A 57,671-nucleotide genomic window follows, 5' to 3' on the forward strand; every position below is an offset into this window, starting at 1 on the left:
TATGCTTTTTTTTCGCTTTTAGCAAACGGAGATCTACCATAATTTGATGCCGAATTAAGATGAGTTTTTGATCAATTTCCTTATTCATTTCGACAATTTTCTTACCCATCGATTCATTATCCCTATTTTTTGGCGGCAGTTTTTCTATGAGGTCACGTCTTTTTAATAGAAGATACTCTAACTTTTGAATACCTTCTTCTCGATTTTTGTCAGAAAATGTTTGAATAAGCCGATAAATCTCATCCGTTAGCTGATATAGGTCGTTAATCATCTTTATGCTTGACCGCCGCTTCCATGGACTTGCTGGCGGTGAAGCTGCACAACTTGCTTCCACGTATCGCGAAATTCTGTTACATATTGTTCGGCTTCATCCAAGCTTGCTGTGTCATTTTTTGTATTTGCTTCAATTAAACACTGGTTAATATAGTCATACATAGCCATCATAGACTTAGCAACTTGCACGTTTGTATCAAGAGTAATCATTAATTCTTGAATAATATTTTGTGCCTTTAACAGATTCGTATTTTTCAGCTCAATATTTTTTTCCTGTATGCCTGTTCGTGCAAGTTTGATAAATTTTAAACACCCGTTATACAGCATAAGCGTTAACTCTCCTGGAGAAGCAGTCTGAACAGCTCCTTGCTGATACGCTTGATATGGATTATTTGCTGCCATAAACGTTCACTCCTTCTTAACTAAAATATTGCGATAACTGCGCGCTTTGAGCATTTGCATTTTGAATGGCTTTTTCCATTGCTGTAAACTGCCGATAATACCGGTCCTCTACCTGTGTGAGCCTGCTTTCAAAACTAGTAATTTGGCTGTTTACGCTTTTTAAATTCCGCCCAAGCAAAAATTGTTCACTTGTCCACGTTGAACGGCCAGCGCGCTGCTCAACTTTGGATACGGTTTGAGTAATCGTATCTCGTAAACGTCGTACAATCCCTTTTTCACTTGTTGTACTTCCACTTTTCATAAATAAATCCATGACAGACTGCGGATCTTTTTCAATTGCTTCTTTTAATTTAGTTCCATCGCCTTCTATGACTAGCTTGCCTCGATCGCTATAGTTTGCACTAGTTGAAATACCGATGTCGGTTAGCTGCGAAAATGCTCCGCTCACTCCTGATACAGAGGCATACCAGTTGGAACGCATTTGGTTTAGGCCGCTTGATAGAATTGAGTCTCCTTTTAACAAACCGCTTTTTGCCTTATCATCCCACTGCTCAGCTTGTTTATCCGTTAGTTTTTCTCTTTCTTCATCAGTCAAAGGCTGATAGTTTCGGTCTCTTTCTTCCGTGATCTTTCCATTAATTTTCTCAATCAGTTCATTGTATTTGGTCACCAAATCTTTAATTGTATCAAATACTTTTTGCGTATCATTGCTTACGTTAACGCGCACATCTCCTGTGAAATTGTTTTGAAGGGTATAGGTAACGCCTCCCGTTGTAAATGTATTGGACTTACGAGTTGTTTCTAGACCGTTTAGCGTAAATTTTGCATCTGTTCCTTTGGCATTACCGGCGAGCTGTAAAAAGCCCGTCAAAAATCCTCCTAAAAAAACCATGTTTGAACCATCCGCACTATCAGCAGAAGATAAATTTCCCGTATCTTTACGAGTCATGACAACTTTATTTGTTCCTTCATCGAAAAAGGCTGAAATGCCTGCTTTTGAATTGCTGATTTGTGTAAGAACGGTATTTAATGAGGTGGAACCGTCAAACTCAAATGATGTACTGCCATCTTTATTATCACCCGTTGCTTTACCGTTGCTGTCATAAGTTGTAATAGAAAAGTTCAATACATTTTGCTGATACGAGAACGCTTCAATTGTGCTGCCGCTTGTTAATGTGGTACCAAATGTCATTTCACCTGTGTCTGCGTTAATAAATACTTCATTAGGATCTACTGTTCCTGCCTCAGTTCCTATTCTCACGCTATAACTGTTAGTCACACCTCCGGTGGTAACAGAGATAGACTGCAGAGTATTCCCTTCAGAAAGAGACCCTTTGGCTAGTTTTACTGTACTAGTATCAGCACTTAACGCTATAGCAGCTTGATCAATTGTTTTTTTAGTCCACATTCCTGTTCCCATCGAACCCCGTTGAGACCACAAGCTTTTCGTCGGATCAATACTAGAAGCAATACTGTTAGCGCTAATACTCTGCGCAGCAGTCGCCATTGTCACGTTTGAAAGAGTATAAGAAGCATTTGCTGCTGAGGAAGTAGCTGCTGCTTTTACTTTCGTTTCATCTGCTGAAGATACCGTTTTAGACGAATAAGAAGACTGCAAGGTCATATTAAAAGCGAGATTATTAAAGTCTGATAGAAGCAAGTTCATTGAGCGATAATCATCTCGCTGCCACTCTAACGTTTGCTTTTGTTTTTTCATTTTATCGATAGGCATTCGTTCAGCCTTCATTAAATCACTAACGATTTGATCAATATCCATTCCGCTTGCTAACCCACTTACTCTTACCACTTAGCATCACCACCGTTTTTTATTCATCTATTCATCAACTGTTAGCCATAAAATATGAGTACATTTTTTCAGATTTTCTTATTCGTTCATAGGTTCAACACTTCTTTATTTTGTATCGGTAAAACAAACATTTTTTTCATAGGTCAAATGGTGCAAGATAGAAAAAGCTCACTTATTTTTCTATAATAAGTGAGCTTTTTATTATTGGCCAAACAAGTTCAGTTTCTGGGATAAATCTCTTTGAATATCCTTAGGAATAAGGTACGGTGCTAGATTTATAATATCTCGTAACGAATCAATAGTTACAGAGGCAGATAAATTTATATATTCATCCGTTGTATCTGCTTGCTCAAACGAAATCGAATCTGGCAAATTATTGAGCAGAGTAATTTCATTCATTTCTTTATCGACCGTGACATCAGAAGCCTTATCAATATTTAAGCGATCCCATATAAGAGACATCGGAATCGGCATTCTTCCTAGATGCACGCTATTCACCTTTAAAACAAGCTTTCCATTTTCGGCATTTGGTGTTACGTCAACTACAAACTGTGATTCCATAAAAGATACTACATGTTTATTAATATAAAATTTTATATGTTCTGGAAGCAACTCGGCTTCTGCTCCGTCAATCGTTTCATCATTTTCGTAAAGGTAGCTGCGCAAATAATCATTAACATCGCTCTCGCTTAATCGGTATCCTAAAATAGGAGAGCCTCCGTTCAGTTCTAGCGACGTCGCATGAGCGGACTTTTCTTTTGCCAGTGAAGATAATGAAGCAGTCTGATCAAGTTTTTCAATATTTCTGACGGGACTAATAAAAAAATACAACCCAACTAAAAGGATAATAAATAGAAAAATAACAGCTATAAATTTTCTCAAACACACGCACCCTCTCAAACATTCTTCTTGGAATATAATACCGATTTCTCTTTTATCATACAAGATAAATAAGATGTATGTCGAAAACTTGTATAAAATGTACGTATATCCCCGACATCCCAAATGGCGAATAAGTCTATATCGAACAAATCAAGTCTATTTTGACTTAAAATACGTCAATTTTAGTAACTTAAAGTCGATTTTTATAGGAATTTGATAATTGGCACACTTCTTGCTTATTATAAAGGTAAGGGGAGGAATTTCTATTTATATTTTCAGAATTTACTTTATTTTCTAATAGTCTTTCGATAATTTTAAAGGAGTGAATACGATGGGAAACAAAACAGAATCACACGGAAAGTTAAAGCAACGTCACGTTTCCATGATTTCCATTGCAGGTATTATCGGAGCCGGCTTGTTTGTAGGAAGCGGATCCGTTATTAACGCAACAGGCCCAGCAGCAGTAGTTTCATATGCAGCAGCCGGACTGCTAGTCGTTCTATTGATGCGTATGCTCGGTGAGATGGCTATGGTAAACCCAGATAAAGGCTCATTCGCAACATATGCTCAGCAAGGAATTGGCGCGTGGGCAGGTTATGCTGTTGGATGGCTTTACTGGTTTTTCTGGCTAATTGTAATTGCGATTGAAGCCACTGCAGGAGGAGCAATTGTTCATGAATGGCTCCCTTCCGTACCAATTTGGCTTTTAAGCTTAATCTTAACCTTTGCATTAACTTTAACAAACTTGTTCTCTGTCAAATCATTTGGAGAATTTGAATATTGGTTTGCTATGATTAAAATTGTGGCAATCGTTGCTTTTATGGGAATCGGTTTAGCTATTATTTTCGGATTAATCCCAGGTACATCTTCACCTGGTCTAGCTAATTTAACGGGCCACGGAGGCTTTATGCCAAAAGGTACGAACTCTATCTTTTTAGGAGTTATTACCGTTATTTTCTCTTATTTCGGAGCTGAAATTGCGGCTATTGCAGCTAGTGAATCAGAAAATCCAGCAAAAGCTATCACAACTGCTATTCGTAGTGTCGTATGGCGAATTTTAATTTTCTATATTGGTTCAGTTGCTATTTTAGTAACTCTTTTACCTTGGAACTCAGCTGATTTACTAAAAAGTCCATATGTAACAATGTTGGAAATGGTCAATATCCCAGCAGCTGCACAAATTATGAATTTAGTCGTATTAGTATCCGTTTTGTCTTGCTTGAACTCTGCTTTGTATACGAACTCACGAATGATTTTATCATTAGCTCAAAAAGGACAAGCTCCTCGCGCTTTAGCAAAAGTAAGCAAATCAGGCGTGCCGGCAAGAGCTGTATGGATTAGCACAGCTGCCGCATATGTATGTGCTATCTTTAGCTTCGTTTCGCCGGATAAACTCTTTTTATTCTTAGTTAATGCATCAGGAGCCATCGCTCTTATTGTATATTTAGCTATCGCTATTTCTCACTTACGCCTGCGTAAGAAAATGAATCGAGCCAACCAGCCAATTAAAGGGATGAAAATGTGGTTGTTCCCGTATTTAACATACGTAACAATTGCTGTTATTACCGTGATCTTCTTATCAATGGCATTTATTGATTCGATGCGCTCACAGTTTTTCTTAACTCTTGGATTAACCGCTGTGGTTCTTCTTTCATACTCGTTCATCAAAAAAACAAACAACAAGCGACCTGACGATCAATTTTCCGAGTCAGAAAATATTGCAAAATAAAAAAGCCGCAGATGCGGCTTTTTTATTTTGCTTTTGATTATTTCTCAACCGATATGTCACGATGAAGATTTCGAAGCGGTTGAGGAGGGCAAATACGTCGCGTCGCGTAAGAAACGATAAAAATAGTTAACAACCCGCCTATCATCGCAAATGTACGAAACGGAAACATGACCACTCCGTCTTCAATCATCGGATACGGAAGCAGCGCTTTTAAATGAAGCAGCGGTTCTCCTCCACCTATTCGAAGAACAAGAGACACAATAAACCCAGCCAAAGATCCGTACCAGTTAGCTCCTTTAAAGAATAAAGCACAAACCAACTGCGGAAAAAGTATGCAATACACGAGGTCCCCTGATAAATACCATAAAGAGTAGACACTCTCAGAGTTTAAAGCAATTAGAGTTGCTCCCGTGCCAATGATAATGATAGAACGTTTAATAACTTTATCTAACTGCGCCTGTGTCGCATTTGGTTTTACAATCGGACGATACACGTTCCAGGCTGCCATCCCCGAAGCTGAAAGTAACGAAGCCGCTACTGCAGCCATGACGGCAGCAGCTAGTCCTCCAAGTGCAATCGCTCCTACTAAATCAGGCGTTAGATATTTAAATACATACGTTAAAATCATGGACGCGCTCTCAGGGCTTGACGCTCCAAATGAAGACCAGTCTGCACTATAACCTATCATCCCTATTAAAGTTGGAGGTAAGGCCGCTAACGCGCAAAAGATGCCGGCTGTAATAGATAGCCACATTGCTGCTTTTTCATTTTTAGCAGATAACACGCGCTGAAAATAAATTTGCCATGGAATACCACCAAAAATAAGTAAAAATGTGCTATCCCACCATTGCCAATATGTATTTCCCCATTTCGGATCTTCCCAGCCTTTTAATGGAGGAAATAAATGAAGAGAACCAGTCATACCTTCTGAATAAGTGGAAAAAACGGCTCCCACCCCTCCCGTATTCGAAAATGCAAAGGGAAGCACCAGAAATAGTCCTAAAAACATAATAGAAAGCTGTAAGATATCGGTATGTGCTACTGCCCACAGGCCGCCAATCACGGTGTATGCAATGGCAATAAGTGCGGAAAGAATGATGGAAATTGAAAAACTGAGGCCTAAAATCACACCGAATGTTGTTCCTAAAGCAGTTAAGATAGCTGCGCTCCAAAACAGCTCTCCCAGTATAGCCGGAAAATAAAGAACCGTAGCCATTTTCTTACCAAAACGAGATTCTAGAGGATCGAGCATTGTCATAAACTCAAATCTTCTCATCTTTCTAGCAAAAAAGATACCGCCTAAAATCAAGCTGATTGAATAACACCATGGCGCTTGCGTCCATGTCAGCCCTGAGGAATAAACGGTTTCGGCCGTTCCAGCAATATACCCTCCACCTACCCAAGTGGCGGTCATTGTGAACATCGAAATCCATAGCGGCATAGATCTTCCTGCAACAAGCATATCATCTGATTTTCCTTTTTTACTTGCAGCGGCTCGAGCACCAATAAAATAAATAACACCATACATAATGAACATTAAAATGAGGCCTGGCCAATAGAGATCTGGATTATAGAGAGAATAGATAAATGCGACAACCATAAAGATGGAAAATCCTATAATAGTTGTCCATAAGGGGGTTAGTAGACGGTTGTTCCTGTTTGATTTCCCTGAAAAGTCAGAAGTCTCATTCGACTTTTCAGGCCTGGCTTGTTGTGTGTCTGAACGAAATGGCTTTTTAGCATTTTGCATCGTCTCACATCCTTTAAATTGATAAAGAAATCTAAAGACATAATTGTCCTCTATTCCTTTTTCCTACCAGCATACAATTAAACCTAAAAATAGATTTTTTAGAATAAAATACAAATAGTTGGATTATAAATGCCAATGCGAAGGGGAGAAATTACGTTTATATAATTATATTAAAATAATTTAAATTGACCTTTTTTATTATTTCACTAAGAAATCATAATTATTTTCATCTTCCATCTAAACTCCTTTCTTAATTTCCACATTCAAAATCCTTTGTTTTTCAAGGTTTGTATGCAAGCAGATATAGTACTATGGTTAATATATCTGAATGTTTAGGATATTGTCAAAAAAGTTTGAGGGTTTTCATATAAAAAAAGAATAATATTCTCATAGCTCATACACAAAAAAACCTTTTGTATCAAGGGACATAGCAATCAGTGATTTTTTATCACTTTTTGTTAAATTTTTTCTTAATATCCGAATGATTAGTCTTTTACAGAGAAGATAATCTAATAAATTCAGAACATTTAGAGTTTTAGGATTTGACTAAATTAAATAACCGATGCTATAATTCGAATTGTTAAGAACGTTAAATATAAATTTAACAAATTCTATTATTTGGAGGTCGATGCTATTGGAACAAACACTTACGCTTGAAAAAATGCACATAAACGGCGAATGGGTTGAAGCACGCAGCGGCGAGAAAAGAGAGATTATAAATCCTTTTAATCAAGAGGTTATCGCTGTCGTTACAGAAGGAAATCGTGCTGATACTGTAGAAGCTATTGAAGCAGCTAGAAAAGCTTTTGATGCAGGTGAATGGTCTAAATTTACAGCGGTCCAAAGAGGTTCTTTACTATTTAAAGTAGCGGAAGAAATTCGTAATGATCGTGAAGAACTCGCTAAACTTGAAACCTTAAATACTGGAAAAACCCTCGTTGAAAGTCTGGCAGACATGGATGGGATTGCTGATGTCTTTCAATACTATGCTGGATTAGCAGATAAAGATGGTGGACAAATGATTGAGTCACCTAATCCCGATTCTGTTAGCCGCGTTGTCCGCGAACCTGTAGGTGTATGCAGCCAAATTACTCCTTGGAATTACCCTTTATTGCAAGCCTCTTGGAAATTGGCTCCGGCACTTGCTGCTGGGAATACAATTGTTATTAAACCAAGCGAAATCACCCCTTTAACAACTATTCATATGACGAAAATTTTTGAAAGAGTTGGCTTTCCAGCAGGCGTCATTAACATTGTACTCGGCCCGGGTGCGACGGTTGGACAAGAAATGGCAGAAAGTCACTTAGTAGATTTAGTTTCCTTTACAGGTGGCGGTGTATCTGGACGTAAAGTCATGCAGGCTGCCGCAGGCAACTTTAAAAAAATCGCTCTTGAACTCGGTGGGAAAAATCCGAATATCGTCTTTGCTGATGCTGACTTTGACACTGCGGTTGACTATGCATTAAATGCGGTCTTCTTTCATGCTGGTCAAGTTTGTTCAGCTGGTGCGAGATTACTCGTTCAAGATGATATTCACGATAAATTTATTTCAGCAGTTATTGAACAAGCCAAAAAAATTAAGCTAGGAGACGGCATGGACGAAGCCACTCAAATGGGACCCGTTATCTCAAAAGAGCATCTAGCTAAAGTAGAGCATTACATTGAGCTTGGCAAACAAGAAGGTGCTTCCCTTGTTTTAGGAGGCAAACGTCCAACTCAAGAGTCTTTACAAAAAGGTTTATTCATTGAACCAACTATTTTCACAGACTGTCATGGAGATATGAAAGTTGTCCAAGAAGAGTCATTTGGTCCAATTATGACCATTGAGCGCTTCAGCACCGAAGAAGAAGCGGTGGCACTTGCTAACGATACAATCTATGGATTAGCTGGAGCCGTTTGGACAAGTGATATGAATCGAGCTGAACGTGTAGTAAAAGCACTCCGTATGGGAACAACTTGGATTAACGATTATCATCCCTACTTCCCGCAGGCTCCTTGGGGAGGATATAAGCAATCTGGGATTGGAAGAGAGCTTAGCCACATTGGGCTAGAAGAATATACGGAAATTAAACATATTTATACGAATACAAATCCACAGCCAATGCGCTGGTTTCAATAAAATTCAAGGGGGAATGTAAAGATGTTTATGCGATTTGAAAGAATGGAACGTTTAAAAAGTTTTGAGATGCCAACGGTTGTAAAACATGGAATTGGTGCTGTTAAGCATACTGGAGAAGAAGTAAAAAACCTAGGTGTATCTAAGGTTTTACTAGTAACAGATCCTGGTGTAAAAAAAGTAGGCTTAGCAGACCCTGTAATCGCTAGTTTAAAAGAAGCGGACGTAGACGTTATTTTATTTGACCAAGTAGAAGCCAACCCTTCTATTCACGTAGTAGCAGACGGCACAAAAATGTACAAAGAAAATGGATGCAACGGATTAGTAGCTGTTGGAGGCGGAAGCTCAATGGATACGGCAAAAGCTATTGGTGTAGAAGTAGCTCATAATGCTCCCGTCTTAGATTATGAAGCAGCTGAAGGAAAAAAACCTTTAACAAAACGTATTCCTCCTTTAACAACCATTCCTACAACTGCGGGTACAGGAAGTGAAGTCACACAATGGGCTGTCATTACAGATCCTGTTCGTGAGTTTAAGTTTAATACAGGTGGACCTTTAATTGCTGCTCACTTAACAATTATTGATCCAGAACTGCACGTATCTATGCCTTCACATATTACGGCCGGTACAGGAATTGACGCATTAGCTCATGCAATTGAATGTTATACATGTCACTTTGCACAACCAATGACAGACTCTGTTGCTTTATTGGCTATTGAGTACGTTGGAAAATACTTACGACGTGCAGTTGCAAATGGACAGGACATCGAAGCACGCTATGGAATGGCGCATGCGGCTATGCTTGCTGGCCTTTCATATGGAAGTGAATCTGCAGGAGCAGCTCACGCGATGGCACAAACATTAGGAGGCATTTATCCAATTGCCCATGGCCCTTGCGTAGCAGCTATGCTAGGTCCTGTAATGGAATATAACTGGATGGGCGAGCCTGAAAAATTTGCGCGCATAGCTCAAGCTTTAGGAGTTAATACACATGAATTAACGCTTGAAGAAGCAGCTCAAGCAGCTGTTCGTGAAGTATATCAACTAGTTAAAGATGTACAAATCCCTTCTTTAGAAGAACAAGGTGTTCCAAAAGAAGCAGTTTCTCGCTTAGCTCAAGAAGCATTTAATGATCCACAAACGGTTGGTAACCCTCGTGATCTAACTGTAAAAAGTTACGAATGGATTTATAATCGCTGTTTTGAAGCTACACCATTAACCGTATAAAAATAATAAAAAGGCTGTTGATTTTTCAACAGCCTTTTTTATTTACTCTTTCGCTAATTCTTCATTTAAAATATCGATGATTCTTCGGTCGTCAAAAACTTTTACTACTTTTTTCAAGAAATGATAATAATGTTTGGACTCTATAATCTGCGCTAAATTACGCTTTGCTTTTACTGCGATCTCCTCAGGTACATCTTCATCATTTAAGAGAATCTGCAGCTTGTTTTCTGCTTCTTCGATTGCCTCTAAATTAACTGAAATTTCTCTTTGCCACTTCTTACAGAAAAATGAAAAAAAGGACTTAGAAAAATCTTTTTCTGCTTCATATAAGTCTTTTCGAACGCCTTTTTTCCACACTTTGTGAACCATATCAATATTTTGCAGTGAACGAATGGATGTACTCATCGTTGGTTTACTCATACCCAATTCTTCACTCATTTGATCTAACGTAACCGGCTCATCCATAAAATAAAGCATGCCATACAGCCTTCCTACTGAAGGTGTGACACCATATAAATCCATCGTATCAGCTAAAGCGCTGACAACCACATCTTCTGCTTCTTTTAATAAATCATGATACTCTTGAACATCACTCATTTACTCTTCTCCTCTTTTGTTAAATTTATTTGAATTATACTTAATAAATTTAATGATACACGATAAAAAGGAAAAAAACAGAAATTCAGTTCAATTTTTTGATAAAAAAAGAAGCCTTCTCTTAAAGAGAAAGGCTTAAGACATAGTGGGGAATACTATATGTTTATCTTTCCCGATTTAGATATTATTTATACCGTATATTTTTGATTATTTTCAAACTGATCGTTTTATTTCTTTTTCGGTAATTGTTTCAGCATATCAATAGCATGTAATGTAATTTGAGAAGCACTTTTATTTTCGTTACGTATTTCTTCATAAATCTCTTGTCTATGAATATCTACAGACTTTGGAGCTTGAATTCCTAACTTTACTTGATCACCATTAACTGCAAGGACGGTCACTTCAATTTCATCACCTATTTTGATTGTTTCATTTAACTTTCGTGTTAAAACAAGCATGGACTCACTCCTTATCTATTCCTCTTACTCAAATAACCTGTGCTTCGTTTCGTAAGCTGTATTCATTAAAATCACTTGCTTAGCAAGCTGTTGCTTTGTATTAATAATAACAGGAGCCTGCAAATTAGCTGTTATATTTTCCACAGAATCTGACATCGTAAGCAATACGTAAACAGCTGCATCTTCCGCCTGTTGTAATTGAAGCTTTTCGATTTCCTGAGGTTCTAGTTGAAAATCATAATCTAAAAAAAACTGAAATGGATCCGTGATAATAAAAGCTAATTCTTTGGTTTGAATAGACTGCAGAACTTGGAAAGCTTCGGCTTCGGGAAGTGGTAAAATAACGAATTCAGTTTCTTCCAAAAAACCTGGAATCCCTTGATTGAATGTCAGTGTTTGCTGATTATCTATTTCTATATCTCCATGGTAGCTTGTTGAAATTTTCATCTCATCACACCTTTGTTAATTGATTTTTTCTTGTTATCTTTTTCCATTGTAAAAAAGTTCCTTCTGTTTAGAAGGAACTTTTTAACGCAAGAAATCTAGCAGCGTAGGCTGAATAATTTGAGCCCCTACTCCCAAAGCAGCACGATGTACGCTTTCTTGTACGGTTAAATCCGTAATGACTTTTTCAATATCTGCATCTTCATTATTTGAAAGCATCTTAGTAGCCGTAATTTCCTGTGAATCAAGGCGGTTTTCGATCAGCTCAAGCCGATTGCTCCTTGCTCCCAATTCAGATCGCTCCGCTAATAGCGTAGACAGCTGCGTATCTACCTTTGTAGAGAGATCTTTTAGTGAGTTGACATCGTTTTGTTCAAAAGCTGTTTGAACATTGTTCATTAAGTCGAATGCACCTTGTCCAAAAATGTTTTCAGGATGAATATTGACTCTCAGCTGGATACCTTTTGATACTTCAACTGAAAAAGGATCCAGGTTAATGTTCGATTCTATTATACCGCTTGCATTCTCACTTATAGGCGGTGCTCCTACATTTACACCGTTAAAGATATAGTTTCCTGCCACCTGCGTATTCCCTACTTGCATATAATCCAGCTTTAACTGTTCAATTTCACGTGCAATTGCTTGGCGATCATCACTTTCATTCGTATCGTTTAACCCTTGCACGACCAGCTCTTTGGTGCGCTGAAGAATGGAGTTGACTTGTTCAAGTCCAGATTCTGAACTATCAAACCAAGACTGAGCTTCTGTTAAATTACGTTTATATTGATTTACTTCAGAAAGATTCGAACGATAAGCCATTCCTTTAGTAGCCACTACCGGATCATCTGAAGGACGAGTAATTTTCTTCCCCGTTGATAATTGGTTTTGAAGTGTTTCCAGCTTATTATAGCTATTGCTAATCTGTTTTAACGAATTAGCCGCTAACATTCCTTGTGTGACACGCATCTTTACCTTCCTCCAGTTCCAAGACCGTTTACAATTTTATCAAGCATTTCATCAATCATAGTCACCATACGGGCACTAGCGTTATATGCATGCTGAAACTGAATCATATTGGTCATCTCTTCATCTAATGAAACTGCACTGGTAGACTGGCGCCTTTGCTCCACAGCTCCCTGGAGAGTTTCTGAATTGCTTTTTAAGCGGTTGGCTTGTTGGGCATCTACTGACATTTGGCCAATAACAGATTGATAAAAGCCATCTAGGGAAACAGCTTCATTCCCGGAATTAATAAGCACCTTTTGACGAAATTGAGACAATAGCTGAGCATTTTGTCCATCTCCTTTGCGGCCAGTTCCATCATCTCCAGAAGAGGCCGAAGAAGCAGCTGCAATATTGTTTGTGTTTTGTTTGATTTTATCAGCAATAACAATTCCAGTTGCAGCCCCTTCTTTCTGAGAAATCTCATTAAAAAAGGACATACCAGTTTCACCGTCTAGCGTGACACCTTGTTGGTGCTTATCATTAAACCAGTTCACAAACTCATATGCCATTTCATCTAAATCATTAATCATTGAAGCGTAAACACCTGTTTTATTACCACTATTATCTATATATCCAGAAGCCTCAATTAACCCTTTAAGTTTTCCTTGAGGAAATGACTCGGGATTTCGTATCTCATCCCCTATATGAATTTCCGTTACATAGGAATCTTGATTTGTTGTCAAACTGATGGCATTTACTTGATGAGTTTTTCCATCTAAAAGAGTAATAGGCCCTTGAGACGTTTGAAGCTGAACCGTTACCACTCCTTCTGACGTTGCAGAAGCGTTCCCGCTGCTTTTTGTATACTCTAAAGAAACCGGCATAAATTTAGAAATCTCATCTAACAGCCGATCTCTTTCATCATACAAATCATTAGGCAAATAGCCATTCGGTTCTACCTTTTGTATCTGTTGGTTCACGTTATTTATTTGCTCTAGCAAAGAATTCACTTGTGTTACGGCTACGTCACGCTCGTTTTGCAAATCACCTTGAATCGTTTTTAGAGAAGTAGATAAATAAGAGAAAGTATCGCCTACTGCTTCAGCTCGTTCAATCATAACAGACCTGGCTCCTGCTTCTGAAGGGTGTGAAGCTACATCTTGAATGGATTCAAAAAGTTGATTAAAAACAGCTGAAAGTCCATCTTCAGTAGGTTCATTCATAATTTCCTCCATTTTTTCAAGAGCACCAGCGCGCGCATCCCAATACTCCACTTTAATGGTTTCATCTCGATACTGGGTATCTAAAAATGTATCACGTATTCGCTCTACCGTGCTGGCTTCTACTCCCATTCCTATTTGACCCGCAGTTCCAGTCTGATTCATCCCTGGGGCTGGATAAGCTGGGAACGTTTCTAAACTTACTCGCTGACGCGTATAGCCCGGCGTATTTGCATTAGATACGTTATGGCCAATCGTGTAAAGAGCCGCTTGTTGGGCATCCATTCCTCGCTTAGCCACCTGCAAACCATGAAATGTTGAACTCATTCTGCTTTCCTCCGTTCTTTATGCCTTCGAATTAAAAATAGAATTGGACTGAAACGATCTATTATTTGTTTTTGTGTAATTGAACGAATCCTCTCGTTTCGATGGAACAAGAAGGTCTAGTTCGGTATGAATCAGCTGCAAAGACTGTGTAAGCAGCTGATTGTTCAAGTCATTTGCATACTTTATATCTTGAATTATATCTATTAGCTGTTTTTGAAAGGGTATCAAGATGGAGTATTCAGAGAATGAGCCTGCTATTTCTTCAATGGAGCGAGCAGCATGTCCGCTTTTTTCCATCGCTTCTATACGTTTTGTTTCCAGTGCAGAAATAGCAGCTATATGAGATTGCTCTTTTTGCAAAGAAGCCGTGAGTGCCTTTACATCTTGTTTAATAATAAAATTTGTTTTCTCTTTAACAATGACAGACAAACTTTTGTGAAGCGTTACTTGTTTTTCTAGGATCGTTTGAATTTCTTGCACGTTCAATCAATGTCAGTCCTTTTATTTTTTATAGAAATCTACAATACTTTTAGCAATTTCTTTTCCGTTAATTTCGTACGTTCCGCTGTTAATTTGCTGTTTTAGTTTCTCCAATTTTTCAAGTCTTTCTGGAGATGGTTCATTTCCCTGAAGTTTCTTCGCCTCAGATGAAATATGAATCTGATCTTGTGAATTCTTTTTAGAGACCTGTTCTGTTTTTTCTGATTGTTTTTTGTACGGATTTATTCCAAATAAGTTCGATGGGTTAATCTTCATCTCTCTCACCTCTTTTTATATTTGTATCCGTTATCTCTATTCATTATATCGGAATTTCCATCTAAACCTTTAGCATCGGCAAGGAAGTTGAGACCATTTTCACAGTCCTCCTTAAACATAGGTCTATAGATAGAGGACGTGCAAACACTCAGCACACTTTTACTCTTTTTTCCTTTCGTTAGAACGATAGGTGGGACGCGTCAGCTCTTCATTTGAACGAATCATCTCACGATTATGCTTTTCTAAACCATGTTTAATTTCTTGAGAGCATGAATGACAAAGTTTACCTTCTCGAATCTGAGCGTTGCATTGCATGCATGGATAGCTTATATTTGGAAAATTAGTTAGCACTAAGCGACCTTGTCGAATAAATTGGTGAATTAACGAATCTGAAACGCCCGTTTCTTTCATCACTTCGTAAGTCGTTGCTGTACGATTTGCTCGTTTCTTTAAGAATGAAGAAACACGTTGAAACAGAGCTTCTTCTTTGTCAAAACATGATTTACATATGTTTATTGATCCACTTTTTACAAATAAATGACCGCATTCCCTGCAATTATCTAACGTTCCCATATTCGAAACTCCTCATTTGTTTTTTATTTTACTATCGGTCAAAGTTTTAAATTATACATCTTCATGCACGAATTAAAGTGAGCGAACGAACTGAACGTGCACCAGCTTCCTGCAAGCAATTTGCCGCTTGGCGCACGGTTGCTCCTGTTGTATAAATGTCATCAATCAAGAGAAATTCTTGATTCGTAACCATTGAGGAATCGACTACTTTAAATTCCAGCCTTTCTGCCAGCCGACTTCGCCTATTTTTTTTTGATTGCTTTGTTCCTGAACAGCGAACAAGAGGCATTTCTATGTTGTCACTGATCAGTTCAGCTAGCGCTAAAGATTGGTTAAACCCTCTCTCATATAATCTCTCGTCCGTTAAAGGTATAGGAACTAGTATAGCTTTTGGATTACATTCTTTTTTATAGAACTTATACCACTGCTCCTTGAATGCTTGGATAATTTCATAATCTCCTTGAAATTTAAAACGTTCTATTATGCTTTGCATAAAATCATTGTACGTATAAAGAGAACGGTTAAAAAAAGAAGCATCATTCCATTTCTGACAGTCCATACATGTGTCTAGCTCATAATGAGAAGGAGCCAGGTCTCCAAGAGAACGGCCGCATCCTCTGCAAATGCTACTGGTGATGATGGGACATCTTTGCAAGCAAACAGCGCAAATCCTGTCCGTTGAAGAAGGTTTTAACAATGACCTCCAATCGAAAGAAGAGACAAGAGGTTCAAAACAAATCAGACATATTGTCATTGATCAATCAGCCCTTCCTTATAAGCTAGAGCATTCATATATTCAATATGTTCTTTTGCTTTTCGCATAGACAGAGACTGCCCATAATGAAAAAAGACCACGTCTCCTGTTGGAAATTGAGCGCTCCTCCCTACTCTTCCTGAAATTTGAACAAGAGCACTTTCAGTAAAAATCGTTTCTTCTGCTCCCAATACTGCAACATCTATGTTGGGAACCGTTACGCCTCGCTCTAATATTGTTGTCGTTACTAAAATAACTAGCTGTCCTTCTCTAAATTTCATTACTTTTTCTTTTCGCTGGGAATCTTCAGCATGGACACCGTCTACCTTTTCGGTCAGCTTTCGAATCATGTCTGTGATGGGAGCAATCCACTTAATTTGCGGGACGAAGATAAAGCATTGTTTTCCTTCCTCTATTCTTTTTTTCAGCCATTTCTCAACATTAGCAGGCAAAGTATCTGTTTTCATTTTTTTCTTCCAATTGCCACACCGTTCAAATCGAGGAACAGGAATAAGCATTCGGTGATAGCGGGCTGGAATTTTAACTACTTGTTTTTTTCCTTGCTCAACTTCTTTTTTTAATGATTCACTTGGAGTCGCTGTTAAATAAATCTTTGATGCAGCGTGTTTAGCTGCTTTTGCAACAGCATAGTGCAGCATAGGCTCTGTCGAATACGGGAATGCATCTACTTCGTCAATAATCAGCACATCGAATGCTTGATAATAATGCAGAAGTTGATGAGTGGTGGAAATAATAAGAGAGGATTCATGAAAACGGTCTTCGCTGCCTCCATACATAGCCAGCACAGACATATCCGGAAATGCCGATTGAATTCTTGGCTTTAACTCAATAACCACATCTGTTCTTGGAGTAGCAATACAGACTTTCTTTCCGCTGTTCAACGCTGATTCAATACCTTTAAATAAAATTTCCGTTTTTCCTGCTCCGCAAACAGCCCAAATTAACAGCTCTTCATCCTTTTTTATAGCTTGAATGAGTTCATTTGAAGCACGTTCTTGAGCTTTAGACAGCGTTCCTTTCCAATTCATCACGCTGCTTTTTGGCAGGACATTGCTTGCTGGTCCTTCCCAGTTTATAAAGGGTGTGCACTCACTTACTTTGCCCATTACAATACATGCTCGGCAATAGTAGCACTCCTGGTGACATCTACTGCATGGAAATGAAGCAAAATAAAAGGGACTATCACTTCCACACCGGTTGCATTTATATCCGTTTTCTTTCTGGGTAAGTGCTTTTTGATAGGAAATATATCCGTTTAGATAATGTTCATGAATGAGGGATAAAGGATAGGGAGTCTGAGTTAGTAGAAGCTGCTTTCCGCTTAGAGAGCGCTGAAGGCCTAAAGAGTAGGAGTATGAAGGATTTAAAGGTGGAGTTCTCCACGTATCGATTTTTGAGAGAGGAAAAGCAGCTAGGCTAGGTACTTGAACGGGATTTAGCAATTCTTGTTTAACAGTAAAAAGCATATCTTCATTCCTTTCCATGTTTATCGTACACATCTATATACGCAAAAAAAGGTGTTTTTTCCTGCAAAAAAACCAAATCAAATGATTTGGTTTTCGATTACTTTTTATACCAGCCTATACCGATGGCACCTTCACCTAAATGTGTGCCAATGACAGCGCCAAAATATGAAAGACTCCATTCAATATGAGGATATTCTTGTTCTAAGTCTCGTTGAATTTCTTTTGCTTCATTTTCACGATTAGAATGAATAACTACAGCCTTCATAGGTACATTTTCTTTTGCATCCTCATCAAGAAGCTCCGTGATTCGTTTTAACGCTCGCTTACGCGTACGAATTTTTTCAAACGGAACAATTTTTTTAGATTCAAAATGTAGCACTGGCTTTACTTGAAGCAGACTGCCGATAATAGCCTGAGCAGCATTTAGGCGACCTCCACGCTGCAAGTGAGATAAATCATCTACCATAAAATACGCACGCATTGATAGTTTCATCTCTTCAAAACGCGCAATGATTTCGTCAGGATGTTTATTTAATTGGACCATTTGGGCTCCTTCAATCGCGTAAAAGCCTTGAACCATACAGCTGATTTCTGAATCAAATACGTGCACATCAAAGTCTTCTACCATGCTACCTGCCGTCAAAGCACCCTGATACGTTCCGCTAATTCCACTAGATAACGTAATAACGATAGCAGCATCGAATTGATCTCGTTTTAACTGTTCAAACAACTCTACAAATTCTCCGATAGCAGGCTGAGAAGTGGTTGGAAGATTTTTTGCTTCTTTAATTTTTTCAAAATATTGATCTGCAGTCATATCTACTTCTTCACGATATGTTTCTTCACCGAAAATAACGCTTAGCGGCACCATATGTATATGATAGTTTGATCGAATTTCCTCTGATATATAGGCGGTACTATCTGTAATAATTGCTGTTTTCATAAGATAGGGATCCATCCTTTGTTATATAAAATAATTTCACTCTATTCTACAACATTTAGGATTAAAATGCATGTAACGAGAGGTTTACCTCTTAGTAAAGGCTCCCTCACGTATACATATTAATTAACAAACCTTGAATTTCTCCAACCCGCTTGAGTAAATTTAAACTGTTTTTTTCTTTTTGAAGGATATCATTTGTCAAGTCAACTAGTTTTGTATCCACTTCTTTCACTAATTTATATACTTTAGTCGTTCCTCTATGATTAAACCCTCTTTCTTCATGCAGTTCAAAACCATTTTTAACGACTTCGTTCATAAACTGCTTCACAAGCGTCTTGTATTTCCGCAAAGAATCAATAGTTTGATTTTTCACTAACTGCTTTCCCTGTTCTTCAATTTTATTTATCACTTGAGTTAAATGTTCATTGGTTAGTTCTTTTTGTTTCTTGGCCATTACTCCTGTAAATGAACCCGAACCACTTACTTCTTTTTCTCTAATGAGATTCACTGAAGAAGAAAGACCGTTAATTCGCTGTACCTCCACTATGTATCTCTCCTTTCTCTGTTAGTATACACTTCATTCAATTTAGACTTTTAGATGCGCCAGCTTGATTAGGTGAAAGTTTAGAGAGGCATCCGATGCGTGGATATAATGATTATCCTCTAGCTAAGAGTGATACTTATATGCTGTTCATAAGAAGACAGCTTGTTTTTTCGGGGCGAAGAGGTAACTTTAGGCGTTGCTTTTAATACTTCATTCCAAACGTTAGAAAGCTTCTTCATCATTTGTTGAACTTCACATAAAATAAACGTATCTTTTTTTAAATTAGCCATAATTAATCGCTCAGACATATAGTTGTAAAGAGTATCTAACTGCTCTGCAATGATACCTGCTTGATATGTTAAGCCAATTCCTAGCCGATATAAAATATCGTTGCACTGTTTAATTTTTTCATTCGCTATAAAATAATCGCTGTGTTGAATTGCTATAACAGCTTCATCAATATTTTGAATAAATTTTTCATACATCATAGCTGTTAGCTCTTGCGGAGATTTATGATAGATTAATTCTTCCGTTATAAAATTCAGCTTCATCACCTTCTTGTCTTCTTTAAATCCGTTTTCTATTTATTTCACTAAAAGCTAACTTTTAAATTTTTAAAGGACACCAGTTGAGGTTCGAATAAATTCTTCTACGGCCTCATATGTATCTGAATGTATTAAAGACCTTCGTTTACAAGAGCATGCATCAACTTGATGAACGTTGGTTTGAGGTATGGATGCTTTCTTCGAAGGTTGTAGAATCCTTAAGATTTCCTTTCTGCTTAAGTGAAGTTGAAGGACGAGTAAATGCGCAAAGGTATCACCCTTCGCCTTCCTAAAAGATATTTTCTACCTTTAACTTATCGGTTGTTTTCCTCTCTCATTAAACATGACTTTTTACCCACAATTTCAAAAAAAGTTATAAAAAGAAAAAAAAAGTCCGATATACCTAGCGGTATATCAGACTTTTGGACTTACCTTACTTCTACCCAACCGTTTTTAATTGCCACAACAACAGCTTGAGTACGATCATTTACATTCATTTTTTGTAAAATATTACTTACATGGTTTTTAACGGTTTTTTCACTAATATATAATGCTTCTCCGATTCCTCGGTTACTTTTACCATCAGCTAACAGTTGTAGCACTTCGCACTCACGACGTGTTAACAAATGTAGTGGACGGCGAATCTCAATTGGTTCGTGCGGATAAGAAGACGATTGTCCTTGAGCTGCTAATCGACGGTACTCTTTTACTAAACTATGTGTTACTTTAGGGTGTAAATATGAACCACCTTCTGCAACTACTTTCACCGCCTCAATTAACGCATCCGCATCCATTTCTTTTAGCAGATAGCCTCGTGCACCTGTTTGTAAGGCATGAGTTACATATGTCTCATCATCATGGATAGATAAGATAATAACTTTAGCGTCCGGATTTACTTCTACAAGCTTTTTCGTAGCTTCTACACCATTTACAGCCGGCATGTTAATATCCATAATTACAACATCAGGTTGATGTTCTTCTACAAGGTCAATAACTTCGCTACCGTCGTCACCTTCTGCAACTACTTCAAAATCTTTTTCGAAATCTAAAATTCTTTTTACTCCTTCACGGAATAATTGGTGATCGTCGATTATGATAATTCTTGTCTGCATGTTTGATTCCTCCCCAAATCGAACAACAAATGTTTTACTCTATACTGACCCCTATTTATATACATATCTCTGCCTTTTTAAGCGGCTATAATCGGTACTTTAATCATAACAAGCGTGCCTTGGTTAATTTTCGAATGAACAGAAATAGTCCCATCTAACAAATCAACACGCTCTTTCATTCCTATTAAGCCGAACGAATTCTCTTTTTTCTCTTCTTGATTAAAACCGCAGCCGTCATCTTTGACAAGCAAAATAGCGTGTTCATTGTTGAACTCTATCTTCACTTGGATTTCTGTCGCGTCTGCATGTTTTAATGCGTTCGTTACAGCTTCTTGCACTAGACGAAACAGTGCTACTTCTAATTTTGAAGCAGTTCGCTTCTCTTGTCCAATGGAAATAAACGTAATCCGAGGCTTGCCTTCGTTATAATCTTCGATTGTATCAAGATATTTACGCAGCGTCGGAATTAGACCTAAGTCGTCAAGTGCCATCGGTCTTAAATCATATATAATTCGACGCACTTCGTATAGGGCAGAACGAACCATTTTTCGTAAATCTCGAATTTCTTCCATTGCTTCTTTTGCACTACGTTCCCGGTAAATTCGGTCAATTAATTCCGATCTCATCATAACATTTGCAAGCATTTGAGCTGGGCCGTCATGAATCTCTCTTGACAAACGTTTCCGTTCCTCTTCCTGAGCTTCAATAATCCGAAAGCCGAAATACTCTTTTTGAATGGCATCTTCTACTATTTCCCCTACTTGTTTTAAATCACTTGTTAAATAATTTAACACAACGGAAATTTGACCTACTAGGTGATCTGCACGTTTAATCGTTTCTTCCAATGTAAGCAAGCGTCTTTCTAGTTCATCTCGACGATTACGCAGCTGATATTCGCTTTGCTGATTCATCAGCAGCTTGGTTTGTAATTCGTGTGCTTTTTCATAAGCGTCTTTTACTTCAGGCTCTGAATAAATTTGAAAATGTCGGCTCACATCAGACAAACGCTTTCGAGCCAACCTTGCCTGAGTTTCCAATTGATCGCCTTGCTCTATCGTCTCAAGAACTTTCCCTTTTAACACTTCTAACTCTTCTTTAATTTGCTGATATTCTTGTCTGGCATCTTCAGAAAGGCGATAGACTTCATTTTTACTATCTCCCACTGTGCCAATAATCTTCTCAAAAATTTCATCAAGTGCCTTACTTGTTAATTTATGTTTCGACATTTACTCACCCCAAACTATACTCACATTCGGAGAAATGTCTATACGTTCATGCTATATATAGTATTCGTATGACCTATCTGAATTGTGAGGATAAGATCCATATTTTCTCCCTATCTGACTTTTTATATCCAAAAAGTAACGGTTATTTTTAGTACCCTCAAACTCGACATCAATCGACGCTTGACTCGCGTTATTTGAATAGATTACCATTTACACTCACTATTCAACAGTGACTAACTGCCTGTTTAAACTATTTCATCATTTAGCTATACAAGCCTGCACACTCTTTTATTATAACGTATATTCTGTATAGCTTGTTCAAGTGATGTTGAATTTGATTAATTGATGTCTTTTCATAAACATTTTATACTAATAGCAAGTAAACAGTACGTAAATACCCGTTTTTCTTCTATTTATAACGCTAAGGAGGATTTTTTGATTGTTATCACAATATTATACCGTAAAACAAGAAGGTTCACATGAAATCACTATTCAAAAATCTAGATTCATTTGTCATATGAAACGTGTAACAACTGAGGAAGAAGCTCAGCAATTTATCCAAGGCATTAAAAAACAGCACTGGAATGCTACTCATAACTGTTCAGCTTACCTAATTGGAGAACGAGATCAATTTCAAAAAGCAAACGATGATGGAGAACCAAGTGGAACAGCAGGCGTACCCATGTTAGAAGTGCTCAAAAAAAGAGGCTTAAAAGATACGGTGGTCGTCGTTACGCGCTATTTCGGAGGCATTAAATTGGGCGCAGGTGGCTTGGTGCGCGCATATGGGAAATCTGTTTCCGAAGCGTTAAATGAAATAGGTACAGTCAAACGAACTCTCATGGCGGTTATGCATACAACCGTCGACTATACATGGCTTGGAAAATTAGAAAATGAGCTTCGCAGTTCTGTTTATCTATTAAAAGAAATCCACTACGCAGATATGGTAGAGATTGAAACATTTGCAGAGGAAGCTCAAACAGAAGCATTTACTGAATGGATGACCGAGCTAACAAACGGCCAAGCAGATATTCGAGCAGGTGAGACGACCTATTTAGAAGAAGATGTAGAATGAATTATTTACTCTCATTAAAAAACATTGTACAATTGATAAATAGCGCAACTATTCTGATGGTTGCGCTACTTGTCAATGAGTAAAAAACCTCGTACAGATGCATAGCTTTGACGAGTTTGATTCATACATTCCAATTTATAACACATACTAAGTGTCACAATAAGTGTTCGAATATACGAATAAAAGGAGAAACGGTATGGCTCAATATAGACGTTTTCAAAAAAGAGTAAACAAACGGAAAAGAAAACGAAGGCTTTTTACATTTTTTCTGTTACCTATCCTTATTTTAGGGCTTTCTGCAACCGCTTATGGCTCTTATTTATTTGTTAAAGCTAAAACAGTAGCTTCTGATTCTTATGAAGGACTCGGAGATCGCGATAATTCTCCTATGCGTGATCGTAAAATCGATCCCAAAAAAGATGATATATCCATTTTATTTATGGGCGTAGATGATAGTGAAACCAGGAAATTCGGAAATTCAGCCCGTACAGATGCTTTAATTTTGGCGACCTTTAACGAAACAAATAAAACCGTAAAGCTTGTAAGCATACCTCGAGATTCGCGGGTTTATATACCTGAAGTGAACAAAAAAGATAAAATTACTCATGCGCATGCTTACGGAGGTCCAAAAGCAACTGTAGAAACGGTAGAACAGCTGTTTAATGTTCCTGTTGATTACTATGTTAAAGTGAATTTTAAAGCTTTCACAGACATTGTAGACTCACTTGGAGGAATCGATTTTGATGTACCTTATGCGATGAGTGAAAAGGACTCAAAAGATCGTCATAATGCCATTGTCTTAAAACCAGGAAATCAACATTTAAATGGCGAAGAAGCGTTAGCTGTTGCTCGAACACGAAAACAAGACAACGATATTGAGCGAGGAAAAAGACAACAGCAGTTGATTGAAGCCATGATTAAAAAAGCTGCTTCCATTGGATCACTAAATAAATATGGCAATCTTATCGAAGCTGTTGGCGATAATATGAAAACGAATTTAATGTTCGGTGAAATGCTTTCATTTTATGATTATGCTTCGAAAAAAGTAGACATCGAAACCATTAACTTAGACGGCAGCGATGAAAAAATTAACGGCGTTTACTACTTCAAACTAGATAATGATTCAGTGGAAAAAGTAAGTGAAAAGCTCCGCAAGCATTTAGGCATTGAATCAACTTCAGATACAACAGAATAATTAAAAAGACCTCTTGGATATCCAAGAGGTCTTTTTAATTAATTTTTTAAACGAAGCCCACGAACCATGTTGAGAATTGGCCTATATGTCTTATCAACTAGTCCTATCTTTTCGACGATAATTTCAATCGCTACAAGGAGGATAGCTAGTACAAGAAAAGACCCCCACATTGTTTGTACCTTTGAGAAGATAACTGCCGCTAAACCAAATATCGCACTCATTCCATAAATAATTAAAACCGTTTGTCTATGGCTGTACCCTAAGCGCAACAAGCAATGATGCAAATGGGATTTATCGGGAGCCGATAGCGGTTGATTTTTTACGATTCGGCGAATAATAGCAAAGAACGTATCTGAAATTGGCACTCCTAAAATAATAACTGGAACAATGAAGGAAATAACCGCTACATTTTTAAATCCTAACAGAGACAATACAGAAATCATATAGCCTAAAAATAGTGCTCCTGTATCGCCCATAAAAATCTTAGCGGGGTGAAAGTTATAAAACAAAAATCCGAGCGTACTTCCCAATACGATGAAACCCATGCTTGTCACAAACACATTGCCCATCATAATAGCCATACCCGAGATGGTAATCAATACAATAGAGGAAACGCCGGCAGCTAATCCATCCAATCCATCAATTAAATTAATAGCATTGGTAATTCCTACAATCCATAATACCGTAATTGGAATACTTAACATTCCGAATTCTAATTTTCCGCCAAACGGCAAGTTAATGAAGTCAATTTGGACTCCGCCGTATACAACAACAATTAATGTCGCTACTAGCTGACCGCCTAATTTGATTTTAGCGGATAGCTCAATCATATCATCTAAGACACCGGTAATGATGATAATGATGCTTCCGATTAAAATCGGCAGCGCATATTTACTGTCAGGCTGTAAAACGAGGTATCCAATAAGAAAACTAAAAAATATCGCCAAACCTCCAAGGCGAGGCATAATTTTTTGATGAACTTTTCGTTGATTTGGTTTATCCGTTGCACCTATTTTAAACGCCAGCTTCTTAACCAGCGGAGTGATCAGAATAGATGTAATAAAACAAATAAACAAGGTCAAATATAGCATGGAGACCCTCCTCAGGTTTATGTTAACCAAAACCATAAAAAATGTATCCAACTTTATATAATTGGATAGTATTTCAAATTGCGTATCACAATAATTACTTACTTATTCCCAAAATGGATTATATCACAATGATTCTACTACTTAAATAGAAATTTATTCTCAAAAATTAGCACATTTACAAACTATCAATAGAAAAGAACTGTATTTTTTGGTGTATAAACAGCTGATTTACTTTATTCTTATGTGGTTATTTTATGTAGAACATTTTCTTTACTATACTTTATTAAAATATAAGCGAACTCCCCCCTTTTCGTCTAATTTATTCGTCATCTCTAACTCTTTTTCCTTTTTATTAAGCATATTTAAACCTTTATTTTTATTTCACATGGCCCCACTCATTATATGAACAAGCTTTTGACCTATCTATGTCCACTACTTCAAACCACATTCACTGAATCGTTGTCCTTATCTTATATCATTTAAAAGTTAAAATATAGTGAAATGGATAGAGATGAAATTAAACAAAAAAAGGAATTTTATCAAAAAAATGAAACTTTTTTTCGATACGGTTCGTAATACATAGTAGAAACAGCATCAATTATCTTACATAAAGGGGGTGTTGAATGAACTATGTTCGGCCTATCTGTTCAAACAGTGTATTTGTATGGATTAATCATCTGCGGAAGTCTTACCTTCTTATACATTTTATTTAGCGATTTGTTAGATGGATTATCTGAAGCGATACCTTTTTTTAACCCCACTCTTCTTTTTTCTTTTTTAACATTCTTTAGTGCCAGTGGATATTTGTTCGCCTATACGTCATTGCAAAATTATTGGATTATTTCAATTTCCGCTCTTATTGACCTTCTACTCGTTATTTTGCTCAACGTTTTTGTATTAATTCCTTTATCATCGGCTGAAGAATCTCTTGCTTTTACTGAAGATTCGTTAAAAGGAAGACTTGGTACTATTATTACTTCCGTTCCTGCAGATGGTTATGGAGAAGTATTTATCGAAGGGGTTAGCGGCACTATCTCCAAACCCGCTGTCAGCTTTAAAAACACTGCTATACCTTTAGGCAGCAAAGTGCTTGTTGTAGATATACAAAAGGGCAACGCACTCGTTGTGATTTATGAAGAAGTTATGACCAATCACTCATTATAAATAGTATTAGGGGGAGTTTTATGTTTTCAACACCTATATTAGTTGTCGTTGGAATTGTTGTTTTTTTATTAATTGCGCTGATTGCCGTATTTATTACAAAATACCGTACAGCAGGTCCAGATGAAGCCTTAATTGTAACAGGAAGCTATCTGGGAAATAAAAACGTGCACGTTGATGAATCCGGAAACCGCATTAAAATTGTTCGCGGCGGCGGTACGTTTGTGCTGCCAGTTTTTCAGCAGGCTGAGCCTCTGAGCTTGCTGTCAAGCAAACTGGAAGTATCTACACCTGAAGTATATACAGAACAAGGTGTTCCTGTTATGGCTGATGGGGTATCAATCATTAAAATTGGAGGTTCTATTTCAGAAATTGCCACGGCCGCTGAGCAGTTTTTAGGCAAAGCAAAAGAAGACCGTGAAACCGAAGCTAGAGAAGTCTTAGAAGGTCACCTTCGCTCGATTCTTGGTTCTATGACGGTAGAAGAAATTTATAAAAACCGTGAAAAATTCTCTCAAGAAGTACAGCGCGTTGCTTCACAAGATCTGGCTAAAATGGGCTTAATTATTGTATCGTTTACAATTAAAGACGTTCGGGATAAGAACGGCTATCTAGAATCTCTAGGGAAACCTCGTATTGCTCAAGTTAAGCGAGATGCTGACATCGCAACAGCTGAAGCTGAAAAAGAAACACGAATCAAGCGTGCTGAGGCTCATAAAGATGCCCAAAAAGCGGAGCTTGAGCGAAATACAGAAATTGCGGAAGCTGAAAAGATGAATCAGTTAAAAACCGCTGAATATCGTCGCGAACAAGATATTGCCAAAGCTCGTGCTGACCAAGCATATGATCTAGAAACAGCTCGCGCGAAACAAGATGTAACAGAACAAGAAATGCAAATCCGCATCATTGAACGTCAGAAACAAATTGAATTAGAAGAAAAAGAAATTCTTCGTCGTGAGCGTCAATACGATTCTGAAGTAAAAAAGAAAGCAGATGCAGATCGTTACTCTGTTGAGCAATCCGCAGAAGCTGAAAAAGCAAAACAGCTTGCTGAAGCAGACGCCAATAAATATCGGATTGAAGCAATGGCTAAAGCTGAAGCTGAACGCGTTCGAATTGATGGTTTAGCAAAGGCTGAAGCTCAGCGTGCCCAAGGTGAATCCGAAGCTGAGATTATCCGCTTAAAAGGTTTAGCTGAAGCTGAAGCTAAACAAAAAGTAGCTGAAGCATTCGAGCAGTTCGGTCAAGCGGCTATTTTAGATATGATTATCAAGATGCTTCCTGAATATGCAAAACAAGTTGCAAGTCCTTTAGCAAATATCGACAAAATTACGGTTGTGGATACAGGAAGCAACGGTGAAAACAGCGGAGCTAATAAAGTGACTGGCTATGCAACGAACTTAATGTCTTCTCTTCAAGAATCGCTGAAAGCATCCTCAGGTATAGATGTGAAGGAATTGATTGAAAACTTTTCTGGAAAAGGAAATGTGCGACAAAGCTTGCACGAACTAACGGATGAAATCAAGCAGCAAAACAAGAAAGAAGATATCTAAAAATAAAAAGCATGCGGATTATATCCGCATGCTTTTTTAACCTCTTAACACTCGAAGAAGAAACCTAGGTAATTCTAACTGACGCTTCCATCTCCATGGTTCTTTTAACAGTCGATAAAGCCACTCTAAACCAAACTTTTGAAAAACAGCAGGTGCTCGGTTCAATCGTCCTGAAATAACATCGAACGAGCCCCCTACGCCTTGATAAACAGAAGGATTAAGTTTCTCTTTATGAGCAATAATCCAATTTTCTTGGGCTGGACTGCCTAAAGCCACAAAAACAATTTCTGCTCCTGAATCATTAATCGTACGTTCAATGACTTCTTCATTTTTTTCATAGCCATTTAATGTTCCAACAATTAAAATCCCTGGAAACATCTCTTCCAACTTAGCTTTGGCTTCATCTGCAATTCCAGGCTTGGCTCCGTATAAAAAAATTCTTTTACCGTTATTCGTTGCTTCTTTACACAGCTTCAGCATCATATCAATACCCGTTACACGCTCACGAATACGTCCCTTTTTGAGCTTTGAAGCTAAAATCACACCGATTCCATCTGGAATTTGATAAGTCGCTTGATTTAATAGTGACTTTAATTCCCTGTCTTCTTGTGCTTTCATAATTTTTTCAGGGTTGATTGCTACAATAAATGATTTTCGGCCTTTATCTATATCCTGAAGTAACTTTACCGCTAGCTCATCGTACGTGTCGCTACAAACGTCTATTCCTAAGATGTTTTCCTTCATTAAATCACCCGTATGTTGATTTTTTAGTTTTTTACAAACGAAAGACAGGCTGTTCAGCCCGTCTTTTTATAAAGTAGAAACTTTTGAATCACCAAGTAACACTACGTCAAAGCCTGCTGCTTTCCATTGATCACGCTCAATGCAGTTTTTCGTATCAAAAATAACTTTTGTACGCATGTGATTTTCAACAGCTGATGGAAGAAGCTCTTTGAACTCATTATGATCTGTTAAAATAAGAATCACATCCGCATGTGCAACAGCTTCATCCAAACTTTGCGTCTGACGCTCGATCTTATTCTCTTTGATATGAGGATCAAATGCTGTGTAATCAACGCCCAGCTTTTCTAAATGATGAAGTACATCTGTTGATGGACTTTCACGCATATCGTCAATATTTCCTTTAAAAGCTAAACCTAAAACAGCTACACGTCCATGTTGAATGCCCTTTTCATCTAGTAGGCTTTTCGTTTTCAATGCTGTATATTCAGGCATTGAATCATTTGTATGACGAGAAAGAGAAATAATTTTTGCCAGTTCTGGCTGAAGCTCCGTTAAGAACCAAGGGTCAACAGCAATACAGTGGCCGCCTACACCAGGACCTGGTAAATGAATGTTTACACGCGGATGATAGTTCGCTAACTTAATCGCTTCCCACGCATTTACACCAATTTTTTCACTGATTTTTGCCAGCTCATTTGCAAACGCAATGTTCACATCACGATATGTGTTTTCGATTACTTTCACCATTTCAGCTGTTGTAGCATCCGTTACGTGAATATTTCCTTTTACAAATGTTTTATAAAGCTCAACAGTCAAACGACTAGACTCTTCGTTAATACCACCGACAATACGGTCATTATTTACTAATTCCTCAAATACTTTTCCTGGAATAACGCGTTCAGGTGAATGAGAAACAAATAACTCACTGCCTAATTCTAAACCAGTTTCTTTTAGCACAGGTAGCATAACGTCTTCTACTGTACGCGGAGGAACTGTGGATTCTAAAATTACTAAATTTCCTTTACGAACGTAAGGAACAATCGATTTTGTCGCTTCTCGAACATAGTTCAAGTTTGCCGTTTTATCTTCATTAATTGGTGATGGTACAGCAATAATAAAAATATCCGCCTCTTCAGCCGTTGTGCCTACCGTGAAGTGTCCGTTGTCAACTGCTGATTCTAAACGTTCTTGTAAGCCGTTTTCTTCTATATGAAGTTGCTTATTTTTAATTAATTCTACTGCTTTTTCATTTACGTCGACACCATGTACATATAAGCCGTGATTGGCAAACATAACAGCTGTCGGTAAACCTATATATCCTAAACCAACTACACACAATTTCTTTGTCATTGCAGAAAATCTCCTTTATATGACATGCTTAATAAATAAAACCTATCTGATATTATATCGAAAAATGTCATTTCATGATAGCGTTTATATAAAAACATGAAATAATTTCTTTTACTTATTATTATGTAACATTTTATGAGAATTCATCAATAAACGATATAACCATCTTTTGTACAACGAGCCCTAACCCAAAAGAACTATTGAAAATCCCCTTGATTCCCAATAGTTCCCTTAGTAAATATATTTTACATATGCCCTTGTTTTTCGACAATTTCTCTAAAATAGCTCACTAACTCTTCTCGCAGTGGTTCTCTTTGCAGAGCTAAATCAATTGTTGCTTTAATGAATCCAAATTTATCTCCAACATCATAACGTTTTCCTTCGAAATAATAAGCAAGAACACGTTGGAATTCATTCAGACGTAAAATAGCATCTGTTAATTGAATTTCTCCTCCTGCGCCAATCTCTTCTCTGCTTAAGATATCAAAAATTTCCGGTGTTAAAATATAGCGCCCCATAATTGCATAGCCTGAAGGAGCCTCTTCTGGATTCGGTTTTTCAACGAGCGTTTCTACGTCTAGTAATCCTTTTTCAAGAGGCTCTCCTTTAGGACCTACAATTCCGTACTTTGAAGTTTCTTTCCTAGGAACCTCCTGTACACCAACTACAGCGCATTCATATTTTTCGTATACGTCCATTAACTGCTTCAAACAAGGGGTTTCTGATTGAACTACATCATCGCCTAGCATAACAGCAAAAGGCTCATCTCCGATAAAACTTCTTGCACAGTGAATGGCATGACCTAATCCTTTAGGTTCCTTTTGACGAATGTAGTGAACATTAGCCAAATTTGAAATCCCCTGCACTTCTTCGAGCATGTCCCACTTTTCCTTTGCGGCTAATGTTTCTTCTAACTCATATGATTTATCAAAATGGTCTTCGATTGCTCGTTTTCCGCGACCGCTTACAATTAAAATATCTTCAATACCTGATGCTACTGCTTCTTCCACAATGTATTGAATCGTTGGTTTATCTACAATTGGCAGCATTTCTTTAGGCTGTGCTTTTGTAGCCGGCAAAAAGCGTGTCCCTAATCCAGCTGCTGGAATAATAGCTTTACGAATTTTCACTTACTTTTCCTCCTGTCAATGTCAATCGTGCTTATTGGTTATAGTATAGTAAGTCTGCGATTGAGTATGTACACAAAGTCATGTGGAATCCATTTCTTTTTATAAAGAGTCATGTTGGATTCTGCTTTATCATAACAAAAGATTTTGTATAATTCTATTTTTATCATTTATAATGAAAAGAAAATTAATCACTTATAAATATAATTTTATGCTCCACTTATGTATAGAAAGGAATGGGATTATGAGTTCGTTTTCAGATCACTTACAGCACCAATTTATACATCATTTCCCGTACAGTGATGCACGCTATCGCACGAATGCCCAAGCAGGACTAGACCTTTACCGTACCCATTCATTCTTCATTTTGCACAATGACGAACAGATATTAAACATTAAAATCGATTCGTTTTATGTGGAACTAAACAAGCAGCTGCTCCCTGAAAGTACCTGTTCTTGTCAGCATAACGGATTTTGTGAACACTGCTTTGCAGCGTTTTTTTATATGTATTCATTAATAGAACCGCTTGCGCCCCTATTCAAAGAATGGCGAAACCATGAAAAAGCAGCTTTGACTATGCTATCTGCCAAACAAGTGTTAAAAAAGCCGAAGGCAACTTTTCAAGAGTGGAGACAAACTTTTGAGAAGCAGTATACGCTTTTTATGCAGGGGCGGAACGAAAATGACCGTTCCATTTATCATGAATATTATCAGTACTATTACCGTGCTTTAGTGAAAAAGGCTCCTGAGCACCCATTGCTTTATGCTTTATTTTGTATGTATGGAGCGGTTCATACATTCTATAAACTATCAGCTCAATTACAGGCACATCAGCTTTCTACTAACATCGAGGAATCATTCGTATATAGTCACGTCTACAAAATAACAAATGAAATTTATGCTACCGCTGATTCATTAAAGCAAATGAAATACGATGGAGATGCATTATCTATTATAGAGGATAGCATTCCATACATCCGAGAATTATTGCATAAAGATATGCCTTTACAATATGAACGTATTGAGATTTATCGCGTTATTTGGCAAAAAATTTTCACGTTAGAAAAGTGGCGAAAAACTGAGGAAAGCAAATTAAAAGCTAAGTACGGTTCTTTTATAAACAATACAGCTCTTTCCTATCTTTTATTCCTTCAAGAAAAAGATGGGGAAGCAAAAGAACGTTTGAGCGATGAAACCCTACAAACAATTCCCTATCTTATTCCTTGGTTAAATGATTTATTGCATGAAAAAGAAACTGACCGCTTTGCTCAGTGGGGCTCTTATATAATGACCTATATAGGAGATTACGTACGCACCGTTCCGACTACTTATCAAGGAAGCCGAAACATGGTCTCCATGATTGTAAATTTATTTCAGCACTATAAAGACTTAACGAACGATCAAACTTTGTATACTGAAGCATTGCAAACGTTACTTCCCTATAGTTTTATTGAATACAGTGATTTTCTATATGCTTCTGACCAATTGAAAAAGTGGGTTGAATTACAGGTGCTTCTTCAATATGACAGTATCAAATATGACGAGCAAACGATAGAAGCCTTAAAACAAAAAGATGAAAAGCTGGTTATTCCTCTTTATCATCAAATGATCTCAAAGCTGATTTATGAAAAAAAGAAAAGCAGTTATCAAGAAGCCTATATCTACTTACAAGAATTAAAGAGACTTTATCTACAAATGAATCGCTCTCTACTATGGGAACATTATATGGAAGAATTAGCGATAAAAACGAAGAAACAGCGCGCGTTTCAACAACTATTAGAAAAAGGAGATTTACTGAATGTTTGATTTGTTTCATTTAACACTTGAAGTCGAACCTGTACACGGTGACTTTTTTCTCTACTGTGTATCACCTAGCGGCCAAATTTTGCTCCCTGATACATGGAAAGATGCGCTGTTTCTATGGCATGAACAGACCTATTACGGAAGCGAAGCCACACAGGTTGAGATTAATGGAAAAAAAGGAATTCTTCTTTCTGCATGGCAAATGTTCACTTTCATACAATCACCTATTCAACAGCATGTGTTGAAACCGGCTTTGTCCGCTTCAGCGGAAGCTTATCAGCAAATTGCAGTCGATATGACAAAGAGGATTATCCAAGGGAAATTTCATTCTCTTCCTTTAAAAAAACAAATGACTGGATCGCTTTCACAAGCTGATGAGCAAGAGTGGCGAGCACAAATTAAAGAGAGCCTACTAAAAAAAGAAGGAAAGGACTTTTTAATAAGCATAGAAGGCGAGAGCTATAATCCTCCCTTTGACCTTTCGTTGCGTATTGTAGAACCAGCGACCGATGGAGATGTATGGACGGCTGAAACATTCGTGATTCCCCACGATGAAGCCAAAGAACCTTTTATACTGGGAAGAACGCTTCCTAAAGAGTGGAATCACTACGAATCATATATCGCTTACGAACACGAACGATGGAAAGCATTGGCTCCTACTTTATACCAAAAAGGAGCGTTTATTCAGTCTGTTCTAACAGATGAGGAAGTATGGGAATTTCTAACTCAAGATAGTGCAGCATTGATTAAACAAGGTGTCTCTATCCATTTGCCAAGCTGGTGGGAATCATTAAAAAAAGCCACCATCAAAGTATCTGGCGCTATAGAAAATACTTCATCTGCGTTGTTTGGTAAACAAGCTATCAGCAGCTTCCGCTGGTCATTTTCTATTGGCGATCAAACTTTCTCAGAAGAAGAGTTTCGGAAATTAGTCGAACAAAAACGCCGATTATTATCTATTAACGGACAGTGGATTCGACTGGATTCTAGATTAATTAAACAAGCGCAGAAAATTGTTAAAGAAGCTAGTAAAAAAGGCGTCTCAATTCATGAAATTTTAAAAACGAAGCTAACCTACATGGCAGACAGTAAAACCGATGAAGAAGAGGTAAAAGTTGAGTTCCAACTCCCCGCTTCCTTTCAATCATTTATTACATCCTTAACGGATTTAGAACGGCTGCCGGAAGTGCTGCCTTCCTCTGAATTCAAAGGTGCATTAAGACCTTATCAGCAGCAAGGTTTGAATTGGCTCATGTTTTTGAGAAAGTTTAACTTAGGAGGATGTCTAGCAGATGACATGGGGCTAGGTAAAACCATTCAATTAATTAGTTATTTAACAAATATTCATCAGTTACATAGCTCTCCTTCTCTTATCATTTGCCCAACGTCTTTAATTGGAAACTGGGAAAAAGAATTACAGAAATTTGCCCCTTCTCTTCGTGTTCATGTTCATTACGGGCCGAAAAGAACCAGCGGATACGCATTTGAGAAGATATGTGAAAGTACTGACGTTGTGATCACGACTTATCAAGTTGCTCTTTTGGATGTCGAATTGTTGAAAGGGTTTATATGGAACAGCATTTCCTTAGACGAAGCCCAACATGTTAAAAACCCGCAGACTAAACAGGCGAGAGCCATCCGTCAGCTGCAAGGAAGACACAAAATTGCGCTTACTGGAACTCCAATTGAAAACCGTCTGCTGGAACTATGGTCATTATTTGAATTCATCAATCCTGGTTACTTAGGAACAATCAATTCATTTAAAAACCGATTTGTAGCAGGCATTGAAAAAGGCGAGAAACCTGAACGAACTGTTGAGCTTAAAGCACTCATTCAGCCTTTCTTATTGAGAAGAACAAAACAAGATAAAAACATCGCCCGCTCACTGCCTGATAAACAAGAACAAAAAGAATATATTCCGCTGACAGCGGAACAAGCTTCACTTTACCAGGAGCTAGTTCAAGGAATGCTTCAAGAAACAGAGGAAAAAACAGGATTTGAACGAAAAGGCATGATTTTGCAAACACTAAATAAGCTAAAATTATTATGCAATCATCCAGCTTTGTACTTAAAGGAAAGTGCAGCTAAACAAACGGTACGGCGATCTCATAAAAGTGAAAAAATTATTGAACTCGTAGAGAGCATTCGCACACAGCAAGAAAGCTGTTTAATTTTTACTCAGTATATTGAAACAGGACTCATGCTGCAAAGAACCTTAGAAAAAGAAATCAACGAGCCGGTTTTATTCCTTCACGGAAGTTTGTCGAAAGAACAAAGAGATGAAATGGTTGCTCAATTTCAAGCAAGGAAAAAAGCCATCTTTATCCTTTCTCTTCGCGCAGGTGGAACTGGATTGAATTTAACAGCTGCAAATCACGTTATTCATTTTGACCGATGGTGGAACCCAGCCGTTGAAAACCAAGCAACCGATCGTGCCCATCGAATTGGGCAGAATAAATTTGTTCATGTTCATAAGTTTATTACAAGAGGAACGATTGAAGAAAAAATTGATGAAGTGATCAATCAGAAACAACATCTAAACAATGAACTCATCCAAGGAGATCAATGGGTAACAGAACTTTCTAATAACGAACTACAAGAGCTTCTTGCATACAGAAATGAATAAGAAAAATTATAAAATGTGTTACAACGTTACTAAAAAGAGGACTTTTTTACTTGTCCTCTTTTTTTATTAGATCATTCGACACAAAAAAATAAGTGTAAATCATTATCCAGCTACTGATAAAGATACAAAAAGCGCAATAAATAGCGTTTTTTGAATAAAAAGGTATTTTTATAGCGAAAAAGACCCTTTACTTTCTCTTTAAATTCCAGCATATTTATACATATAATATTTTTGTAATTTAATAGACATATTGGAAAAATAAACACGAAACATTTACATAATTAGGGGGATTTATTAATGAAAAAAAGGCAGCTCGCTTTATCTCTAGGCGCCGTTGTTGGCGGGACATTTTTATATCAAGCTTCAGCTGAAGCATCTGCTTCAACTGTTCAAGTGAAAGCTGGAGATACACTTTGGTCATTATCTACCAAATACCATACAACGGTAGACGTTTTAAAAAGCGTAAATAAGTTATCTTCAAATACAATTCACATAGGACAAACGTTATCGATTCCTTCTGCTTCAACCTCTCAACCATCTAATAAGGAAGAAAAGCCTTCAGCTCCTGCTACTGGTTCGACCTATAAAGTTCAAAGCGGCGATACCCTTTGGAAAGTTGCTACTCGTTTTAATATGAGCGTAGAAGAATTAAAACGTTTGAACGCTCTTTCTTCTAACATTATTTATATTAACCAAACGTTAAAAGTAAATGGAAGCAATAGCGCATCGACTCCAACTACGAGTAAACCAGCAGAAACTCCTTCTAAGGATGCAAACGGAACTTACAAAGTTCAGCGTGGAGATAGCTTATCTAAAATAGCTTCGACATTTCACATGAGCGTCAGTGAGCTAAAACAAATAAACGGATTAACGTCTAATACGATTTATGTAAATCAACAATTAAAGGTATCAAAAAGCAGCCAAACAACTACGCCAACAACAAAACCAAGTACATCCACACCTTCAACTTCTAACGGAACATTAAATGTATCGCAAATGATTTCAGATGCAAAACGTTATATAGGTGTTCCTTACAAATGGGGTGGCACGACTCCTTCTGGTTTTGACTGCAGCGGATTCATTTATTACGTAACGAAACAACAAATTTCTACAACGCGCTATACGACGGCTGGTTATTGGAGTGTATCAACACCTGTCAGTAATCCACAGCCTGGAGACTTAGTGTTTTTTAATACATATTCTAGCGGTCCTACACATATGGGCATTTACCTTGGTAATCGTCAATTTATTCATGCTGGATCTTCTACGGGTGTAACCATTGCAAGCCTAGATAACAGCTACTGGAGCAAGCGCTACTTAGGTGCAAAAAGATTTTCTAAATAATTGATAGAAGCTGAAACAAAATTATGTTAGTTAAAGGAAGATCCGAACGAGTTTGATTCTTGATGAAGAATCAAACTCGTTCGGATCTTTTCATTGGTAGGGTGGACGTAGGTTTTCTAGCTGTTGAGCGGAGGGCAAAGCGAAGACTCCTGCAAGAAAAGCAGAATAGAGGAGACCGTACGCAAGTGACGAGGAGGCTCATCGGCCGTCTGCGAAAAGCGAAGTCTTGCACGGAAATCAACAGTGGTGTAACAAGTGACCTATACTAGCTCATCCCATTTGTTTGTCTTTAGATTGCATTAATTCAGTCACGTCTCAATCTCTTATATACAGAAAAAAACCGTTAAATGATTTAACGGCTGAAATAGAGGAATAGTTCGGGGATAGTAAATACTTTAATTTTCTCTCTTGAGAATATAGAAAGAGCCTTGTTGCTCTTAAAGAGGATCTATCTTCTATTATGATAGATAAGAGGACTTAGAACCTTAGCTGAACTAATCACCCCCTTTCATGCTAGATAACTTCATTCTTCTTGCTGATTTGAATCAAATGAAGAAGAACCGGATGGCTTTCCACTTAAAAACTTAACAGCATCAGCCACAACGTCGGTCATATATACTCGTTGCTGAAGATTATTTTCAAATGTGCGCGTTTGTACACGCCCTACCACACCTACAACCGCTCCTTTATCACAGTAAGCAGCCGTATTTTCTGCATTTTTTCTCCACAGGGTAATATTGACAAAATCAGCATCATATTCACCTTCAACATTTCGAAACGTTCGATTAATTGCTAAAGTAATAGTAGATACTGCAATCCCTTCATGGGTATATCGAAGCTCAGGTTTTTTTGTCAGTCTTCCTACAAGAACAATATGGTTAATCATAGTCTACCACTCCAACTGATTGAATAATGGGAATCTTTAAGCTCATTCATGTTATAATATGGATAACCTACTATTTACGCAAAGGAGGAAACATCAATGAAAACATTTAAACTTGTGTCATTTCAATTGGTTGATGATCAAGAAAAACGTCAGTCTGTCTCACTAACTAATGGCCTTATTATTAATAAAGAAGACGGCGAAAATAACTGGATTTTAGAAGCAGTTATCGATAAGAAATGGTACGATGAATTTCATGTTTTGTTGAAAGATAAACAAAAAATGACGGTAGAAGCTAAAATTACGAAAGAAACAAATGATCCGGCTACCTTTATAGCTACCGTGGCTTCCATTACTTCAATTGGTGAAAATCGTATTAGTTTGTTGATGAAAGGTGTTTTAAAAGAACGGAGACTTCATTATGCTGAAATGCTCTTAGAGGATTTAATTAACCAAGGATTATCAGGTCAAGATTTACTTCAACAGTTCAAACTGCAGCTTCGGAACAGACCGATAAAAAGTACATCTAAAAAATAAGTCAAGTCATCTTAAGGTGTCTGGATTTAAAAGAGAGGATTATTGTTTGCGGTCTTTTTCGTTGGTCCATGAGAAGGATAAAGAAAAGAGAACTCACCGGGGAGGTACCTTTCTTTTTTTCCTAAAAATAAATGATCACAACTAGAACGTTTGAAGCGATTATCTCTTGCGCGAGCGCCTTGCCTTTTCAAATAAAAATTTGTCATTTTTTCACTCCTTTTTCTTTGTAATTCGTATATTAATGCATTTTTCCCCGTTATTCAACCATTTTTTTCAATATACCGAACAAAAAATAGGATTTTTTTACTATAAAAACCTCTATTTTTGTTCTTTTTTTATATATATATGCAGAAAAATGAATCTTTTTAGAGAAAAAAAAGAAATAAAAACAGGTTTTATTCCCTTTATTGCAGAAGGTAAAGTGTATATGTTTCATATTGTGTAAATTCAGCATGTTACAAAGAACATGAACTACATTCGAACAATAAGACATATACTTATCTTTACGAAATCAGGTGATGCATATGAAAGGTTTGGGAGAAAGAATTAAACATTTTAGACTAAAAGGAGGGTTTTCACAAGAAGAATTAGCAAATCAGTTGAATGTTTCTCGTACAACTATTTCAAAATGGGAATGTTCGAAACAAACGCCTTCCATTTTTGATTTTCTATCTCTATGTAATTGTTTTCAAATTACGCTGGACCAACTTATTGATCCTTCCTCTTATAAACAAGATTATTTACATGACTTCCAACTTCTTTACTTAACAAGAAAACGTGAATCAGATTCACAAGACGATACCATTTTAACCCTCATAGATAAACAGCCCTTATTGAAACATGTGCTCTTACAATTTTCATCTCTGTCACCAACTCTTCAAAAAGAGTTGCTAACGGATATTATACCTTTATTAAAGAAACTTTTTTCTGCTTTGCAGCGCCAATAAAAAAAAGCTGCATCAGCAGCTCTTATGTACTATTCTTTTTTATCGCCTAAAGCAAACATAATATCTGTTTCGCAGACTAACTCTCCATCTACAGTTGCGATACCTTTTCCTTTGCCAATAGATCCACGTGCACGTACAATTTCAACCTCTAAACGTAGTTGATCACCAGGTCTTACTTGCTTTTTAAAACGGCAGTTGTCAATGCCTGCAAAAAATGCTAAACGTCCTTGGTTTTCTTCTTTTTTTAGCATAGCTACTGCTCCTACCTGAGCCAAAGCTTCTACAATTAAAACCCCTGGCATCACAGGATAGTCAGGGAAATGCCCGTTGAAAAATTCTTCATTGGCAGATACGTTTTTTAAACCAACTGCTTTTTTTCCCTCTTCCACTTCTAAAATACGATCGACCAATAAAAATGGATATCGGTGTGGAATAATTTCTTTAATTTGTTCAATATCAAGCATAAATAAGTCTCCTTTCAAACCGCATGTAACATACGATACTATTATCAATATACAGAATGCTCAATTGAGAAGCAACTACTTGCTTAAGCTCTGATTCCATTAACCAAGCCCATCATTTGATCTGCAATTGAAATAGAGCGGGAATTAAATTGATACGCACGTTGAGCAATGGACATATCAGTGAGTTCTTTGCTCAAATCTACATTTGACTGTTCCAGTTTTCCTTGCTCTACGCCTGCTGTTTCTCGAGGTTTTCCAGTCAAATCTGTAAACATATTCGGTTGGTTCATCCCTGCTGGAAAGGCAAATAGATTTTCTCCTTTAGCTTCTAGCACCTGCGGCTTTTGGACATTTGTTAACCCAAGGGTAAACTGGTCAACGCCCGTATTCGTAGTAACCGTTACCGTTCCACTTCCATCAATTTGTATATCTTTGAACGCGTTACTGAAAATAATAGCTTGACCATTTTCCCCCAGCACATCCTGACCAGAACCGTTTACTAATTTAACATTGTTCGGGCCTTCGGGGCTAAGATGAAAAGAACCATCTCGCGTATATTGTACAGGCTGTTGGGAATCTTTTACGGCAACTTGAAAATAAACGTTTGGATTAGATGCAGCTACATCTAATAGTTTATCTGTATTCTGAAAAGCACCCTGCGTCATATTCAAGCTCGTTTGATCTAAATAAGCGCCTGTGCCTTGCCGAATTCCGGCTGGCGTAAGCCGCTTTTCTGTTCCCTTGTCTTCTTGATTGTTTACTTGTTGATACAGCATATCATTAAATGAAGCATCTCTCGCTTTATATCCTGTCGTATTTGTATTAGATAGATTATGACCAATGACATCAAGTTGCTGCTGCAGCTGTCCCATCGTATTGGCCGCTGTTATCATTGTACGGTTCATCCTTCTCATCTCCCCTGTTGCTTTTAGCGCACACGCCCAATTTCATTTGCCGCTTTATCCATGCTCCTATCGTAAGCTTGCATTATTTTTTGATTTGCCTCAAAAGCTCTGTAAGCCGTTAGTAAATCAGTCATACTTTGAGCAGCATCTACATTGGAACGTTCAACAAATCCTTGCTTTAACTGATAAGAAATGCCTGGGTTATTCCTTGCTGAAGGCAAGGACTGATTGTTCAGCGTTTCATACAATCCATTCCCTGTCTTTTTAATCGTTTGTAAATCACTAGCATAAGCAATATCGATTTGTGCAACCTGCTGATTATTTTCTGTTACGTTACCTTGTGAATCAACTGTAAAGTTTTCACTTTTTAGTTGGATTGGTTGATTATTTGTATTTAATACATAAGCTCCGGTAGACGTAGTTAAAAAACCTTCCTGATCTAATGTAAAATTACTGTTTCTTGTATATTGAGGCGTATTATCAGGGCTTTGTACCACAAAAAATAGTCCGCCCTCTTTTGTAGGCATATTTTGCTCCATCAATGCAATATCAGTTGATTGAGATGTTTGCTGAAGATCACCTTGTGTAAAATTTGGAACTGTTTCTTGCATATACACGCCTGTATTAATCGCACCTATGTCTTTTTTGTTCTGAACAGAGATGCTACGTTCAGTAGGTAAATCTTCAGATTCCATTCGCTGCAGCAACATATCAGGAAATGCCTTTAACGTACCTTGATCTGCTTTAAATCCTGGCGTATTAGCATTTGCTATGTTATTCGTTAATAAGTCAGTTTGACGCTGTTGAGACAGCATACCGGCTGCTGCCGTGTAAAACCCTTTAAACATACTTCATCCTCCTTACAAGTAAACGTTGTTCGTTAGAGCTAGCTCACAGAGTATATTAGATAAAAGAAGAGACTCCTCTGTATGAAACGAGCCAATAGAGGAGTCTTCATTTATTTAAACAATATTGCGACGAGATAGTTTATCAATATTATCGAGCATAATACCTGTTCCAACAGCTACACAACCCATTGGATTTTCTGCAATTAGCACAGGCACCTTTAATTCTTCCGCTAACAGCTGATCCATACCGTGAAGCAATGCTCCACCGCCAGTTAAAATAACGCCTCTGTCTATAATATCGGCAGAAAGTTCGGGAGGTGTACGCTCTAATACACTTTTCGAAGCTTGTACAATGACGCTGACAGACTCTCTAAGTGCCTCCTCTACTTCTTCAGAATAAACAGTAACCGTACGTGGTAGGCCTGAAACCATGTCTCGCCCTCGAATGTCCAGCTCTTCATTACGAGCTTTAGGAAACACCGTACCAATTTTCACTTTAATTTCTTCTGCTGTACGCTCTCCAATTAAGAGCTTATATTTTTGCTTAATGTACTGCAAAATTTCGGCATCAAAACGATCACCAGCCATCTTAATAGAAGCTGCTGTTACGATATCGCCCATTGAAAGGACGGCCACATCGGTTGTACCTCCACCAATATCTACGACCATATTTCCGCTCGGCTGAAAGATATCCATTCCAGCGCCAATAGCCGCGACTTTTGGTTCTTCTTCCAAATAAATGGTTTTCCCACCGCTCTTTTCAGCAGCTTCGCGAATTGCTTTTTGTTCAACAGAAGTAATATTTGTTGGACAACAAATTAAAATGCGAGGCTTGGATAAAAAACCTTTTACATTTAATTTGTTAATAAAGTGTTTGAGCATAGACTCTGTAATTTCGAAGTCAGCGATAACACCATCTTTTAAGGGACGAATGGCAATAATATTACTGGGCGTTCTTCCTACCATACGTCTCGCTTCTTCCCCTACTGCTAGCACTCTATTTGTATTTTTATCAATCGCCACAACAGACGGTTCATTTAACACAATTCCTTTGCCTTTAACGTGAATTAAGACGTTAGCTGTACCTAAATCGATACCAATGTCTTTTGCTAACATACCTTAAATCCTCCTTCTATTTACATATCTTTGCATGATAACCATTCTTTTTTCCTAATTTACTATTTTATCACAATTTGTATATGTATGTTGTTATTAGCAAAAATATTTATTATATACCTATTTTATCCAAAAAATAAAATGCCCTATACTACCTCTATAAAAAAGGCAATATTGGGCATTTTTTCATTTTACAGTTTCTTCTTCCTTTTTGTACTTTAATTTTGTTGCTTCTCCTCCACGCAAATGCCGAATAGATTTATGATAATCAAGAATTTCTTTTACTTCATTTGCTAACTCAGGATTTATTTCTGGTAGACGCTCTGTTAAATCTTTATGGACAGTACTTTTCGAAACGCCAAATTCTTTCGCAATTACACGAACTGTTTTCTTTGTTTCTACAATATACTTTCCAATCTTGATAGTTCTCTCTTTGATGTAATCGTGCACACTACTCGCCCTCCCCAAATTGGATATGAGAAGTATCCAAGGGAATGTATATATTATCCCTTTTCTAACATTCTCTTTATAGGTTTGTAACAGTTTATTAGCTTGTGTGCAGATATATGCTAGAAAAGTCAGTAAGGACAAGTGATTTCTTATATTTTTTTGAAAATTTAGTGTTTTTTATTTACTTTTTTAACATAATGCATCTCATTTTAGAAAAATTCATAAAAAAAGAAGCTCGATTTTATCCAGCTTCTTTTCGTATTTATGGTCTTGCCTTATGCATTTGGTTTAGACGTATCTGTTGAAGGTTGTTTTGAATCTTTATCTTCTTTAGTCTTTTCATCAGATGATTTTTCGCTATCCTTTGATTCTTCAGAAGAAGAGTCGTCTTTTGGTTCTGTCACTTCAGCTGCTTTGACTTCTTTGATAGAACTAACAGATTTTCCAAAATAACTGCTTGGATTAATTGCTACACCATCTTTACGAACTTCAAAATGCACATGTGTTTTTGCTTCTTGATTATATAAGCTTTTTCCAGCTTTTGCGATCGTTTGGCCTTGTTTAACAATATCTCCTACTTCTACATCAGCTTTCTCGAGAGATTGATACTGTGTGACTAAACCATCTTTGTGATCAATTTCTACTACATAACCTAGTAAAGGATCTTTTGTTGCTTTTGTTACTGTACCGCTAGCTGCTGCTACAACATCAAATGATTTATCTCCCTTAACAGCTAAGTCAACACCTGTGTTTGGATGATACGTATTGTTGTAGAAAACTAGTGCTTCTTCTTGCTGTTTTTCAGATGCTTGATCGTCGTAGAAAGGCTTTTTCACGATTGCTGATGCTTCACTAGCGACTGGCATTTTTAAATTTTCAAGTGAAGCATTTACCTCTACAGCGTCGTCTCGATAAGCCGTACCGTCTTGGCTATAGCCGCTTTTGTCTTCTTTGCTAATATCGTTTCCATTAGCTTGAAACCAAAGGACTGCTGTAAGAATAATTGCTGCACTCGCTAAATAGATAGCCGGGAACACCCAACGCTTTCTAACTAATTTTTGAACTTTCGATTTTGGAGAAGTACGTTTCTTTTCTTCCTCTCTCATATATCATCACCTCAGCAATCAGTCTGAACACAATTGAATGAATATATACACAGTGATAAAAAATTTTTTTCGATTATTTTTCAACAGATGAATCTAAAATATACATTTTATTTAAAAAAAGTGAAAACCATAAAAAAAGACCCTGATATAAGGGTCTTTGAATTAGCGTTTAGCTGTCAATTGTGCAACAAACTGATCGTTAGGGGTAATCGCAACACCTGTATAATAATGAGTAACAATATCTTTATACGTTTTTCCTTCCAGTGCCATACCATTTGCTCCGTACTGACTCATCCCAATACCATGTCCATATCCTTTTGTGTTGATGATAATTTCATTACCTTTTTTTGTCCAATGAAAGTCGGCTGACGATAAACCCAATTTTTCCCGAACATCTTTTCCCGACAGTTCTTTACCGTTTATCTTTACGTAATCTACGCGCTGCCCCGGCGTTCTAGAGACGATTTCACCTACTGATCCACTGTTTGTTAATTTCACTCCAAGCCTCTGTTCAAAGCTAGCAACAGACATTACTTTCTGATTTGTAAATTCTGGGGACTTTTTATCCCATGGACTAGCTACACTTTTTAGATAAGGAATGGAATTCTTCCAATACGCCTCTGAATTTTCAGTGTAACCATTGCTTGTAGAAAAGAACGTAGCATTAATTGGCTTATTTTTATACGTAAGAATTTGACCTTGGGTGTCTTTCACTGCTTCTTGAATTTTTTTGATTTTCCAATCATAGTCTTTGTTCCATCTGCTTCTTAGCTCATCTTTATTTAAATATACTTGGTACTCTACGGTATCAGTCACATCCGCTCCTTGGGGAAGATGACTATTTCCATTCATCATAGTTTGTACAATATAGGTTCTGGCTGCCAAACTTTGAGCCTTAAGTGCTTCAAGCTCAAAAGTAGCAGGCATTTCAGCTGCTACTACCCCTACAAGATAGTCTTCGAGCGGCAATTTTTCTACTTTTTTCGTTTCCGTACGATAAACACTGACGTCAAGAGGAGACGCTGTCACTTTTTGTAGTTTTTCGGTTTGTGGGGTCTGTTTGACATTTTCATGTAGCTTTCCATCTGTCTTTTCAGTAAAAGGAACAACGAGAAGTGTTGGGATGAGTAACACAACGAAAAAAAAGATGACTCCTAGTACGACGATTGGCTTTGCTTGTTTCATGAACGCCTAGCCTCCATATCTATTATTTTGACAAGGAACACCTATATCCCTATATTCCATATGTATGGAGGTGGACAACCTTTTATGACAGCAAACCGGCCATAAGGGTCGTCCAACGACAAAAAAAGCATCTCGCTATGAGATGCTTTTTTTATGACATATTTATTTCACGTCTGAAGCCTGTTGAGTTTGTTCTACTTGCTTTGTTTCGTCATTTACACGTTCAATATCAGCGCCTAAAGCGGCTAATTTATTGTGGAAATTTACATAACCACGATCAAGGTGTTTTAATTCCGTTACACGCGTATAGCCGTCTGCTACAAGTCCTGCTAATGTTAACGCTGCTGCTGCACGAAGATCTGTTGCTGCTACTTCAGCGCCTTGTAGTTGAGAAGGTCCGTTAATAATAACAGAGCGCCCTTCAATTTTAATATCAGCGTTCATGCGGCGAAACTCTTCTACGTGCATAAAGCGGTTTTCAAAAACTGTTTCTGTAATCATACTTGTGCCTTCTGCTGCTAATAATAATGCCATCATTTGAGATTGCATATCCGTAGGGAAACCTGGATGAGGCATTGTTTTAATATCTACTGATTTTAGCTTTTCAGGTCCTACAACGCGTAAGCCGTCGCCTTCTTCAGTAATTTCAACACCCATTTCTTCCATTTTAGCAACAAGTGAACTGATGTGCTCTGCTACTGCACCGCGTACAAGTACGTTTCCACCTGTAATAGCTGCTGCTACCATGAATGTTCCAGCTTCGATGCGATCTGGAATAATTGCATGTTCTGCACCATATAATTTATTAACACCTTCAATACGGATCGTACCAGTTCCTGCACCGCGAACTTTAGCGCCCATTGCGTTTAAGAAGTTTGCTAAGTCGACAATCTCAGGTTCTTTTGCTACGTTTTCCATAATTGTAGTGCCTTCCGCTAATGCTGCTGCCATCATAATATTTTCTGTGGCACCTACACTTGGGAAGTCTAAATAAATTTTAGCACCTTTTAGTCTTCCTTCAACTTTTGCATCAATAAAACCATTTCCTACTTGAACTTTAGCACCCATTGCTTCAAAGCCTTTAAGATGCTGGTCAATCGGTCTTGATCCAATCGCACATCCGCCAGGTAAAGCTACACGAGCCTCACCTGTACGCGCCAATAAAGGACCCATTACAAGTACTGAAGCGCGCATTTTTCTTACATATTCAAAAGGTGCATCTGTTTTTAACTCTCTTGATGCATCTACAACTACACGATTTGTTTCAAAATCTACTTCTGCATTCAGATGTCTTAAAACTTCGCCAATCGTAAATACATCGGAGAGAGCTGGTACATCATTTAGAATTGTTTTTCCTTCACTAGCTAATAAGGTTGCAGTGATAATAGGTAAAACGGCGTTTTTTGCTCCTTCAACTTTAACTGTACCGCTTAATCTATTTCCACCGCGGACGATGATTTTTTCCAAGGTATTCCCCTCCGCGTCCATTTTCTCTATATTAATATTCAGACGTAATGATAGGTGTGCCAACAACTATGGTTGTTTGACCGCCCATTCTTGTCTTGCGTAATGCAATTTGTAAGTTCATTTCCTGCTTTTTCGTTTGAAGAGCTTCTTTCCACAGTCCAGTATATGCTGAAACAGAGGTAAATGACTCTTCCACTAGAGATTCCACTGGTTTAGCATTGAAAGCTCGTAATAGGTCTTGAATTTCAACAGACAAAACACTTTCCATCTTATCATTGATTTCCCCTGTTGCACAAGAGAAAATTATGGGTTCTGATAGGAAAATTTTTTCATAATTTGTCTGAAATACATTTTGAAAATGGGTCATATTTTTTTCTTTTAAACCTTGTCCCGTTACATGATACGATATGTACGCATTGCTGTGTTCATCGATCGCATAAGTTAACAGAATGACTTCGTTCACATCTTCACTTTTGCGTGTACCTATTGCTTTCCATAGGTCTCTTTCCCTCTTCACTTCCCATTTAAAACCTCTAAAATTACTTTTAATAATTTTAGCTTGCGAATAAAAGGTTTTTTGGTCAGTAACAGCTTTTACTTCTTCTCTTGCATACAACGATACTTCAGTTAACGAAACATGCTGCTTATTTAAGGTGTGAACAATCTTCTCAATAGTAGTTTCATTGTTTTGGGCATTGCTCACATAACTTCCATGATATACGAATAAGCCAGTAATGAAAATAGCCAAAAAGACACTAATTTTTTTAAACATTTCGCCACTCCCTCTCCGTACTCACCAGTCTTTCCAGAAGGCGATGATACATACATGAAAAGGGTCGTCATATTTAGACATAGCGACATACATTAGCGTATAAATTCGTATATCTTCAATGAATGAACGTCTATTTTATCATAGACTCATAGCTTGCCAATCATTGAAAAAATGAGGGAATGCGCTGTGACCAAAATAAATAATCCAAAAAGAAATTACTTACTGTTGATGAAATCGTAATGGTCAATAAAATAAGCATTAATTTTGCTTGAAACACATGATTAGGTTTCATCAGCTTTTCAATTTGAAAGCCTTGCAAAGCATACCAAGTAATCACAATAAAAATCAAATGTGAAATCATGGTTAGTAACGTTTGCTGTTCAATTCCTCCAAACAATAAAAGCACTCCTTTTAAACACCATATGAAAAGAAGAGACGATCATCGTCTCTTCTTTTCATATTAAAGCACACTTATGCAAATTCGTAAACGGTAACATGAAAAACATTTATTTTATTCCCTATTTTAAGATCCTTTTCCATTATTGAGCAAAATAAAGAAGATGGATGCGCTTAGTTGAATGGAATATATAATCATAGATGAATGCTATTTGCTCTTCCCCTTTTGTATAATAGAGCAAAAAAGCCCTCTCATTCGTTTGAGAGGGCTTTTTTTAGAACTTACGTTGAACTAATATCTAAACGATTGACTGCCCGTTTTAAGGCAATTTCAGCACGCTTAACATCAACGTCGTCTTGTTTGCTATCAAGGCGCATTTCAGCGCGCTTTTTCGCTTCTTCTGCACGGGCTACGTCAATCTCTTCAGCTGTTTCAGCAGCCTGTGCAAGAATTGTTACTTTGTCAGGTCTTACTTCAAGAAATCCTCCGCTAACAGCCACAAGTTCTGTACTGCTTGCTTTCTTCAAGCGGACGGCTCCAATTTGTAAAGGAGCAACCATCGGAATATGGCCATGTAAAATACCAAGCTCACCGCTCTGTGCTCGGGTACTTACCATTTCCACTTCTGATTCGTAAACTGGGCCATCAGGAGTCACTACACTGACATGGATTGTCTTCATTTAAAAAACCTCCTATGTCCCTTAAATTAAACTTCTACTCCCATACGTTTCGCATTTTCAATAACTTCTTCAATGCGACCAACTAAACGGAACGCATCTTCAGGTAAATGATCGTATTTACCTTCCAAGATCTCTTTAAATCCTTTAACAGTTTCTTTTACAGGAACATAAGAACCTTTTTGACCTGTAAATTGTTCTGCTACGTGGAAGTTTTGAGACAAGAAGAATTGAACGCGACGAGCACGTTGTACAACAAGTTTATCTTCATCAGATAACTCATCCATACCTAGGATTGCAATGATATCTTGTAACTCTTTATAACGCTGTAACGTTTGTTGAACTTGACGCGCAATTGCATAGTGCTCTTCTCCAACAATTTCAGGAGATAAAGCGCGAGATGTAGATGCTAATGGATCTACCGCAGGGTAAATACCCATCTCTGATAATTTACGCTCTAAGTTTGTTGTTGCATCTAAGTGAGCAAATGTTGTCGCTGGAGCTGGATCCGTATAGTCATCGGCTGGTACGTAAATCGCTTGAATCGATGTTACAGAACCTACGCTTGTTGACGTGATACGCTCTTGAAGCTGACCCATTTCTGTCGCTAATGTTGGCTGATAACCTACTGCTGATGGCATACGGCCAAGTAATGCTGATACTTCTGAACCCGCTTGTGTGAAACGGAAGATATTATCAATAAAGAATAATACGTCTTGACCTTGTTCGTCACGGAAGTATTCTGCCATTGTTAATCCTGTTAATGCAACACGTTGACGTGCACCAGGTGGCTCATTCATTTGTCCAAATACCATAGCCGTCTTCTTAATAACACCAGAATCTGTCATTTCATGGTATAAGTCATTACCTTCACGCGTACGCTCACCTACACCAGCGAATACTGAAATACCGCCGTGCTCTTGAGCAATGTTATTGATTAATTCTTGAATTAATACTGTTTTACCTACACCGGCACCACCGAATAGACCGATTTTTCCACCTTTAATGTAAGGAGCTAATAAGTCTACTACTTTAATACCTGTTTCAAGAATTTCAGCTTGTGTAGATAGATTTTCGAACTTTGGTGCTTGACGGTGGATTGGATCACGACGTGCACCTGCATCGATTGGGGCGTCTAAGTCGATTTTTTCACCTAATACGTTAAATACACGACCTAACGTAACGTCACCAACTGGTACTGAGATTGCTGCACCTGTATCTTCTACTTCTAATCCACGAACTAAGCCGTCAGTGGATGACATTGCTACTGTACGAACCGTGTTATCACCTAAGTGAATCGCAACTTCTAATGTTAATTCGATTGCAACTTCACTTGCACTGCTCGGTTTATGTGAAATTTTAAGGGCGTTATAAATTGCCGGAAGGTGTCCGTTGTCAAACTTTACGTCTACAACTGGACCCATGATTTGAGTAACGCGTCCTTTTGTCATCGTGTTCCCTCCTAACTTGCTTTTCCATTAAACTTTCTATTCTAACGCTGCCGCTCCGCCAACAATTTCCGTAATTTCCTGGGTAATTGCCGCTTGACGTGCACGGTTATATGACAATGTAAGATTATTGATAAGATCTTTTGCGTTGTCTGTTGCACTTTTCATCGCTGTCATACGAGCAGCATGCTCACTTGCTTTTCCATCAAGCAGGCCGCCGTAAATTAAACTCTCTGCATACTGAGGAAGTAATACTTCTAAAATCTCTTCTTGTGATGGTTCAAATTCATAACCAACAAGTTTACCAGAAGGTTGAAGATCTGTTAGAGGCAATAGCTTCTTCTCCGTCACTTCTTGTGAAATCGTATTGATAAAGTGATTGTAGTATAAGTAAAGTTCATCAAACGTACCGTCCGCAAACATTTGAACTGTTTGTGAAGCGATTCCTTGAATGTCAGCAAAAGCTGGCTGATCTGCTAAGCCTGTGATTTCAAGCAAAACCGGAATACCGCGTTTTACGAAGAAATCTCTCCCTACTCGTCCAATTGCAATCACACCGTATTCATCAGGTGATTGATGGCGTTCTTCAATAGCTTGAGATACTTTTCGCAAAATATTACTGTTATATGCTCCTGCTAGACCGCGATCTGAAGTGATTACGATGTAACCAGTTTTCTTCACACTGCGCGCAGTTAACATTGGATGTGAAGCGCCTCTGCTGCCTAGGGCTACGCTTGAGACTACCTCTTGAATTTTTTCCATGTATGGAACAAACGATTTTGCATTTTGTTCCGCTCTATTCAGCTTTGCAGCTGAAACCATTTCCATTGCTTTCGTAATCTGGCTCGTTTTTTTCGTCGATGTGATTCGAGTTTGTATATCACGTAATGATGCCAAAGGTTTCACCACCTTGTTTTAGAAGATCACGTGGTATGAAAGGTGAACAAATGTTCACCTTCACCTTATTGAAAGATTGTCTTAACATACCATGCTGACAATATATTATTCAGATGCAATAAATGTTTTCTTGAATTCTTCAAGTGCTGATTCGAATACGCCAGCTTCAGGAAGACCACCAGTTGTACGGATTGATTCAAGTACTTCTTTACGGTTTGACTCTAACCATGTTAAGTACTCGTCTTCAAAGCGCGTAATATCTGATACTGGAACATCATCTAAGAAGCCTTTTGTTAATGCGTAAAGCACAGCTACTTGTTTTTCTACGCGAAGCGGTTTGTGTAAACCTTGTTTTAAGATTTCAACTGTACGCGCTCCTCGATTTAATTTTGCTTGAGTTGCTTGGTCAAGATCAGAACCGAACTGAGCAAACGATTCAAGCTCACGATAAGATGCAAGGTCTAGACGCAGTGTACCTGCTACCTTTTTCATCGCTTTAATTTGTGCAGATCCCCCTACACGTGATACAGAAAGACCAGCATTAATCGCAGGACGTACGCCTGAGAAGAATAGATCTGACTGTAAGAAAATTTGTCCGTCTGTAATCGAAATTACGTTCGTTGGGATATAAGCAGATACGTCTCCTGCTTGCGTTTCAATAAATGGAAGAGCTGTTAATGAACCTCCACCTTTTGCGTCCGATAACTTTGCCGCACGCTCTAATAAACGAGAGTGCAGGTAGAATACATCCCCTGGATACGCTTCACGACCCGGAGGACGGCGTAATAGTAATGAAAGTTCACGATAAGCTGATGCTTGTTTTGTTAAGTCATCGTAAATAACAAGTACGTGCTTACCGTTATACATAAACTCTTCACCCATTGTTACCCCAGCGTATGGCGCTAAGAATAATAGTGGAGCTGGTTGTGAAGCTGATGCTGTTACAACGATTGTGTAATCTAGAGCACCGTGTTTACGCAATGTCTCTACTACGTTACGAACTGTTGATTCTTTTTGGCCAATCGCTACATAGATACATACCATATCTTGATCTTTTTGATTTAAGATTGTATCGATTGCTACCGATGTTTTACCCGTTTGGCGGTCACCGATAATTAACTCACGCTGTCCACGACCGATCGGCACAAGTGCGTCAATCGCCTTGATACCTGTTTGAAGCGGCTCATGTACTGATTTACGATCCATAACGCCAGGTGCAGCACCTTCAATTGGACGTGTTTTTGTTGTTTCTACTGGGCCTAGTCCGTCTACTGGCTGACCTAATGAGTTAACAACACGACCGATTAACTGCTCCCCTACCGGAACTTCCATGATGCGTCCTGTACGGCGAACTTCATCACCTTCACGAATTTCCGTATATGGTCCTAAAATAATGATACCTACATTGTTTTCTTCTAAGTTTTGTGCCATTCCCATGACACCATTTGAAAATTCAACCAGTTCTCCAGCCATGACATTGTCGAGGCCATGAGCACGTGCGATACCGTCCCCAACTTGGATAACAGTACCTACATCACTCACTTTAATCTCAGACTGATAGTTTTCAATTTGCTGCTTGATCAGCGCACTAATTTCTTCAGCTTTGATGCTCATGAATTTCACCCCTATCTACGATCTGTGTGCAAGAAGTCCTCGTTGGATCGTTTCTAATTTGCTGCTAATGCTGCCATCATAGATACGATTACCAATGCGAAGCTTCACGCCGCCGATTAGGCTTTTATCTACTATATTTGAAATATTTAACGTATGTTTTCCAACTTTAGAAGCAAATGATTGCGAGATTGCTCTTTTCTCATCTGCACTTAAAGGTTTGACAGAATAAACAGTTGCATCTGCCACGCCACGTACTTCGTTCGCTAGGAAACGATACTCTTGTACCATTTCGCTAACAATTTGAATGCGGTGACGCTCTAATAATAGAAGAACCGTATGTTGAACAGTTGGTGAAAGTTCAGCAAATGCCTCACTTACAAACTGTTTTTTTCGCTCAATTGTAATTTTTGGATGAGTTAATACATCCATTAATTCAGGTGTTTTAGCAAACACCTCTTCAACGATTTGTAGCTGGTCTTGCATTTCATCGATCATCTGTTTTTCTGTTGCTAATTGAAAAAGAGCTAGTGCATAGCGTTTGGCTACAGCTGGTTGACTCATCGTACATCCCCTACTTCTTGGATATATTCATGAATTAACTTCTCTTGATCTTGTTCAGAAAGTTCTTTTTCAATAACTTTCGACGCAATTAAAACAGATAATGAAGCAACTTGCTCACGTAACGCAGCAACTGCTTGATCTTTTTGCTGTTCGATTTCTTGCTTTGCTGCAGCTTTTAGACGCTCAGACTCTTCGCGTGCTGCCGCAATGATTTCTTCCTTTTTATCTTCTGCAGACTTTCTAGCGTTTTCCATCATTACTTGCACTTCTTGACGAGATTGCTTTAAGATTTCACGCTGCTCTTCAACAAGCTTCTTCGCTTCCTCATTTTGCTTTTCTGCTTCATCAATCTCACCGGCAATATGCTCTTCACGTTTTTTCATGATTCCCATTACAGGACCAAACGCGAATTTTTGAAGTAACGCAAGTAGGATAAGGAACATCACTAATTGGAAAAGAATATCTCCACCATTAATGCCTGCTGCTCCTAACACAAACATGTTCGACACGGCCATGTTCACTCCCTTCAGAGACTCCACATATATAATTTACTTATTAAAGACATAAAGTAATGGCGAAGGTTCTTTTGAATGATCTTCGCCACATGTAACACATTATTATTTACCTTGTACCATGAATGCAATAACTACGGCGATAATTGGAAGCGCCTCAACTAAGGCAACCCCAACGAACATCATTGAAGTTAATGTACCACGTGCTTCTGGTTGGCGAGCTGTGCCTTCAATCGTCTTAGAAACGATAAGACCGTTACCAATACCAGCACCTAGTGCCGCTAAACCAATCGCAATTGCAGATGCTATTAAACCCATTTTATAAAGTCCTCCCTTAATATATATGATTTTGTTTAACAAAGTTTTGTTTTGTCCAAATTGGGTATTACTTGAACAAAGCTTTATAAATTAATGGTCGCTACTCACTTTGTGAGATAAATAAACCATCGTTAACATTGTGAAAATGAAGGCCTGAATTGCGCCTACAAAAATACTAAATCCTTGCCATAAAAGCATTGGAATAGCAGCTCCAATTGTACCTAAGAAGCCTGTTGTTGCTAAACCAGCTAGCAAGCTTAACAAAATTTCCCCAGCATAAATATTACCGTAAAGACGAAGGCCAAGCGTTAACGTATTGGCAAACTCCTCGATAATCTTAAGCGGGAATAAAAATGCCATTGGCTTGAAGTAATCTTTCGTGTATGCAGAGAAACCTCGCATTTTAATACCATAATAATGTGATAGTACAACTACCATAACGGCTAACGTCAGCGTAATTGCTGGATCAGCGGTTGGCGATTTCCACCATAAGTTATGGTCAATCACGATGGCAAATGGAAGACCCAACATATTTGACACAAAAATGTACATAAGTAAAGTTACACCTAGCGTCAAAAAGCGGCCACCTGTTTTCCAATCCATATTGCTATTAACGAGTCCTTTAACAAAATCTAAGACCCATTCAATAAAGTTTTGTGCACCGCTTGGCTTCATAGCAAGAGTACGAGTACATAAAACTGCAATTAAGAATACAATAACAGAAGCTACGGTAACCATAAGCAAGTTACTTTGACTAAAAGTAAGGCCTAGAAACTCTATAGTTGGTGATTCATGACCCAACTGTGTTCACCTCTCTTTCTATCTTCTACGCATATTTTGAACAACTAAATCTATGATAATGACAACATAATACGTCATTAATCCCACAACTACACTAATAATATGAAAGGTTTTTGGATAAGAGATGGTAATCACAACTGCGAGAGCAGCTGTTGCAAATCTTACAACAGTCCCAATTGAACGGGGCTTTTTCCCCTCATCCAACGCCTGTCCAAACTGCTCAAACTTTCTTACCAAGTTCCACAAATTATACAAACTCAGGGCGGTTCCTAAAATTAAACCTGCAAAAACAGCCTTATAACTTGTAAATCCCCAGCCGAGAACGTATAATGCTAACAAATACAATATGTATGAACGAAGTCTTGGAAAAACGTGCTGCAAATCCTGCATGAATTATTAATCTCCTGAAAAAAAATGGTGGACTGTCCGCAGCATCATAAAAACACCTGCTGCTAGCCCTGAAAGAAGGCCTAAAATCAAAAATAGTGGTTCGGTATCAAGCCATTGATCAGCCCATCTCCCAGAGAATAAGCCAACTAAGACTGAACCTGCTAACTGTGATAGAATGATTGACACTAATGCCATCGCTTGCAAAGGATGACGGTTGCGATCTTTCATAAGCTCATACCCCTTTTGCAAAATTTTCTTTTTTCCGAATTCTCTATCGTTTTTATAGCTCAATATATGATAGAAAGGCAAAAAAAATTGCTAAAAAAGGTAAAAACAGCTAATAAAATACGCAGAAATATCAACGGTTTTCACAGGTTGAAAACCTTATCATTTATATTCCCTGTAAGCATACAATAGCGTATATTTAATGTCAATGTGTTTAAGCTAAAAACTTCACAATCTCTTCTTATTGTTCACATTTCTGCCACACATAAAACCTCTTCAAATGAAAACATTTAAAGAGGTTCATTCAATCGTTATTGTACTGTGTACAACCTGCTCTTGTCTATGCTTTTTCACAAATGCAAATATTTGGTACGACCCCGGTACAAGCGATTCATCGATTGTTATTTTTCGTTTTCTCATGCCTCTTTCTACATCAACGTCAACATCTAAATACGATATAAACTGTAAAGACTGCTTATCAAAAAGAGCAACGCCTAACTCATCTGCTCCTTCAGGCAAAAACAGTTCATAGCTATACGTATTTTTCTCTTTTTCCGCTGCTACTTGCAATCCCATGACACGAGGATAATCTGGAATGCTAACCATGTACATATAAGGAAGCGAAAATGTTTCACGTGAATCATTTATTTCCAAATATCCGTCATATATACCTTTATTTTTAAAACGGGGCTGCACCGATAAAGTGACAGCTATTTCTTTTGTCTGATGTGGCTGCACCGTGACGGGTAATGGAACATCCCAGTTCACTCCTTCATCCCTTTTCGGAACGTTTAAGCGATACGTTTTTGCTTTATCAGACTGGTTATCAATTTTAAATGATAAGACTTTCTTTGATGGGCGCGTAAAAATACCGAAAGATAAAGAAGATGGATAAAATAAAGAGTCTGCTGTGACAGCTTTTGCTATTTGAATTCTCCCGGCTCCTTGTTCATATACGCGATACGTTTGACCGTTTAGCTGCTGCATTGCTTTACTTGTGTTCATCAATGAAGCTTTGACTTGTTCAGGAGACCAGTTCGGGTGAGCTTGTAAAATAAGAGCACACGCTCCAGCTACATGGGGCGCAGCCATACTTGTGCCATGCATGCGTTCATATCCCCCGGGAACTGTACTATTAATGAAGTAACCAGGTGCGACGACGTCCGGCTTGATTCCCCAAGTAGTCGTTACAGGCCCTCTTGAACTGAAAGATGTAAGCAAGTCTTGAACCACTTGCTTGCCAGTGCGTAAGTATGGCTGTTGAGACTGAATGTGTTGATTAATGGTATCACCGCTTTTTTTACTTACCCATATCACTGGAATATTTACTGACTCTTTTAGTTTACCGATTATGCTTTTTTCAGTCGGACTATATAAAATAACGGCTTTTGCTCCTGCCTGTTCAGCTTGTTTAATCTTTTTTTCAACCGCATTTCCTTCTGCTTTTAGCAAAATGACGTTGCCCAACGCATGCTTTTGCTCTTTGGAGTATTGTTCATTTATTACACGCAGCGTTTGATTAAACGTCCATGGACGAGACCCTTCTACTGGCGCCATCATAATTTTTTCTTTGTTAAATCCAATTGTTAGAAATTGAACTGTCGTCGGGGAAACAGAAGCGCCAACGGAAATAGCTTTTCCCGCTGTACCCGGAGAGCCCACCGTCCATAAACCTGGACCTGAATTGCCGCTGGATGTAACCGTTACAATTCCTTTTTCAACAGCTCGATCTAACGCTAAGCTTGTTGGTAAATCCGGACCATTTACATCATTTCCTAATGATAAATTAATAATATCTACATCATCTTGAATTGCTTTTTCGATAGCTAGAATAACACTTTCAGACGTTCCAGCTCCTCCTGGTCCAAGAGCTCGGTATGCGTAGATCTCCGATTGAGGTGCTACACCTTTAATATTTCCATTTGCTGCAATAATACCGGCTACATGAGTGCCATGCAGAGTAG

Annotated in this window: 59 protein-coding genes (2 of these 59 only partly in view); 12 read left to right on the forward strand and 47 right to left on the reverse strand. The window is 37.9% G+C overall.

Annotation, left to right across the window (positions count from 1 at the left end):
• The 4 genes from fliT to ACFX4E_RS19410 all read right to left on the reverse strand — a co-directional run.
• Positions 1 to 271, reverse strand: partial view of a flagellar protein FliT gene (gene fliT, locus ACFX4E_RS19395; protein ID WP_098333921.1) — the 5' portion only. The gene continues 68 nt to the left of window position 1, outside the view; the window shows 271 of its 339 coding nt (coding positions 1-271); the start codon lies at positions 269 to 271; its stop codon lies off the left edge, out of view.
• 2 nt (positions 272 to 273) lie between these two features.
• The gene (fliS, locus tag ACFX4E_RS19400) at positions 274 to 675 is read right to left on the reverse strand and encodes a flagellar export chaperone FliS (RefSeq protein WP_025752547.1); all 402 of its coding nucleotides are present in this window, start codon (positions 673 to 675) and stop codon (positions 274 to 276) included.
• 16 nt (positions 676 to 691) lie between these two features.
• On the reverse strand, positions 692 to 2,482 hold the full coding sequence (fliD, locus tag ACFX4E_RS19405) for a flagellar filament capping protein FliD (RefSeq protein WP_377238079.1): 1,791 nt from the start codon (positions 2,480 to 2,482) through the stop codon (positions 692 to 694).
• A gap of 201 nt (positions 2,483 to 2,683) precedes the next feature.
• Positions 2,684 to 3,364, reverse strand: a complete 681-nt coding sequence (locus ACFX4E_RS19410) for a hypothetical protein (RefSeq protein WP_028409668.1) — start codon at positions 3,362 to 3,364, stop codon at positions 2,684 to 2,686.
• A 331-nt stretch (positions 3,365 to 3,695) separates the two neighbouring features.
• On the opposite strand from ACFX4E_RS19410, the gene ACFX4E_RS19415 reads away from it, so the two are divergent.
• Positions 3,696 to 5,093: an amino acid permease gene (locus ACFX4E_RS19415; RefSeq protein ID WP_013059755.1), complete on the forward strand. Its 1,398-nt coding sequence runs from the start codon at positions 3,696 to 3,698 to the stop codon at positions 5,091 to 5,093.
• Positions 5,094 to 5,130: 37 nt separating this feature from the next.
• Here ACFX4E_RS19415 and ACFX4E_RS19420 read toward each other — a convergent pair whose 3' ends face one another.
• Positions 5,131 to 6,843: a high affinity choline transporter 1 gene (locus tag ACFX4E_RS19420; protein ID WP_028409669.1), complete on the reverse strand. Its 1,713-nt coding sequence runs from the start codon at positions 6,841 to 6,843 to the stop codon at positions 5,131 to 5,133.
• Positions 6,844 to 7,471: 628 nt separating this feature from the next.
• On the opposite strand from ACFX4E_RS19420, the gene betB reads away from it, so the two are divergent.
• Together betB and gbsB are read left to right on the forward strand one after the other, a co-directional pair.
• Complete coding sequence (gene betB, locus ACFX4E_RS19425) at positions 7,472 to 8,962, forward strand: betaine-aldehyde dehydrogenase (RefSeq protein ID WP_176526129.1); 1,491 nt, start codon at positions 7,472 to 7,474, stop codon at positions 8,960 to 8,962.
• A gap of 21 nt (positions 8,963 to 8,983) precedes the next feature.
• Entirely contained in the window at positions 8,984 to 10,186 is a 1,203-nt protein-coding gene (gbsB, locus tag ACFX4E_RS19430; protein ID WP_016765895.1) for a choline dehydrogenase, read from the forward strand.
• Between the two features lie 42 nt (positions 10,187 to 10,228).
• Here the strand turns inward: gbsB and cudC are convergent, their stop codons facing one another.
• The 15 genes from cudC to ACFX4E_RS19505 all read right to left on the reverse strand — a co-directional run bounded on the left by cudC (position 10,229) and on the right by ACFX4E_RS19505 (position 22,117).
• Entirely contained in the window at positions 10,229 to 10,783 is a 555-nt protein-coding gene (gene cudC, locus ACFX4E_RS19435) for a choline uptake/conversion transcriptional regulator CudC (RefSeq protein WP_028409671.1), read from the reverse strand.
• Between the two features lie 227 nt (positions 10,784 to 11,010).
• The gene (csrA, locus tag ACFX4E_RS19440) at positions 11,011 to 11,241 is read right to left on the reverse strand and encodes a carbon storage regulator CsrA (RefSeq protein WP_013085431.1); all 231 of its coding nucleotides are present in this window, start codon (positions 11,239 to 11,241) and stop codon (positions 11,011 to 11,013) included.
• Between the two features lie 24 nt (positions 11,242 to 11,265).
• Complete coding sequence (gene fliW, locus ACFX4E_RS19445; RefSeq protein ID WP_050690875.1) at positions 11,266 to 11,688, reverse strand: flagellar assembly protein FliW; 423 nt, start codon at positions 11,686 to 11,688, stop codon at positions 11,266 to 11,268.
• An 81-nt stretch (positions 11,689 to 11,769) separates the two neighbouring features.
• Complete coding sequence (gene flgL, locus ACFX4E_RS19450) at positions 11,770 to 12,651, reverse strand: flagellar hook-associated protein FlgL (RefSeq protein WP_098333916.1); 882 nt, start codon at positions 12,649 to 12,651, stop codon at positions 11,770 to 11,772.
• 2 nt (positions 12,652 to 12,653) lie between these two features.
• Positions 12,654 to 14,177 carry a flagellar hook-associated protein FlgK gene (gene flgK, locus ACFX4E_RS19455; RefSeq protein WP_377259164.1) on the reverse strand — a complete coding sequence of 508 codons (1,524 nt, stop codon included), beginning with the start codon at positions 14,175 to 14,177 and terminating at the stop codon, positions 12,654 to 12,656.
• A gap of 18 nt (positions 14,178 to 14,195) precedes the next feature.
• The gene (locus tag ACFX4E_RS19460) at positions 14,196 to 14,657 is read right to left on the reverse strand and encodes a flagellar protein FlgN (RefSeq protein ID WP_223269021.1); all 462 of its coding nucleotides are present in this window, start codon (positions 14,655 to 14,657) and stop codon (positions 14,196 to 14,198) included.
• 21 nt (positions 14,658 to 14,678) lie between these two features.
• Complete coding sequence (flgM, locus tag ACFX4E_RS19465; protein ID WP_028409676.1) at positions 14,679 to 14,933, reverse strand: flagellar biosynthesis anti-sigma factor FlgM; 255 nt, start codon at positions 14,931 to 14,933, stop codon at positions 14,679 to 14,681.
• Between the two features lie 159 nt (positions 14,934 to 15,092).
• On the reverse strand, positions 15,093 to 15,506 hold the full coding sequence (locus ACFX4E_RS19470) for a TIGR03826 family flagellar region protein (protein ID WP_098333914.1): 414 nt from the start codon (positions 15,504 to 15,506) through the stop codon (positions 15,093 to 15,095).
• Between the two features lie 61 nt (positions 15,507 to 15,567).
• Positions 15,568 to 16,203 (reverse strand): ComF family protein, encoded by a 636-nt coding sequence (locus ACFX4E_RS19475; RefSeq protein ID WP_253351967.1) that lies wholly within the window; start codon positions 16,201 to 16,203, stop codon positions 15,568 to 15,570.
• Between the two features lie 53 nt (positions 16,204 to 16,256).
• On the reverse strand, positions 16,257 to 17,765 hold the full coding sequence (locus tag ACFX4E_RS19480) for an ATP-dependent helicase ComFA (RefSeq protein ID WP_377259161.1): 1,509 nt from the start codon (positions 17,763 to 17,765) through the stop codon (positions 16,257 to 16,259).
• Positions 17,766 to 17,844: 79 nt separating this feature from the next.
• Positions 17,845 to 18,690 carry a DegV family protein gene (locus ACFX4E_RS19485; protein WP_028409680.1) on the reverse strand — a complete coding sequence of 282 codons (846 nt, stop codon included), beginning with the start codon at positions 18,688 to 18,690 and terminating at the stop codon, positions 17,845 to 17,847.
• Between the two features lie 106 nt (positions 18,691 to 18,796).
• Positions 18,797 to 19,234: a YaaR family protein gene (locus tag ACFX4E_RS19490; RefSeq protein WP_028409681.1), complete on the reverse strand. Its 438-nt coding sequence runs from the start codon at positions 19,232 to 19,234 to the stop codon at positions 18,797 to 18,799.
• 119 nt (positions 19,235 to 19,353) lie between these two features.
• The gene (gene fliS, locus ACFX4E_RS19495; protein ID WP_081085243.1) at positions 19,354 to 19,785 is read right to left on the reverse strand and encodes a flagellar export chaperone FliS; all 432 of its coding nucleotides are present in this window, start codon (positions 19,783 to 19,785) and stop codon (positions 19,354 to 19,356) included.
• Positions 19,786 to 20,207: 422 nt separating this feature from the next.
• Positions 20,208 to 20,891, reverse strand: a complete 684-nt coding sequence (locus tag ACFX4E_RS19500) for a response regulator (RefSeq protein WP_013059772.1) — start codon at positions 20,889 to 20,891, stop codon at positions 20,208 to 20,210.
• Positions 20,892 to 20,968: 77 nt separating this feature from the next.
• A complete protein-coding gene (locus ACFX4E_RS19505) occupies positions 20,969 to 22,117 on the reverse strand; it encodes a sensor histidine kinase (protein ID WP_028409683.1) in 1,149 nt (382 codons plus the stop codon).
• A 439-nt stretch (positions 22,118 to 22,556) separates the two neighbouring features.
• Here ACFX4E_RS19505 and ACFX4E_RS19510 point away from each other — a divergent pair, with 439 nt between their 5' ends.
• Together ACFX4E_RS19510 and ACFX4E_RS19515 are read left to right on the forward strand one after the other, a co-directional pair.
• Positions 22,557 to 23,192 carry a YigZ family protein gene (locus tag ACFX4E_RS19510; protein ID WP_377259158.1) on the forward strand — a complete coding sequence of 212 codons (636 nt, stop codon included), beginning with the start codon at positions 22,557 to 22,559 and terminating at the stop codon, positions 23,190 to 23,192.
• Positions 23,193 to 23,388: 196 nt separating this feature from the next.
• Positions 23,389 to 24,387: an LCP family protein gene (locus tag ACFX4E_RS19515; RefSeq protein ID WP_060745864.1), complete on the forward strand. Its 999-nt coding sequence runs from the start codon at positions 23,389 to 23,391 to the stop codon at positions 24,385 to 24,387.
• 38 nt (positions 24,388 to 24,425) lie between these two features.
• Here ACFX4E_RS19515 and ACFX4E_RS19520 read toward each other — a convergent pair whose 3' ends face one another.
• Positions 24,426 to 25,478, reverse strand: coding sequence for a glycosyltransferase family 4 protein (locus ACFX4E_RS19520; RefSeq protein WP_013059776.1), 1,053 nt, complete (start codon positions 25,476 to 25,478; stop codon positions 24,426 to 24,428).
• 630 nt (positions 25,479 to 26,108) lie between these two features.
• Between ACFX4E_RS19520 and ACFX4E_RS19525 the strand changes: the two genes are divergently transcribed.
• Together ACFX4E_RS19525 and ACFX4E_RS19530 are read left to right on the forward strand one after the other, a co-directional pair.
• Entirely contained in the window at positions 26,109 to 26,642 is a 534-nt protein-coding gene (locus ACFX4E_RS19525) for an NfeD family membrane protein (RefSeq protein WP_377259155.1), read from the forward strand.
• Positions 26,643 to 26,662: 20 nt separating this feature from the next.
• Positions 26,663 to 28,192, forward strand: a complete 1,530-nt coding sequence (locus tag ACFX4E_RS19530; RefSeq protein ID WP_013085445.1) for a flotillin lipid rafts scaffold protein FloT — start codon at positions 26,663 to 26,665, stop codon at positions 28,190 to 28,192.
• Between the two features lie 36 nt (positions 28,193 to 28,228).
• On the opposite strand, the gene ACFX4E_RS19535 is transcribed toward ACFX4E_RS19530, so the two are convergent.
• The 3 genes from ACFX4E_RS19535 to galU all read right to left on the reverse strand — a co-directional run bounded on the left by ACFX4E_RS19535 (position 28,229) and on the right by galU (position 31,416).
• Complete coding sequence (locus ACFX4E_RS19535; RefSeq protein ID WP_013059779.1) at positions 28,229 to 28,936, reverse strand: WecB/TagA/CpsF family glycosyltransferase; 708 nt, start codon at positions 28,934 to 28,936, stop codon at positions 28,229 to 28,231.
• 66 nt (positions 28,937 to 29,002) lie between these two features.
• The gene (locus ACFX4E_RS19540) at positions 29,003 to 30,286 is read right to left on the reverse strand and encodes a nucleotide sugar dehydrogenase (protein WP_098333912.1); all 1,284 of its coding nucleotides are present in this window, start codon (positions 30,284 to 30,286) and stop codon (positions 29,003 to 29,005) included.
• 245 nt (positions 30,287 to 30,531) lie between these two features.
• Positions 30,532 to 31,416 (reverse strand): UTP--glucose-1-phosphate uridylyltransferase GalU, encoded by an 885-nt coding sequence (galU, locus tag ACFX4E_RS19545; RefSeq protein ID WP_050690865.1) that lies wholly within the window; start codon positions 31,414 to 31,416, stop codon positions 30,532 to 30,534.
• 241 nt (positions 31,417 to 31,657) lie between these two features.
• Between galU and ACFX4E_RS19550 the strand changes: the two genes are divergently transcribed.
• The 3 genes from ACFX4E_RS19550 (at position 31,658) to ACFX4E_RS19560 (ending at position 37,187) form a co-directional block, all read left to right on the forward strand.
• A complete protein-coding gene (locus tag ACFX4E_RS19550) occupies positions 31,658 to 33,220 on the forward strand; it encodes a replication initiation protein (protein WP_098333911.1) in 1,563 nt (520 codons plus the stop codon).
• Complete coding sequence (locus ACFX4E_RS19555; RefSeq protein ID WP_060745866.1) at positions 33,213 to 35,843, forward strand: DEAD/DEAH box helicase; 2,631 nt, start codon at positions 33,213 to 33,215, stop codon at positions 35,841 to 35,843. Before ACFX4E_RS19550 ends, ACFX4E_RS19555 begins: the two co-directional genes overlap by 8 nt.
• A 297-nt stretch (positions 35,844 to 36,140) precedes the next feature.
• The gene (locus ACFX4E_RS19560) at positions 36,141 to 37,187 is read left to right on the forward strand and encodes a C40 family peptidase (RefSeq protein ID WP_098526044.1); all 1,047 of its coding nucleotides are present in this window, start codon (positions 36,141 to 36,143) and stop codon (positions 37,185 to 37,187) included.
• A gap of 523 nt (positions 37,188 to 37,710) precedes the next feature.
• Here ACFX4E_RS19560 and ssb read toward each other — a convergent pair.
• Positions 37,711 to 38,073 (reverse strand): single-stranded DNA-binding protein, encoded by a 363-nt coding sequence (gene ssb, locus ACFX4E_RS19565; protein WP_014457774.1) that lies wholly within the window; start codon positions 38,071 to 38,073, stop codon positions 37,711 to 37,713.
• 96 nt (positions 38,074 to 38,169) lie between these two features.
• On the opposite strand from ssb, the gene ACFX4E_RS19570 reads away from it, so the two are divergent.
• On the forward strand, positions 38,170 to 38,607 hold the full coding sequence (locus tag ACFX4E_RS19570; RefSeq protein ID WP_014457773.1) for a YwpF-like family protein: 438 nt from the start codon (positions 38,170 to 38,172) through the stop codon (positions 38,605 to 38,607).
• A gap of 26 nt (positions 38,608 to 38,633) precedes the next feature.
• On the opposite strand, the gene ACFX4E_RS19575 is transcribed toward ACFX4E_RS19570, so the two are convergent.
• A complete protein-coding gene (locus tag ACFX4E_RS19575; RefSeq protein WP_060745869.1) occupies positions 38,634 to 38,813 on the reverse strand; it encodes a hypothetical protein in 180 nt (59 codons plus the stop codon).
• A gap of 318 nt (positions 38,814 to 39,131) precedes the next feature.
• Here ACFX4E_RS19575 and ACFX4E_RS19580 point away from each other — a divergent pair, with 318 nt between their 5' ends.
• Complete coding sequence (locus tag ACFX4E_RS19580; protein WP_028409692.1) at positions 39,132 to 39,554, forward strand: helix-turn-helix domain-containing protein; 423 nt, start codon at positions 39,132 to 39,134, stop codon at positions 39,552 to 39,554.
• A gap of 29 nt (positions 39,555 to 39,583) precedes the next feature.
• Here ACFX4E_RS19580 and fabZ read toward each other — a convergent pair whose 3' ends face one another.
• The 21 genes from fabZ to ACFX4E_RS19685 form a co-directional block, all read right to left on the reverse strand.
• Positions 39,584 to 40,018, reverse strand: coding sequence for a 3-hydroxyacyl-ACP dehydratase FabZ (gene fabZ / locus ACFX4E_RS19585; RefSeq protein WP_013059788.1), 435 nt, complete (start codon positions 40,016 to 40,018; stop codon positions 39,584 to 39,586).
• Between the two features lie 83 nt (positions 40,019 to 40,101).
• Positions 40,102 to 40,923, reverse strand: coding sequence for a flagellar hook-basal body protein (locus ACFX4E_RS19590; RefSeq protein ID WP_028409693.1), 822 nt, complete (start codon positions 40,921 to 40,923; stop codon positions 40,102 to 40,104).
• 23 nt (positions 40,924 to 40,946) lie between these two features.
• Positions 40,947 to 41,771 (reverse strand): flagellar hook-basal body protein, encoded by an 825-nt coding sequence (locus ACFX4E_RS19595; RefSeq protein WP_028409694.1) that lies wholly within the window; start codon positions 41,769 to 41,771, stop codon positions 40,947 to 40,949.
• A gap of 114 nt (positions 41,772 to 41,885) precedes the next feature.
• Positions 41,886 to 42,887, reverse strand: a complete 1,002-nt coding sequence (gene mreB, locus ACFX4E_RS19600; RefSeq protein ID WP_013059791.1) for a rod shape-determining protein — start codon at positions 42,885 to 42,887, stop codon at positions 41,886 to 41,888.
• A gap of 186 nt (positions 42,888 to 43,073) precedes the next feature.
• On the reverse strand, positions 43,074 to 43,337 hold the full coding sequence (gene spoIIID / locus ACFX4E_RS19605) for a sporulation transcriptional regulator SpoIIID (protein ID WP_013059792.1): 264 nt from the start codon (positions 43,335 to 43,337) through the stop codon (positions 43,074 to 43,076).
• Between the two features lie 275 nt (positions 43,338 to 43,612).
• On the reverse strand, positions 43,613 to 44,443 hold the full coding sequence (spoIIQ, locus tag ACFX4E_RS19610) for a stage II sporulation protein SpoIIQ (protein ID WP_028409695.1): 831 nt from the start codon (positions 44,441 to 44,443) through the stop codon (positions 43,613 to 43,615).
• Positions 44,444 to 44,605: 162 nt separating this feature from the next.
• Complete coding sequence (spoIID, locus tag ACFX4E_RS19615; RefSeq protein WP_028409696.1) at positions 44,606 to 45,628, reverse strand: stage II sporulation protein D; 1,023 nt, start codon at positions 45,626 to 45,628, stop codon at positions 44,606 to 44,608.
• 162 nt (positions 45,629 to 45,790) lie between these two features.
• Positions 45,791 to 47,095: a UDP-N-acetylglucosamine 1-carboxyvinyltransferase gene (murA, locus tag ACFX4E_RS19620; protein WP_013059795.1), complete on the reverse strand. Its 1,305-nt coding sequence runs from the start codon at positions 47,093 to 47,095 to the stop codon at positions 45,791 to 45,793.
• A 31-nt stretch (positions 47,096 to 47,126) separates the two neighbouring features.
• A complete protein-coding gene (locus ACFX4E_RS19625; protein WP_028409697.1) occupies positions 47,127 to 47,867 on the reverse strand; it encodes a YwmB family TATA-box binding protein in 741 nt (246 codons plus the stop codon).
• A 160-nt stretch (positions 47,868 to 48,027) separates the two neighbouring features.
• Positions 48,028 to 48,264, reverse strand: a complete 237-nt coding sequence (locus tag ACFX4E_RS19630) for a DUF1146 family protein (RefSeq protein ID WP_013059797.1) — start codon at positions 48,262 to 48,264, stop codon at positions 48,028 to 48,030.
• A 281-nt stretch (positions 48,265 to 48,545) separates the two neighbouring features.
• Positions 48,546 to 48,944, reverse strand: a complete 399-nt coding sequence (locus ACFX4E_RS19635; protein ID WP_098314869.1) for a F0F1 ATP synthase subunit epsilon — start codon at positions 48,942 to 48,944, stop codon at positions 48,546 to 48,548.
• 26 nt (positions 48,945 to 48,970) lie between these two features.
• Complete coding sequence (atpD, locus tag ACFX4E_RS19640) at positions 48,971 to 50,392, reverse strand: F0F1 ATP synthase subunit beta (RefSeq protein WP_013059799.1); 1,422 nt, start codon at positions 50,390 to 50,392, stop codon at positions 48,971 to 48,973.
• 36 nt (positions 50,393 to 50,428) lie between these two features.
• Positions 50,429 to 51,286, reverse strand: a complete 858-nt coding sequence (locus ACFX4E_RS19645) for a F0F1 ATP synthase subunit gamma (RefSeq protein ID WP_013059800.1) — start codon at positions 51,284 to 51,286, stop codon at positions 50,429 to 50,431.
• A 105-nt stretch (positions 51,287 to 51,391) separates the two neighbouring features.
• On the reverse strand, positions 51,392 to 52,900 hold the full coding sequence (gene atpA / locus ACFX4E_RS19650) for a F0F1 ATP synthase subunit alpha (RefSeq protein WP_013085461.1): 1,509 nt from the start codon (positions 52,898 to 52,900) through the stop codon (positions 51,392 to 51,394).
• A gap of 15 nt (positions 52,901 to 52,915) precedes the next feature.
• Positions 52,916 to 53,461, reverse strand: a complete 546-nt coding sequence (locus tag ACFX4E_RS19655) for a F0F1 ATP synthase subunit delta (protein ID WP_050690856.1) — start codon at positions 53,459 to 53,461, stop codon at positions 52,916 to 52,918.
• Positions 53,458 to 53,976, reverse strand: coding sequence for a F0F1 ATP synthase subunit B (locus tag ACFX4E_RS19660; RefSeq protein WP_013085463.1), 519 nt, complete (start codon positions 53,974 to 53,976; stop codon positions 53,458 to 53,460). The genes ACFX4E_RS19655 and ACFX4E_RS19660 overlap by 4 nt, the downstream gene beginning before the upstream one ends.
• A 102-nt stretch (positions 53,977 to 54,078) precedes the next feature.
• Complete coding sequence (gene atpE, locus ACFX4E_RS19665) at positions 54,079 to 54,291, reverse strand: F0F1 ATP synthase subunit C (RefSeq protein ID WP_013059804.1); 213 nt, start codon at positions 54,289 to 54,291, stop codon at positions 54,079 to 54,081.
• Positions 54,292 to 54,381: 90 nt separating this feature from the next.
• Complete coding sequence (gene atpB, locus ACFX4E_RS19670; RefSeq protein ID WP_013059805.1) at positions 54,382 to 55,092, reverse strand: F0F1 ATP synthase subunit A; 711 nt, start codon at positions 55,090 to 55,092, stop codon at positions 54,382 to 54,384.
• An 18-nt stretch (positions 55,093 to 55,110) separates the two neighbouring features.
• Positions 55,111 to 55,482 (reverse strand): ATP synthase subunit I, encoded by a 372-nt coding sequence (locus ACFX4E_RS19675; protein WP_013059806.1) that lies wholly within the window; start codon positions 55,480 to 55,482, stop codon positions 55,111 to 55,113.
• A 6-nt stretch (positions 55,483 to 55,488) separates the two neighbouring features.
• Positions 55,489 to 55,710, reverse strand: a complete 222-nt coding sequence (locus ACFX4E_RS19680; protein ID WP_098966992.1) for an AtpZ/AtpI family protein — start codon at positions 55,708 to 55,710, stop codon at positions 55,489 to 55,491.
• A 297-nt stretch (positions 55,711 to 56,007) separates the two neighbouring features.
• Positions 56,008 to 57,671, reverse strand: partial view of a S8 family serine peptidase gene (locus tag ACFX4E_RS19685; protein WP_377259152.1) — the 3' portion only. Its footprint extends 529 nt past the window's final position; the window shows 1,664 of its 2,193 coding nt (coding positions 530-2,193); its start codon lies off the right edge, out of view — the gene reads right to left on this strand; its stop codon occupies positions 56,008 to 56,010.

It is taken from the genome of Priestia sp. YIM B13491 (assembly GCF_042787605.1).
Classification (GTDB): Bacteria; Bacillota; Bacilli; order Bacillales; family Bacillaceae_H; genus Priestia; species Priestia megaterium_E.

What these genes read in the sequence shown, in the direction of transcription:
- ACFX4E_RS19470 (WP_098333914.1), bottom strand. Translation starts at nt 15,506, where the DNA reads ATGGGAACGTTAGATAATTGCAGGGAATGCGGTCATTTATTTGTAAAA.
- ACFX4E_RS19570 (WP_014457773.1), top strand. Translation starts at nt 38,170, where the DNA reads ATGAAAACATTTAAACTTGTGTCATTTCAATTGGTTGATGATCAAGAA.
- ACFX4E_RS19580 (WP_028409692.1), top strand. Translation starts at nt 39,132, where the DNA reads ATGAAAGGTTTGGGAGAAAGAATTAAACATTTTAGACTAAAAGGAGGG.
- ACFX4E_RS19480 (WP_377259161.1), bottom strand. Translation starts at nt 17,765, where the DNA reads ATGGAAAGGAATGAAGATATGCTTTTTACTGTTAAACAAGAATTGCTA.
- ACFX4E_RS19625 (WP_028409697.1), bottom strand. Translation starts at nt 47,867, where the DNA reads ATGTTTAAAAAAATTAGTGTCTTTTTGGCTATTTTCATTACTGGCTTA.
- spoIID (WP_028409696.1), bottom strand. Translation starts at nt 45,628, where the DNA reads ATGAAACAAGCAAAGCCAATCGTCGTACTAGGAGTCATCTTTTTTTTC.
- ACFX4E_RS19675 (WP_013059806.1), bottom strand. Translation starts at nt 55,482, where the DNA reads ATGCAGGATTTGCAGCACGTTTTTCCAAGACTTCGTTCATACATATTG.
- csrA (WP_013085431.1), bottom strand. Translation starts at nt 11,241, where the DNA reads ATGCTTGTTTTAACACGAAAGTTAAATGAAACAATCAAAATAGGTGAT.
- ACFX4E_RS19660 (WP_013085463.1), bottom strand. Translation starts at nt 53,976, where the DNA reads ATGGCCGTGTCGAACATGTTTGTGTTAGGAGCAGCAGGCATTAATGGT.
- fliS (WP_081085243.1), bottom strand. Translation starts at nt 19,785, where the DNA reads ATGAAGCTGAATTTTATAACGGAAGAATTAATCTATCATAAATCTCCG.
- ACFX4E_RS19575 (WP_060745869.1), bottom strand. Translation starts at nt 38,813, where the DNA reads ATGACAAATTTTTATTTGAAAAGGCAAGGCGCTCGCGCAAGAGATAAT.
- ACFX4E_RS19635 (WP_098314869.1), bottom strand. Translation starts at nt 48,944, where the DNA reads ATGAAGACAATCCATGTCAGTGTAGTGACTCCTGATGGCCCAGTTTAC.
- ACFX4E_RS19560 (WP_098526044.1), top strand. Translation starts at nt 36,141, where the DNA reads ATGAAAAAAAGGCAGCTCGCTTTATCTCTAGGCGCCGTTGTTGGCGGG.
- fabZ (WP_013059788.1), bottom strand. Translation starts at nt 40,018, where the DNA reads ATGCTTGATATTGAACAAATTAAAGAAATTATTCCACACCGATATCCA.
- flgK (WP_377259164.1), bottom strand. Translation starts at nt 14,177, where the DNA reads ATGAGTTCAACATTTCATGGTTTGCAGGTGGCTAAGCGAGGAATGGAT.
- fliS (WP_025752547.1), bottom strand. Translation starts at nt 675, where the DNA reads ATGGCAGCAAATAATCCATATCAAGCGTATCAGCAAGGAGCTGTTCAG.
- mreB (WP_013059791.1), bottom strand. Translation starts at nt 42,887, where the DNA reads ATGTTAGCAAAAGACATTGGTATCGATTTAGGTACAGCTAACGTCTTA.
- ACFX4E_RS19500 (WP_013059772.1), bottom strand. Translation starts at nt 20,891, where the DNA reads ATGCAGACAAGAATTATCATAATCGACGATCACCAATTATTCCGTGAA.
- betB (WP_176526129.1), top strand. Translation starts at nt 7,472, where the DNA reads ATGCTATTGGAACAAACACTTACGCTTGAAAAAATGCACATAAACGGC.
- ACFX4E_RS19595 (WP_028409694.1), bottom strand. Translation starts at nt 41,771, where the DNA reads ATGTTTAAAGGGTTTTACACGGCAGCAGCCGGTATGCTGTCTCAACAG.
- ACFX4E_RS19505 (WP_028409683.1), bottom strand. Translation starts at nt 22,117, where the DNA reads ATGTCGAAACATAAATTAACAAGTAAGGCACTTGATGAAATTTTTGAG.
- ACFX4E_RS19550 (WP_098333911.1), top strand. Translation starts at nt 31,658, where the DNA reads ATGAGTTCGTTTTCAGATCACTTACAGCACCAATTTATACATCATTTC.
- ACFX4E_RS19590 (WP_028409693.1), bottom strand. Translation starts at nt 40,923, where the DNA reads ATGAACCGTACAATGATAACAGCGGCCAATACGATGGGACAGCTGCAG.
- ACFX4E_RS19680 (WP_098966992.1), bottom strand. Translation starts at nt 55,710, where the DNA reads ATGAAAGATCGCAACCGTCATCCTTTGCAAGCGATGGCATTAGTGTCA.
- ACFX4E_RS19420 (WP_028409669.1), bottom strand. Translation starts at nt 6,843, where the DNA reads ATGCAAAATGCTAAAAAGCCATTTCGTTCAGACACACAACAAGCCAGG.
- flgL (WP_098333916.1), bottom strand. Translation starts at nt 12,651, where the DNA reads ATGCGTGTCACACAAGGAATGTTAGCGGCTAATTCGTTAAAACAGATT.
- flgM (WP_028409676.1), bottom strand. Translation starts at nt 14,933, where the DNA reads ATGAAGATTAACCCATCGAACTTATTTGGAATAAATCCGTACAAAAAA.
- atpA (WP_013085461.1), bottom strand. Translation starts at nt 52,900, where the DNA reads ATGAGCATCAAAGCTGAAGAAATTAGTGCGCTGATCAAGCAGCAAATT.
- ACFX4E_RS19555 (WP_060745866.1), top strand. Translation starts at nt 33,213, where the DNA reads ATGTTTGATTTGTTTCATTTAACACTTGAAGTCGAACCTGTACACGGT.
- ACFX4E_RS19535 (WP_013059779.1), bottom strand. Translation starts at nt 28,936, where the DNA reads ATGAAGGAAAACATCTTAGGAATAGACGTTTGTAGCGACACGTACGAT.
- ACFX4E_RS19540 (WP_098333912.1), bottom strand. Translation starts at nt 30,286, where the DNA reads ATGACAAAGAAATTGTGTGTAGTTGGTTTAGGATATATAGGTTTACCG.
- gbsB (WP_016765895.1), top strand. Translation starts at nt 8,984, where the DNA reads ATGTTTATGCGATTTGAAAGAATGGAACGTTTAAAAAGTTTTGAGATG.
- ACFX4E_RS19415 (WP_013059755.1), top strand. Translation starts at nt 3,696, where the DNA reads ATGGGAAACAAAACAGAATCACACGGAAAGTTAAAGCAACGTCACGTT.
- spoIIQ (WP_028409695.1), bottom strand. Translation starts at nt 44,443, where the DNA reads ATGAGAGAGGAAGAAAAGAAACGTACTTCTCCAAAATCGAAAGTTCAA.
- atpE (WP_013059804.1), bottom strand. Translation starts at nt 54,291, where the DNA reads ATGGGTTTAATAGCATCTGCAATTGCGATTGGTTTAGCGGCACTAGGT.
- ACFX4E_RS19485 (WP_028409680.1), bottom strand. Translation starts at nt 18,690, where the DNA reads ATGAAAACAGCAATTATTACAGATAGTACCGCCTATATATCAGAGGAA.
- ACFX4E_RS19515 (WP_060745864.1), top strand. Translation starts at nt 23,389, where the DNA reads ATGGCTCAATATAGACGTTTTCAAAAAAGAGTAAACAAACGGAAAAGA.
- ACFX4E_RS19530 (WP_013085445.1), top strand. Translation starts at nt 26,663, where the DNA reads ATGTTTTCAACACCTATATTAGTTGTCGTTGGAATTGTTGTTTTTTTA.
- atpD (WP_013059799.1), bottom strand. Translation starts at nt 50,392, where the DNA reads ATGACAAAAGGACGCGTTACTCAAATCATGGGTCCAGTTGTAGACGTA.
- ACFX4E_RS19525 (WP_377259155.1), top strand. Translation starts at nt 26,109, where the DNA reads ATGTTCGGCCTATCTGTTCAAACAGTGTATTTGTATGGATTAATCATC.
- cudC (WP_028409671.1), bottom strand. Translation starts at nt 10,783, where the DNA reads ATGAGTGATGTTCAAGAGTATCATGATTTATTAAAAGAAGCAGAAGAT.
- ACFX4E_RS19655 (WP_050690856.1), bottom strand. Translation starts at nt 53,461, where the DNA reads ATGAGTCAACCAGCTGTAGCCAAACGCTATGCACTAGCTCTTTTTCAA.
- ssb (WP_014457774.1), bottom strand. Translation starts at nt 38,073, where the DNA reads ATGATTAACCATATTGTTCTTGTAGGAAGACTGACAAAAAAACCTGAG.
- ACFX4E_RS19520 (WP_013059776.1), bottom strand. Translation starts at nt 25,478, where the DNA reads ATGCTATATTTGACCTTGTTTATTTGTTTTATTACATCTATTCTGATC.
- fliW (WP_050690875.1), bottom strand. Translation starts at nt 11,688, where the DNA reads ATGAAAATTTCAACAAGCTACCATGGAGATATAGAAATAGATAATCAG.